Here is a 56084-nt window from a genome sequence, read left to right on the forward strand (position 1 = left end):
GTGGGATCTGTACCTTTGCAGCTACCCTTTGGGCAGGCTTGAGCGCGGTGCAAAACGCGTCTCAAGCCTGTAAATGTGTAAACGATGTACCCGGTTAGATGTGTAAAGGATGTACCGGTCTCTACAGAGGGCAACGTTTAATCTGCAATCGGCAAGTTCAGGCTCTCTTTCACTTCTTCCATCACGATATAGCTCTTGGACTCACGCACGTGGGGCAACTTGAGCAGAATGTCGCCCAGCAACTTGCGGTACGAGGCCATCTCGCTGATCCGTGCCTTGACCAGATAGTCGAAATCCCCCGACACCAGGTGGCACTCCAGCACGTGGGGCAACTTCAGCACGGCACGGCGAAACTCATCAAAGGTGTCGCCCGACTTGTAGTCCAGGCTGATCTCGACAAACACCAGCAGGCTGCCCTGCAGATGCTGGGGGTTGAGTCGGGCGTTGTAGCCCATGATGATGCCTTCACGTTCCAGCCTGCGCACCCGTTCAGTACAGGGCGTAGTCGACAGCCCGACCTTCTCTCCTAGCTCGGTAAACGAGATGCGGCCATCGGCCTGAAGGATGCGCAAAATGTTGCGGTCAATCTTGTCCAATTCACGTTTTGTTTGGTGATTTGTACGCATAGGAGATTCTCCTCCGTGAAAAGGGTTGTGCCCGAGAATTGTCGCCAAATATAGCTGCTTATACAGTGAATTCCACTACTCAATGCTTCATATACTGCGCTCATCTTCGCTCTGAACAATAAACGTCTGCGGCTGGCCGCGATGAGGGATATAAATATGCGAGTTATGGTATTGGGTGGCGGCGTTATTGGTACTGCCAGCGCCTATTATCTGGCCCGAGCCGGTTTCGATGTGGTCGTCGTAGACCGTCAGCCAGCCGTTGCAATGGAAACCAGCTTTGCCAACGCCGGTCAGGTGTCCCCAGGCTATGCTTCGCCGTGGGCAGCGCCGGGCGTGCCCCTCAAGGCAATCAAGTGGCTGCTCGAGCGCCACGCGCCTCTGGCCATCAAGGCCACTGCCAACATCGACCAATACCTGTGGATGGCGCAGATGCTGCGCAACTGCACAGCCAGCCGCTATGCCGTGAACAAGGAGCGCATGGTTCGCCTGTCCGAGTACAGCCGTGACTGCCTCGACGAACTGCGCGCCGAAACCGGCATTGCCTACGAGGCTCGCAACCTGGGCACCACTCAATTGTTCCGCACCCAGGCCCAATTGGATGGCGCGGCCAAGGACATCGCGGTACTCAAGGAATCCGGGGTTCCGTTTGAGCTGCTCGACCGCGCAGGGATCGCCCGGGTTGAACCCGCTTTGGCCAACGTGACCGACATTCTGGCCGGCGCCCTGCGTCTGCCTAATGACCAGACCGGCGACTGTCAGATGTTTACCACCCGCTTGGCTGAAATGGCCAAAAACCTGGGTGTTGAATTCCGCTTCGGCCAAGACATCCAGCGCCTGGACTACGCAGGCGATCGCATCAATGGCGTAATGATCGACGGCAAGCTCGAAACCGCTGATCGCTACGTGCTGGCACTGGGCAGCTACTCGCCGCAGATGCTCAAGCCGCTGGGCATCAAGGCCCCGGTCTACCCGCTCAAGGGTTACTCGCTGACCATTCCGATCACTAACTCGGACATGGCCCCGACGTCGACCATTCTCGACGAGACCTACAAGGTCGCGATCACCCGTTTCGACAACCGTATCCGCGTGGGCGGCATGGCTGAAATCGCCGGTTTCGACCTGTCGCTGAACCCGCGCCGACGCGAAACCCTGGAGATGATCGTCAACGACCTTTATCCTCAGGGCGGTGACTTGAGCCAGGCCAGCTTCTGGACCGGCCTGCGCCCGACTACGCCGGACGGTACGCCGATTGTGGGCGCAACTCCGTTCAAGAATCTGTTCCTGAACACCGGTCATGGCACGCTCGGTTGGACCATGGCCTGCGGCTCCGGTCGTTTCCTTGCAGATGTAATGGCCAAGAAGACACCACAAATCAGCGCCGAAGGCCTTGATATTTCCCGCTACGGTAACCACCAGGAGGCTGCAAAACATGGCAATCCAGCGCCAGCTCACCAATGAACGCATGAGCCAGATCGTTTCCCATAACGGTACTGTTTACCTGTCCGGTCAAGTCGGTGACGACATGAACGCCGGGATTGAGCAGCAAACCCGTGAAACACTGGCCAACATCGAGCACTTGCTGGACCTGGCGGGTACCGACAAAAGCCGCATCCTGTCGGTCACCATCTACCTCAAAGACATTGATGCCGACTTTGCCGGCATGAATGGCGTCTGGGATCAGTGGCTGCCTAAAGGCGTCGCACCCGCCCGTGCCACCGTTGAGGCCAAGTTGTGCGAACCTGAAATTCTGGTCGAATTGTCTGTTGTGGCAGCACTGCCGTAGGTTTTTCGATCACGTAACAGTCCCTCTTCCGGTGCGGCACGCGGTTAACGCCGTGGGTCAGCGCCGGTTTTTTATTCAACTGCCGTTAGAAGCCCGCCGCCATGCGCCCAGCCCGTGCCCTGATCGACCTCCAAGCCCTGCGCCACAACTACCAACTGGCCCGTGAAGTCACGGGGGCCAAGGCCCTCGCAGTGATCAAGGCCGACGCCTACGGTCACGGAGCCGTGCGCTGCGCCCAGGCCCTTGAAGCCGAGGCCGATGGCTTTGCCGTTGCCTGTATCGAAGAAGCACTGGAGCTGCGCGCCGCCGGTATCCGTGGCCCCATCCTGCTGCTTGAAGGTTTTTTTGAAGCGGATGAACTGCCACTGATTGTCGAGCACGACTTCTGGTGCGTGGTGCATTCACTGTGGCAACTCGATGCCATCGAGCAGGCCAGACTCACCAAACCGATCCACGTGTGGTTGAAACTGGACAGCGGCATGCACCGCGTCGGTTTGCACCCCAATGATTACAAGGCCGCTTACCAGCGTCTGCAGGCCAGTGCCAATGTGGCGAACATTGTGCTGATGAGCCACTTTGCTCGCGCCGATGAGCTCGATTGCACCCGAAGCGTAGAGCAAGTCGCTGTGTTCCTGGGCGCTCGCGCCGACTTGACGGCAGAAGTCAGCTTGCGTAACTCGCCGGCTGTACTCGGCTGGCCACGCGTGCCAAGTGACTGGGTACGTCCGGGCCTGATGCTGTATGGCGCCTCGCCATTCGAAGAACCCCAGGCCACTGCATCACGCCTGCAGCCGGTGATGACCCTGGAGTCCAAAGTGATCTGCGTACGTGAATTGCCTGCTGGCGAACCCATAGGTTACGGCGCCAGATTCATTACCGAAAAACCGATGCGAATTGGTGTGGTAGCCATGGGTTATGCAGACGGCTATCCGCGCCAGGCCCCCACCGGAACCCCTGTACTAGTGGCCGGCGTACGCAGCCAACTGCTGGGCCGGGTGTCGATGGACATGCTGTGCATCGATCTCACCGACGTGCCGCAGGCAGGCCTGGGTTCGACAGTGGAGCTGTGGGGCAAAAACATCCTCGCCAGTGAAGTGGCAGCCAAGGCTGACACCATTCCTTACCAGATTTTCTGCAACCTGAAACGAGCGCCACGCCTCTATTCCGGGAGCTGATCGGTTGTATCCAAAGTGCGGGGGCTAATGGGCACCCAGGTTTGAAGTCGAAGTGTTGTAAATACTGAACGCTATCGCCATGATGGCGACTTCTCGACCTGAATCTGACCCCTAGGAGGCTCCTGCATTGGACGTCGGTGAACGACTGCAATCCATCCGCAAACTGAAAGGCCTGTCACAACGTGAACTCGCCAAGCGCGCGGGCGTCACCAACAGCACCATTTCGATGATCGAAAAGAACAGCGTGAGCCCGTCCATAAGCTCCCTGAGAAAAGTGCTGAGTGGCATCCCCATGTCCATGGTCGAGTTTTTTTCCGAAGAGATCCTTCAAGAAAACCCGACCCAGATTGTGTACAAAGCCAATGAGCTGATCGACATTTCCGATGGCGCCGTGACCATGAAACTGGTCGGCAAGGCACATCCAAGCCGGGCCATCGCCTTTCTCAACGAGATTTATCCACCGGGTGCCGATACCGGGGACGAAATGCTGACCCATGAAGGCGAAGAAACCGGGATTTTAGTGGAAGGTCGCCTAGAGTTAATCGTGGGGCTTGAAACCTTCGTGCTCGAAGCCGGTGACAGCTACTATTTCGAAAGCTCAAAGCCACACCGTTTCCGTAATCCGTTCGACGTTGCGGCGCGACTAATCAGCGCAGCCACCCCGGCGAACTTCTAAGAACAGAGGCGCCCTGCCTGCTTGCAGAGGCACCCGAAGATGCATTTCGCCAGCTCTATTCCCCCTTTGTCTTTAGGGTTGTTTCAGAGTGGCGGGCTAACCGTTATACTTTCGCCCGCCCGCGAAACCGTGGTTGTGGGCGTGACTAGCCACCATTGAGGGTGTACGCGTGAACCTAATTATGAAAATGCTGGCCGTACCAGCAACAGTAATGGCCCTTTGGGCAGTCAGCGCTCAGGCAACAACGAACGATGACATCGCAAAACGTCTTGAGCCAGTCGGTAAAGTCTGTGTTCAAGGGCAAGAATGCAAAGGCATGGAAGTGACTGCCTCTGTGGGCGGTGGCGGCGGCATGACCCCCGACGACATCATTGCCAAGCATTGCAGCGCATGCCACAGCACCGGCCTGTTGGGCGCACCGAAAATCGGTGACACCGCAGCCTGGAAAGAGCGCGCTGATCACCAGGGCGGCCTTGATGGCATCCTGGCCAAGGCCATCACCGGTATCAACGCCATGCCGCCTAAAGGCACCTGCATGACGTGCTCCGATGAAGACCTTAAAGGCGCCATCGAGAAGATGTCCGGTTTGAAGTAAACCGCACCTCTCTGAAAAAGCCGCTGATGGGCGGCTTTTTTGTGCCCGGGATTTGAGTCAGTCCGCCCCCCCTGATGTCTATCACGTCTATATTCAAGGATTGATAAGGAGGGGTCAGATGGTGCAGTCCTGTTCGATCGAGCGCGCAGTCGATGATGTACTGGCGCGTCTACCCACACATATTCACCTGGGCCTGCCGCTGGGGCTGGGCAAGGCCAACCGGTTCGTCAACGCGCTGTATCAGCGGATCAAACTGTTACCCGAGCGCCGGCTCACGATCTACACCGCCCTGAGTCTCGGCCGCCCGCCGCTTGGGGATGGCTTGCAGCGGCTGTTTCTGGAGCCTTTTGTCGAGCGGGTATTTGGCGACTACATCGAGCTGGACTACCTTGCCGACCTGCATCGTAACAGCCTGCCCGACAATATAGTCGTCGAGCAATTCTTCATGCAGCCGGGGAGTTTGCTCAACAGCCCCCCAGCCCAGCAGGATTATGTCAGCAGCAATTACAGCCACGCGGCGCGCGATATCAATGCTGGCGGCCTGAATCTGGTGGCGCAGCTGGTTGCCCGCAACCCTCAGGATGCACGGCGCCTGAGCTTGAGCTGCAACCCCGACATCACCCTCGATTTATTGCCCATGATTGCCAAGCGGCGAGCCGAGGGCGAGACCATTTTGATGCTCGGCCAGGTACACAGTGACCTACCCTACATGCCCGGCGACTCGGAACTTGACGTTGATGATTTTGACCTCCTGATCGACGAAGATGAGCGCACCACACTGTTTTCTACCCCCAACATGCCCGTCAGCCTGCAAGATCACCTTATCGGTTTACACGCCAGTACCCTGATACGGGATGGCGGCACCCTGCAGATTGGCATTGGCTCGATGGGCGACGCCCTGAGTGCCGCCTTGCTGGCGCGCCAGGGCAACAATGACGACTATCGCGCCCTGCTCAACGAGATCGACATCACGCCCTGGCACACGCTGATTGAACAGCAGGGCGGTGTCGAACCGTTCGCCCGGGGCTTGTATGGTTGCAGCGAAATGTTTGTCCACGGGCTGATGGTGCTGGCCGATGCCGGGATTGTGCGGCGCAAGGTCTACCCCGATGCCGAACGGCAAGCACAGGCCAACGCAGGGACCCTGGACGAAAGCGTGCAAAGCGACGGCGTGAGCATCCACGGTGGTTTCATCCTCGGCCCCCAAGACTTTTACCAGCGGTTACGAGACCTACCCCTCAGCAAACGCCGCGAATTCAACATGACCGCCATCAGCTACATCAACGAGCTGTATGGCCAGGAAGACTTGAAACGCCTGCAACGGCGTGATGCGCGCTTCGTGAACAGCGCCTTTACCGCCACCTTGCTCGGTGCCGCCGTTGCCGATCAACTGGAAGATGGACGGGTACTCAGCGGGGTCGGCGGGCAATACAACTTCGTTGCCCAAGGCCACGCCCTGCATGACGCGCGCTCGGTCATCATGCTGCGAAGCTGGCGCGAATCGGGGGGTGACGTGAGTTCCAATATCGTCTGGGAATACGGCCACTGCACCATCCCGCGACATTTACGCGACATCGTGGTCACCGAGTACGGGATTGCCGATTTACGCGGCAAAACTGATCGCAAAGTCATCGAAGCCCTGCTCAACATCACCGACTCGCGCTTCCAGACCGAGCTGATTGCGCAGGCGCAGCAAATTGGCAAACTGCCCAAGGACTTTTGCCTGGATCCACGGTTTGCCGATAACAGCCCACAACGCTTGCAGGCAATTGCCGCTCGGCACTCGCACTTGTTCCCGGAGTATCCGCTGGGCAGCGATTTCAGCGTACAGGAGCAAGACCTGCTGCGAGCGTTGAACTGGCTCAAGAGCAAGTTCAAGCTCACACAGATTTACCAGTTGGGCAAAGCCACGCTGGATGCCCCCTCACCGCAGGCATTCCCCGAACACTTGGAGCGTATGCACCTGGCCGAGCCGGACGGCCTGCGCGAGGAGCTTTATCAGCGCTTGCTGCTGGCAGGGCTCCATGCAACGAGGCGCTAAACCCGACACTGCCCGTAGTCGCTGCCGAAGGCTGCGAGCTTTTGATCTTGGTCAGCCCCAATAAAAGGCTCGCAGCCTTCGGCAGCGACTACGGGGCGGAGCAAGCCCGGTCAGGGTGGTCGAGGTATTACTCGATAAAGGTCACTTTACCGTCGGCCAGGGATTTGACCCGGGCCAACGATTCAACGCGGTAGCCCTGAGCATCCAGTTCGGCACGGCCGCCCTGGAACGACTTCTCGATCACGATGCCAAGACCGGCAACGGTTGCGCCCGCTTGCTTGATGATCGAAATCAGTGCCTGCGAGGCTTTGCCGTTGGCCAGGAAGTCATCGATAACCAACACGCGGTCGCTGCTTTGCAGGTGACGCGGGGAGATCGCAACAGTGCTTTCTGTCTGCTTGGTGAACGAGTACACCGTGGCCGACAACAGGTTTTCAGTCAGGGTCAGGGACTGGTGCTTACGCGCAAAAATCACAGGTACACCCAAGTTCAAGCCAGTCATCACGGCAGGAGCAATACCCGACGCTTCGATGGTGACGATCTTGGTAATCCCCGAATCCTTGAACAAGCGCGCGAATTCGTCGCCGATTTCTTTCATCAACTGAGGGTCGATCTGATGATTCAAGAAGGCGTCGACCTTCAAAACCTGATCGGAAAGCACGATGCCTTCTTCGCGAATTTTCTTGTGCAGTGCTTCCAACGTAACGTCCTCAAATAGCGCTTATGCGCTGAAGGTAGAGTAAAAAATAGTCAATTCTAGCGTTTTAGCATCGCGCGTATATCGGCCAATGCCGTATTTCCGCGAACCGCCTTCACTTCGGTGGGGGTATCGTCGTTGCCTTCCCAGGCCAGATCGTCCGGGGGCAACTCATCGAGGAAGCGACTCGGCGCACAATCGATGATCTCGCCGTATTGCTTGCGCTTGGCGGCGAAGGTAAATGCCAGCGTCTCACGGGCACGGGTAATACCTACGTAGGCCAGACGCCGTTCTTCTTCAATAGTGTCCGTTTCTATGCTGGAGCGGTGCGGCAGGATTTCTTCTTCCATGCCCATGATGAACACGTACGGGAATTCCAGGCCCTTTGACGCGTGCAACGTCATCATCTGCACGCCTTCGGCACCGTCTTCCTCTTCCTGCTGGCGCTCAAGCATGTCGCGCAGCACCAGCTTGCCGATGGCTTCCTCGATGGTCATGCCACCGTCTTCGTCTTTCTCAAGGGTGTTTTTCAACGCCTCGACCAAGAACCAGACGTTGGACATGCGGTAGTCCGCCGCCTTTTCACTGGAACTGTTGGTGCGCAGCCAGTTCTCGTAGTCGATGTCCATGATCATGCTGCGCAGCGCAGATATCGGGTCTTCGCCCGAACATTGTTGGCGCACGCGGTCCATAAAACGCTTGAAGCGCCCCAGACGATCAGTAAAGCGGGCATCCAGATGCTCGCCCAGGCCGATTTCATCGGTGGCGGCATACATCGAGATTTTGCGTTCGGTGGCGTAGTTACCGAGCTTTTCCAGCGTGGTCGAACCGATCTCGCGACGTGGGACGTTGATAACCCGCAGGAAGGCGTTGTCGTCATCCGGATTCACAATCAGACGGAAGTACGCCATCAGGTCTTTCACTTCCTGGCGCCCGAAGAAACTGTTACCACCCGACAAGCGATAGGGGATCTGATGGTGCTGCAGCTTCAACTCGATCAGTTTTGCCTGATAGTTACCGCGATACAGAATCGCAAAGTCGCTGTACGGCCGGTCGGTGCGCAGGTGCAGGGTAAGAATTTCGACGGCTACGCGCTCGGCCTCGGCATCTTCGTTGCGACAGCGAATGACCCGTACTTCGTCGCCGTGGCCCATTTCACTCCACAGTTGCTTCTCGAACTCGTGTGGGTTGTTCGAAATCAGCACGTTGGCACAGCGCAGGATCCGACTGGTGGAGCGATAGTTTTGCTCCAGCATCACCACTTTCAGGGACGGGTAATCGTCCTTGAGCAACATCAGGTTTTCGGGCCGGGCGCCGCGCCAGGCGTAGATCGACTGGTCGTCGTCACCTACCACGGTGAACTGATTGCGCGTGCCGATCAGGTATTTCACCAACAAATACTGGCTGGCATTCGTGTCCTGATATTCGTCCACCAGCAGGTAGCGGACTTTGTTCTGCCACTTTTCACGAATATCGGCGTGTTCTTCGAACAGCTTCACCGGCAGCAGGATCAGGTCGTCAAAGTCCACTGCGTTGTAGGCCTTGAGCGTGCGCTGATAGGCCGTGTAGACAATGGCCGCTGTCTGCTCTTTAGGGCTGCGCGCGTTTTCCAGCGCCTGTGGCGGCAGGATCAGGTCGTTTTTCCACGAGCCGATCATGTTCTTGATTTCATCGACCCCGTCGTCGCCCGAGTATTCCTTTTGCATGATGTCGGTCATCAGCGCTTTGACGTCAGCTTCGTCAAAGATCGAGAACCCCGGCTTATAGCCCAGCCGCGCATGCTCCTTGCGGATAATGTTCAGACCCAGGTTGTGGAACGTGCACACCGTCAAGCCTCGACCTTCACCCTTTTTAAGCAGGGTACCCACACGCTCTTTCATTTCGCGGGCGGCTTTATTGGTAAACGTCATGGCGACAATGTACTGGGCACGGATGCCACAGTTCTGGATCAGGTGCGCGATTTTGCGGGTAATCACGCTGGTTTTGCCGGAGCCCGCGCCGGCGAGCACCAATAGAGGGCCGCCGACATAGCTCACGGCTTCTTGCTGCCGGGGATTGAGTCGGGACATGACGAGATCAGGGGTCGTGTGTAAAAAGGGCGGGCATTTTAACAGGCTGAGCAAATATTGCTGCCTCTGTGCGACGGTGTGACATGCCACATCATCTTAATTTGCCGCTTTTGTTACTTTCGCGCAGGATGCCATGAGTATTTGCAGCTACCGTAGGGTTAATGCCGCGCGTACGTGTTTGATAACCAGTTTCATTGCCATCGGTTGCTGGCACGTCATAATGGCCACCGCCCGAATTATTGCAGAGTCTAGGGAGCTAGCTTGTCTACGCCTGTCGAACCCTTGCGTTTACTGCTATTGGCCGAAGAGCCATCTTGGGCAGTGTTATTGCGCGAGTGTCTGACGCCCATGGGAAATACGGCCGTCATGATGTGCGCGCCGAGCTGGGAATCAGTCAGCCATCTGTTCGAGAACGATCGCAATGCGCTGCTCCTGACCACACCGGCGCTGCAGCCTCCAGCAGGCCGCTGCCGCTTGCCCACGGTTTTGCTGCTCGACACCGAGCCTGCAACGTCACCCCACGGGGTCAGCGACTGGTTGGTCAGCACCAGCCTGACTCCCGATGTTCTGCGCCGCTGCCTGCGTCATGTCCGCGAGCGTGGCCTGCTGGAACACACGCTGCAACGCCTGGCCGAAGAAGACCCGCTGACCGGCATCGCCAATCGTCAGGGATTCCAGACCCTGCTGGCTGTACGATTGGCCGAAAGTGACGGCCGCGGAATCGCCCTGGGTCATCTGGATCTGGACAACTTTCGCCACGCCAACGATGCGCTGGGCCATCAGGCCGGCGATCGCTTGATCTTGCAAGTGGTGGCGCGCCTCAAAAGCCAGCTCGAAGCCGGCGACCAACTGGCGCGCCTGGGCAGCGATGAGTTCGCCCTGCTAATCAATACCCATCGTGCGCCCGAGCGCGCGCAATGGATGGCCGAGCGCATTACAGAAGTAATGGCCGAACCCTATTGGGTCGATGGTGAAAGCCTGCTGATCGGCTGCAGCCTGGGCATCGCCCATGCACGTGCCAATGCCGGGGCCGACCCGTTGATGTGGCACGCCCACATCGCCATGCAGCAAGCCAAAAGCACCCAGGGCTGCACCTTTCACGTATTTAACGAACGTATCAATCGCAATGCTCGCAGCCTGGCCGATCTCGAAAGCGAACTGCGCCGCGCCCTGCGCCGTGACGAACTGGAACTGCACTACCAGCCGCGCCTGGATCTGGGCACGGGCCAGATCGTCGGGCTGGAGGCGCTGGTGCGTTGGCGCCACACCGAGCGCGGCCTCCTGGCACCCAGCGAGTTTGTGCCCCTGGCAGAGCAGAGCGGACTGATTGTGCCGCTGGGTTACTGGGTTATCTCCCGCGCCCTGCGCGACATGCAGGCGCTACGCGAACGCGGGCTAGAACCATTGCACATGGCGGTCAACCTGTCGTTCCGCCAATTTCAGGATAGCCAGCTGCTCTCGACCCTAAGCCGCTTGATCATCGAACGCGGGGTTGAAGCGCAATGGCTGGAGTTCGAACTGACAGAAACGGCCGTGATGCGTCGCAGTGATCTGGTCAAGCAAACGATGGATGCACTGGGGCGACTCGGCGTACGCTTTTCGCTGGATGATTTCGGCACGGGGTTTTCATCATTTGTGCACCTCAACAGCCTGCCGATTGCGCTACTCAAGATCGACAAAAGCTTTGTGGGTGGCATGGAAGGCCGCGAAGAGAACCGCAAGTTGGTCCACGCCATGATCAACCTGGCCCATAACCTGAAACTGGAAGTGGTCGCCGAAGGCGTCGAGACCCCTGAACAGCTTGCCCTTTTGCGCGATTTTGGCTGCGATCAGGTACAGGGTTATTTCATCAGCAAACCGCTGCCCTTGGCAGATCTGGTGGAATACTTGACCTTTGGGGCGCAGCAGCAGGTGCCAATTGCGCTCTAAGGTTAAGGGCAAACTTCTGTAGCAGCTGCTACGCCCGCCACTTTCGCCGCCTTGCGCTCCTGCTTGATCATGCGGCGCATCTTCCACTCGAACGCCAGCGTCAAACTGATAGACGCACAGGCCAGGCCCAGCGCCAGGCCCCACCACACGCCGGTAGGGCCCCAGCCGAAAGTAAATGCCAGCAGCCAGGCCATCGGTGCGCCAATCACCCAATAGCAAAACAGCCCCACCAAAAATGTTGTCTTGGCATCCTTGAGCCCTCGAATGGCACCCATCGCAATGGTCTGTGCACCATCGAACAGTTCAAACCAGGCAGCCACCGCCAACAGGCTCACCGCCAACTCGAACACCGGGCGGAACGCCGGATCGTTGTAATCCAGGAACAAACCGATGAGTTGGGTCGGCAAGAACCAGAACACCACAGAGAAGCCCAGCATGATCACCGCACCGCAGCCGATCCCGACCCGGCCCGCCAGCCGCGCCCGCTGCAAATCGCCGCCTCCATAGTGCTGGCCAATGCGCATGGTAATGGCGTACGACATGCCCGCCGGAACCATAAACGCCACCGAGACGATTTGCAGCGCAATCTGATGCGCTGCCAGTTGCGTGCTGCCCATAGTGCCCATGCACAGCGCCGCGAAAGCAAATAGCCCGACCTCCACCGCGTAGGTGCCGCCAATCGGCAAACCGAGACGCCACAGTTCCCGCAAGTAAGTCAGATTGATACGCGACAGGCCCTTGCTGATTGGATACGCGTCATAGGCCGGATGACGATGGATATGCCAGGCCAGGCCCAGCGCCATGCAAGTCGCCACAATCGCCGTGACCAGACCGATACCCATCAAGCCCAGCTTTGGCAGGCCGAACATCCCGGTAATCAATGCGTAATTGAGCAGGAAGTTGGCCACGGTACCGATCAGGCTGATCACCATCACGGGCGTAGCCCGACCCATTGCACTGGTAAAGCCGCGCAAGGCCATGAAGGTCATATAGCCGGGCAGGGCAAACGGTAACAGCATCAGAAACTGACCAGCAGCCTCAACGTTGGTGGGCGTCTGGCCGAACAACAGCAACAGCGGTTTGATATTCCAGAGCATCACCGCGCCTGCCAGCGCCAACCCCCAGGCCAGCCACAGCCCGGCCTGTGTCAGACGGGTCGCACCTTCGATATCCCCCGCGCCCTGGCGAATCGACACCAGCGTGCCCACGGCAGCAATCACACCAATACAAAAAATCGACACGAACGAGTAACTGGCTGCACCCAGGCTCCCGCCAGCCAGAGCCTCGGGGCTCAGGCGCGCCATCATCAGCGTATCGGTCAGCACCATCAGCATGTGAGCCAACTGAGAGGCGATCAGCGGCCCCGCCAGCCGCATAATGGCCCAGAGTTCGATACGTGCAGGATGCTGTTTGATCATCTTTGAGATTTCTATAGGTGCGTTGAAAGGCTTGATTCTCGGCGCGTTGAGTGTTTTAAGCAAAGGGATAAAAACGATCAGTGGCATGATTAAAACTCATGCAAAAGCTTATATTTCAAACCTCGGCCAGTTGCACCATAGGAACAATCTCAATGTCTCGTAGCCTTCCACCTCTTTATGCCTTGCGTGCCTTTGAAGCGGCAGCTCGCCATAGCTCGTTTACCCGAGCGGGAGAAGAGCTGTCGATCACTCAAAGCGCCGTCAGCCGGCATATCAAGACCCTTGAAGCGCATTTCGCCTGCCGATTGTTCCAGCGCAGTGGTCGCAGCCTGCAGCTCACTGAAGCCGCCCGCCTGTTGCTGCCGGGTGTGCGCGAAGGTTTTGCCGCGCTGGAGCGTGCCTGCACCACTTTGCGTGCCGAAGATGACACCTTGCGCATGAAAGCCCCCTCGACCCTGACCATGCGCTGGCTACTGGCCCGCCTGAGCCGGTTTCGCCACCTGCAAGCAGGTAACGAGGTGCAGCTGACCAGTGCCTGGATGGATATCGACAATGTGGATTTCAATCAGGAACCGTTCGACTGCGCCGTCCTGTTGAGCAACGGCCACTTTCCGCCGGACTGGGAGGCCACGCTGCTGTTTGCGGAAATGTTGATCCCGGTCGGTGCGCCAAATGTTCTGGACGATCAGCCCTGGGACGCCAAACGGCTGGCCGCCACCGAGCTCTTGCACCCCACGCCCGACCGCCGTGACTGGCGCCGCTGGCTCGACTGCATGGGCCTGAGCGGGCAAGTATCACTCAAGGGCGGGCAGGTTTTTGACACTCTGGAGCTGGGCATGATCGCTGCCGCCCGGGGTTACGGGATCTCTATGGGTGACTTGCTGATGGTTGCCGAAGACGTTGCCCAGGGTCGCCTGAGCCTGCCATTCCCGGCCGCCGTGGCCAGCGGCGAAAACTACTACCTGGTCTGGCCCAAGACCCGCCCTGGTGGTGAGCGCCTGCGCCGTCTGAGCGACTTTTTGCAACATGAAGTCGCCGCCATGGAGCTCCCTGCGGTGGAGCAGTTGAAATAGCTCCGCTCATCACCCGGTAACCGGCCGATACTGCAACGCCTGCGCCAGATGCGTGCGCTCAATAGTTTGCACCTGCTCCAGATCGGCCAACGTCCTTGCCACCTTCAACAACCGGTGGGCCGCTCGCAGCGACAAACTCATCCGCTCGCAGGCAGTCTCCAGCCAGGCGTTGTCCACAGCACTCAGCCGGCATTGAGCGCGCACCCCCGATAAATCAAGAAAGGCATTGGCACATCCCTGACGTTGCAACTGGCGTTCGCGCGCTACTGCCACTAATGCAGCCGACGTGGCCGTGGTATCGCCAGAGGCAAGGGGCGGGTTGAGCGACGTGGTCTCGCGCGCCACGGTCAGATGCAAATCAATGCGGTCGAGCAACGGTCCGGACAGTTTGTTGCGATACCGCTGGATCTGCTCCGGGGTACAACGGCAGCGGGCAGTGGGCTCACCAAGATATCCACAGGGGCAGGGGTTCATGGCCGCGACCAGTTGGAAGCGCGCCGGAAAGCGCATTCGATCCCGGGCGCGGGCAATCACGATAAAACCGCTCTCCATTGGCTCCCTCAACACTTCCAGCACCTTGCGATCAAACTCGGGAAGCTCATCAAGAAATAACACCCCGTGATGCGCCAGCGTGATCTCGCCGGGTTGTGGCTTTGAGCCGCCCCCCACCAGTGCAGGGCCGGAGGCCGAGTGGTGAGGCTGACGAAACGGGCGTTGTGGCCAGCAGTTCAGGGGCACGTGGCTGACCACGGACTGAATGGCCGCGACCTCTAACGCCTCCTGCTCAGTGAGCGGTGGCAACAAGCCGGGCAGGCGGCTGGCCAGCAAGGTTTTCCCGGTGCCGGGCGGGCCGGTAAATAACACATTGTGGCTGCCGGCGGCGGCAATCAGTAACGCCCGTTTTGCCGAAAGCTGTCCCTGGACATCGATCAGGTCGGGATAAGGTTTGCTCAACTGCTGCAAGCCGCTGGCGACATAAGGCTCAATCACTTCGCGCGCCGCGAAATGCGCCACCACCTGCAACAAATGTTCGACCGCAATCACCGTCAGCCCGGATGCAAGGCAGGCCTCTTCGGCATTGGCCAGCGGCACCACCAACGCTCGGCCTGCAGCCCGGGCCGCCAACGCGGCAGGTAAAACCCCCTGAACGGACCTGATTGCACCCGACAACGCCAACTCACCCAAACACTCCACCTGCTCCAGCGCCGCAGCCGGTATTTGCCCGCTGGCCGCCAAAATCCCCAGGGCAATGGCCACATCAAAACGCCCGCCGTCTTTGGGTAGATCGGCGGGTGCCAAGTTAAGAGTGATTCGCCGGGCCGGGAAATCCAGCCCGCAATTGAGGATCGCGCTGCGCACCCGATCCTTGCTTTCCTTGACCGCGGCTTCAGGCAAACCGACCAGTGTTAAGGCGGGTAATCCATTGGCCAGATGCGCTTCGACCATAACGGCAGGCGCCTCGACACCGACCTGGGCGCGGCTGTAAACGATAGCCAGAGCCATGACTCATTCCTTGAGTTCGCAAAAGACTCATCCTGCGCGAATCAGGAGCCGAGGGCAGAGGTGTAATGGATACGGGATGTGAACAGGCATGCAAACACGACCGGCGAGCTGCCAAAGTGCGGTTGCATAAAGCGCACAATCCTCTAAAATTAACGAATAACGTTACCCATTAATTATGATAATAAACTTCAAGTGCTGCAGAACTGAACGTCTGTTCCGAAGTGGCAAGACCCGCGCATGGTCAGACATTATCAATGTGGTAGAACGCAAACTAACGATGCTAGATGCTGCATCCGTGCTGTCCGATTTACTGTCGCCTCCTGGCAATCGGCTCGAAGCGTTGGGCGGCAATCGCAAAGGCCAGCACAGCATTCGCATCAATGCACAATGGCGAATCTGCTTCATCTGGGGCGCGAATGGCCCTGAAGCGGTAGAAATCGTTGATTATCACTGAGGTCATCATGATCAAGAACGGCATGCGCCCGGTTCATCCGGGTGAAATCCTTAAAGAGGAATATCTGGAGCCACTGAGTCTCTCGGCCGCTGCGCTGGCCAGAGCGCTCAAGGTGTCCACACCGACGGTGAACGATATCGTGCTGCAGCGTCGTGGTGTCAGTGCCGATATGGCCTTGCGGCTGGCGATTTGCCTTGAGACGACCCCTGAGTTCTGGCTGAACCTGCAAACCACTTACGATCTGCGCAAAGCACAAATCGAACGTGGCGCAGCGATTCGCGAGCAGGTTGAACCCATTCACCACTGCGCCTGATTCACGCCCCCAGCGCTTTGGTGCCCAGATCTTCTGCAAAACGCAACAAGTAGCCATCGGGATCGAGCACCAAAAAGTTGCGTTCGCCAAACAACACCTCGTTGCTGCGATACCAGCGTTCTTCCAGAGGTTTTCGCAAGCTGTGACCTGCGGCTTCAAGGCGCTGGATCAGCCCCTGGGCATCCGGGCATTTGATCGACAGGTTCATGCCGCGACCAAACGGCGGCTCTAGCGGCCCGACACGCCAGGAAGACGCTTCAAGGTCATCCTGCTCCAGCATCAACTGGCTGCCATGGAACGACAAAAATGCAAAGTGATGCTCGGGCCGTTGATACTCGATCCTGAAACCGAGTACTTCACAGTAGAAAGACAGACTGCGCGAAAGGTCCGAGACGATCATCTCGGGAACCAGCGGATTCATCACCAACATACTCAAACATCCTTGTTTCAATGAGCGACGCACCGGCTTCGAGCGTTATTGCGCAGGCGGCAGCAGCCTGGCTTCCATTTCGGCCACTTTGGCTTCCAGGCTTTCAAGGCGAGCACGGGTACGGGCCAGAACCACCATTTGGCTGTCGAACTCTTCGCGACTCACCAGATCCAGCTTGCTGAAACCACTTTGCAGCAAGGCTTTGAACTGGCTTTCGATTTCGTTGCGCGGCAGCGCGGTTTCGCCACTGAACAAACGGGAGGCGTGGCCACCAAGGGCGTCGAGAAAATCTTTGGGCGCGAGCATGGATAAAGTCCTTAAAACGGGTGACGCCGAGTGTATCACGGGGTGTTGGAGCGAATTGCCGAGGGCTTTCTGCACGTTTTTCGCGCACCTTCCCTGCAGGCTGCGCACCATCATCGAGCACAAACATCCCGACAAATCAGGCCAAAAGCCATCAACTTCTTCTAAACCGCTGTAATTGTTGATTTTTCCAGACATGGCAAGGTTTCTGCTTAAGCGTATATGACTCATGCACTGATGCAGTAGCTGTGACGAAGGCAGTGCGGCAGGTGGTTCAGGGAGTGTTTTCGTCACCAGCGATTTACACACGTTGTACAGCCTGAAGAAGGCTGACGACGCGTTACAAAGCCAGGCACTGCGCTTAGACTTGAGCCGGGTTTGTTTTCCTGGGGCAAGTCCACCAATTCGGGAGAAGTTTCATGAAGCTAGTCACCGCCATTATCAAGCCGTTCAAGTTGGATGACGTGCGCGAGTCGCTGTCTGAGATCGGCGTACAAGGCATTACTGTTACTGAGGTCAAAGGCTTCGGCCGGCAGAAAGGCCACACCGAGCTGTATCGCGGCGCGGAATACGTGGTCGATTTTCTGCCAAAGGTGAAGATTGATGTCGCCATTGACGACAAGGATCTTGATCGGGTTATCGAGGCGATAACCAAGGCTGCCAACACCGGCAAGATTGGTGACGGCAAGATTTTCGTGGTCAATCTGGAACAGGCTATTCGCATCCGTACCGGCGAAACCGATACCGACGCAATCTAAGCCGCCAAACCCCAACGCCCCAGGAGAAAACACTATGACTCTGCGTAAAATCGCAGGGCTCGGAGCCCTGCTGTCTGTCGTAATGCCTGGCCTGGCCATGGCGGCAGACGAAGTGGCTGCTCCAGTCCTCAACTCGGGCGATACCGCCTGGATGCTGACTGCTACCGCTTTGGTGCTGTTCATGACCATTCCCGGCCTGGCGCTGTTTTACGGCGGCATGGTGCGCTCCAAAAACATTCTTTCCGTGATGATGCAGTGCTTCGCCATTACCGGTCTGATCAGCATTCTGTGGGTCATTTATGGCTACAGCATCACGTTCGACACAACGGGCATGGAGCAGGGCGTCACCAATTTCAATTCGTTCATTGGCGGGTTCGGGAAAGCCTTCCTGGTGGGTGTCACGCCTGAAAGCCTGACCTCACCTACCGCGCTGTTTCCTGAAGCCGTGTTCATCACCTTCCAGATGACCTTCGCCATCATCACCCCGGCACTGATCGTCGGTGCCTTTGCCGAGCGTATGAAGTTCTCGGCCATGCTGATTTTCATGGGCGTGTGGTTCACCCTGGTGTATGCACCGATTGCGCACATGGTATGGAGTGGCGACGGCGGTCTGATGTGGGATTGGGGTGTCCTCGATTTCGCAGGCGGCACCGTGGTGCACATCAACGCCGGTATCGCAGGTCTTGTAGCGTGCATCGTGCTCGGCAAGCGTAAAGGCTATCCGTCCACCCCAATGGCTCCGCACAACCTCGGTTACACCCTGATGGGCGCCGCCATGCTGTGGATCGGCTGGTTCGGCTTTAACGCCGGCTCCGCAGCGGCCGCCAACGGCACTGCTGGCATGGCAATGCTGGTCACTCAGATCGCAACCGCTGCCGCTGCACTGGGCTGGATGTTTGCCGAGTGGATTACCCACGGCAAGCCAAGCGCACTGGGCATCGCCTCCGGCGTGGTAGCCGGCCTGGTCGCCATCACTCCCGCTGCGGGCACTGTCGGCCCAATGGGCTCGGTCGTGATCGGCCTGGCATCTGGCGTGATCTGTTTCTTCTGTGCAACCAGCCTCAAACGCAAACTGGGCTACGACGACTCACTGGATGCGTTCGGCGTACACGGCATCGGCGGCATCGTCGGCGCCATCCTCACAGGTGTATTTGCTGCCCCTGTACTGGGTGGCTTTGGCACCGTGACCGACATCCCGGCTCAAGTCTGGATTCAGTTCAAGGGCGTCGCCTTTACTGTGATCTACACTGCGATTGTGACGTTCATCATTCTCAAAGTGCTGGATGCAGTGATGGGTCTGCGAGTGACTGAAGAGGAAGAGGCTGTGGGCCTCGATCTGGCTCAGCACAACGAGCGTGGCTACAACCTGTAAATATCCCTATAAAAAACCCGGCGTGCCGGGTTTTTTTTTGCTCATAAAAAGACGATATTCTCGGCAATGGAATGATTTGCCCTACAGGTTAAAGGGTTCACCAAGTTCTACGCTTGTGAATGCCACCCGTACTTGCGACACAACTCGACTATTAGCTGCTTTGCTTTTTTATTCAGCACGCTAGAATGCGCGCCCAAGGGCAGGAAACAATGCTCGAGTACGACGAAGGCGAGGATGATCTCCCGACGCTTTCAAGGCCCGTGATCCGTGCTGCCGGAGCATCTGGCACTGGGCGCCTGGCAAGGTGTTTATTCAAGCGCACGCCGTGATGGTAGCGGTGTGCGACAAGCCCTCTTCACCTTACAACGATGAAGAGGCGTGAGCCGCGGTTTGCCCAAGGCTACTTTTTCACCAGTAGTGGTCGACAGTTGCCACAACTGGTCTATAACTAATCTGCTTTACGTATGTCATGGGGTAGAACATGAGCGACGACGATCTGGAAAATGATGACCTCGAAGTAGGCGAAGACGACGATACCGAAGAGGGCCTGGAAACGGCCGCCGAGGACGTTGCAGACGACGATGGTGGCGAAGATACGCCGGCCCCTGCGGCCAAAGGCAAATCAAAGGCTGCCGTGTCGGTCGATGACCTGCCCAGTGTAGAAGCCAAAAACAAGGAGCGTGATGCTCTGGCTCGCGCCATGGAAGAGTTTCTGTCCAAAGGCGGCAAAGTGCAGGAAGTTGAGGCCAATGTGGTGGCCGACCCACCCAAGAAGCCTGACAACAAGTACGGCAGCCGCCCTATCTAAGGGCAAGCTGTTTGCTTGAAGAAAAAACCCGCCGTCGCTGCGGGTTTTTTTGTGGGTGACGGAAAGAAGACTGACATGACCCTGTGGGAGCGGGCTTGCTCGCGATGTTAGCGACGCGGTTTGACAGGCAAACCGCGTTGTCTGCATCGCGAGCAAGCCCGCTCCCACACTTACAAGTGCTTCAACACCGCCGGCAACTCACTCAAACAGCCAATTTCGGCATCCGGAGCCTTCTCGCCGTCCCAGTGCTTGCCGCCCGGGTTGAACCACACCGCTCGCAAGCCCGCCTGCTGGGCTCCGGCAATGTCGTCTCCCGGGTGATCGCCCACGTGCACCGCTGCACTCGCCGCCACGCCACCGCGCAACAACGCCTCGTGAAACAGGCGCGCATCCGGCTTGGCGATGCCGATGTCTTCAGCACACAGCACAAATTTGAAGTGGTGCCCCAAGCCGATTCGCCGTACATCGGCGTTGCCATTGGTGACCACGCCCAAGCTGTAATCACGGGCCAGTGCAATAAGGGTCGGTTCAGCCTGGGGGAACACGTCCAATGCGTGACGCGCCTCAATAAAGACTTCAAACGCATCATCAGCTAACGCCGCGGCGTTCACGTACCCCGCATCGTTCAGCGCATGAAACAGGATCCGCCGACGCAGCGCGCTGATCCGGTGCTTGAGTTGTGGCTCTTCATTCAACACCCGTTCACGAATCGCCTGGAAATGCCCCACATCAACGACGCCCAATTTTGGTGCGTTATCGCCAAGCCAGTGACGCAAAACGGCTTCGGCGCTGACAATCACCGGGGCGGTATCCCACAAGGTGTCGTCCAGGTCGAAGGTAATCAGCTCAATCGTCATTCACTGTCCTTACTGCGTTTGGCCCTTGGGTGGGCGCTGTCGTAGACCGATGCCAAGTGCTGGAAATCCAGATGAGTATAGATTTGCGTGGTTTTGATGTCCGCATGCCCGAGCAACTCTTGCACGGCACGCAAATCCTGGGAGGACTCCAGCAAGTGGCTGGCAAATGAATGGCGCAGCATATGCGGGTGCAGGTTCTGCCCCAGCTCACGCTCACCGGCGGCCTTGACCCGCAATTGAATGGCCCGCGGCCCAAGGCGCGTACCACGCTGGCTGACGAATACGGCGCCGTCACCAGGGTTGGCCAACGCGCGCAGCGCCAGCCACGCCTGTAGCGCCTCACGGGCCTTTTTGCCAACGGGCAGAACCCGGGTCTTGCTGCCCTTGCCGAGCACTTCGACCAGCCCATCGGCCAGGTCCAGCTGGTCCAGATCAAGCCCGGTCAACTCCGACAAGCGCAGCCCCGACGAATAGAACAATTCCAGAATGGCCTGGTCGCGCAGGGCCAGAAAGTCATCCTCGACTCCGCCCTCCAGCAATTGCAGGGCACGATCGGTATCCAGGGTTTTAGGCAGTCGGCGCTCGCCCTTGGGCGGAGCCAGTCCGTTTGCCGGGTCGTGTTCGCACACGCCTTCGCGATTGAGGTAGTGATAAAGCCCGCGCACCGCTGACAGCAGACGCGCAATGCTGCGCGAGGACTGACCTTGCTGATGCAGACGCGAAACCAGTTGGCGCATGCGCTGGATATCCAGTGCCGTCCAGCTGACGATGGACTCCTTGGCGCAAAACGCCAGCACCTTGTTCAGGTCGCGGCGGTAAGCCTCAAGCGTATGGGGCGACACCTGGCGCTCACTGCGCAGGTGAATGCAGTAAGCGTCCAGTTGCCGTTCCATCTAGCGCACCGAGCGCAAAGCGTTGGTAAAGCGCGGCAGGACCCGACCCAGCACCTCGGATATATAGCCGAGGAACAGCGTACCCACCGAGCTTTTGTAGTGTTGTGGATCACGACTGGCAATCGCCAATACACCGTGTAACCCAAGGTGATTGAGTGCCACTACCGCCGTCGAACCGATCTGCTTGCGTTGCTCTTCGCCAAACAGGAAGTCCAGCTCATGCTCGCGCAGGCTGCCACTGACCGTCTTGCCTTCAGTCAACAAGCCACCCAATGCACGCTGCGCATCTGCGCCGCTGACCCAACGCCCGACCGGCATCGGGTTGTCACCGAACAGCACCAGGCTGACGAAAGGCACCTGAAAGTCCTGGCGCAAACTGTCTTCGACGGCAATCACCAGTTCTTCAAGACTGGTGGCGTCCATCAAGGCGAGGTTGAGGCGACGGGTTTTTTCGAACAAGCGATCGTTGTCGCGGGCCACGTCCATCAACTGCGACAAGCGATGACGCATCTCGATGTTACGACCACGCAGCAGCTCCAGTTGACGCTCCACCAGCGAAATGGTGTCACCACGCTGATGCGCAATGCGCATCGACAGGAGCAACTCTTCGCGCTGACCGAAGAAGTCCGGGTGTTCCTGCAGATACGCCTCCACAGTTGCAGCGGGCGAGTTATCCACAGGTACATCGAGTTCTGAAGGCTGCGTTTTGTCGGTCATCAGTTACGCTCGCTCATAAACGGACTTGTCCTTCGTAAACACGCATCGCCGGGCCGGTCATGATCACGGAGTGGCCAGGACCTGCCCATTCGATGGACAAACGGCCCCCCGGCAAATCGAGGATCAGCGGCGAGTCCATCCAACCCAGGCTGATTGCAGCCACAGCGGCGGCACACGCCCCGGTACCGCAGGCCTGGGTTTCCCCGGCGCCACGTTCCCAAACCCGCAACTGTCCGCGCTGGCGATCAACCACGTGAAGAAAGCCGACATTGACCCGTGCCGGAAAGCGCGGGTGATGTTCAATTTTTGGTCCCAGCTCATGCACCGGCGCGGCGTTGATATCGTCGACACGCAGCACTGCATGGGGATTGCCCATCGACACGGCTGCCAACTCAACAGTCTGGCCGTCAACATCCAGCTCATAGCTCAACGCCTGAGCGTCGGCTACAAAAGGGATCTCGGCTGGAATCAGGCGCGGCGGACCCATATCGACACTGATTTGCCCATCACTGCGCACGTTCAGCTCAATGATGCCGCTCTTGGTTTCGACCTTGATCTGACGCTTGGTGGTCAAACGCTTGTCGAGCACAAAGCGCGCAAAGCAGCGCGCACCGTTACCGCATTGCTCAACTTCAGAACCGTCTGAGTTGAAGATCCGGTAACGGAAATCCACTTCCGGGTTGCTCGGCGCCTCAACGATCAATAATTGATCAAAACCGACGCCCGTATGCCGATCGCCCCATTGCTTGGCATGCTTGGGCAAAATGTGCGCGTGCTGGCTGACCAGGTCGAGAACCATGAAGTCATTGCCCAGGCCGTGCATTTTGGTAAAACGCAGCAACATGGGTTCACTCCGCCAGCAGGCTTTCGCCAGCAAACAACTCGGCTACGGTCTCGCGACGACGTACTTCAAACGCCTGATCACCATCCACCAGAACTTCGGCGGCGCGGCCACGGGTGTTGTAGTTCGAGCTCATGACAAAACCATAAGCACCGGCCGAATGCACAGCCAGCAGGTCGCCTTCAGCCAGTGCCAGTGAGCGGTCCTTGGCCAGGAAGTCGCCGGTTTCGCAGATCGGACCGACGATGTCGTAAAGACGAGCCTCGGTGTCACGCGGGCGAACCGCGGTCACGTCCATCCAGGCCTGGTACAGCGCCGGACGAATCAGGTCGTTCATTGCCGCATCGACAATGGCAAAGTCTTTGTGCTCGGTATGCTTGAGGTACTCGACCTGAGTCAGCAGCACGCCCGCGTTGGCCACGATGAAGCGGCCCGGTTCGAACACCAGCGCCAGGTCACGCCCTTCGATGCGCTCACGCACGGCCTTGATGTAATCGCCAGCCAGAGGTGGCTCTTCATCTCGATAACGCACGCCCAGGCCACCACCCAGGTCGATGTGGCGCAGGTAGATGCCGCAATCGCTCAAACGATCGATCAGCGCCAACAGGCGATCAAGAGCATCGATAAAGGGCTCGAGGGTGGTCAGTTGCGAGCCGATATGGCAATCGACGCCGACCACTTCCAGGTTAGGCAACTGCGCAGCACGGATGTAGACATCTTCGGCGTCAGCGATGGCGATACCGAACTTGTTTTCTTTGAGGCCGGTGGAGATGTACGGGTGCGTGCCCGCATCAACGTCCGGGTTCACGCGCAGCGAAATCGGTGCACGAACACCCATTTCGGCGGCCACAACCTGCAGGCGCTCCAGCTCGTCTGTGGACTCGACGTTGAAACAGTGCACGCCGACTTCCAGGGCGCGACGCATGTCATCACGGGTCTTGCCTACACCTGAAAACACGATCTTGTCGGCCGAGCCGCCAGCGGCCAGTACACGCTCCAGCTCGCCACGGGACACGATGTCAAAACCGGCGCCCAGACGCGCCAGGACATTGAGCACACCCAGGTTGGAGTTGGCCTTGACTGCGAAACACACCAGGTGTGGCGTGCCGTTCAGGGCATCGGCGTAAGCGTTGTATTGCGCTTCGATGTGCGCCCGGGAATAAACGTAAGTCGGCGTGCCAAAACGTTCGGCAATGGCCGTCAGCGCAACACCTTCGGCGAACAGCTCGCCGTCCCGGTAATTAAAAGCGTCCATGGTGTTCCCTTATTGGTGCTTGTGCGATTGCGATTGCGACGACTTCGCTTGGTCTTCAGGGGATTTGCTGTCATCGGGTAGATACAGCGGTCCTTTTTGACCACAGGCAGAAACAAGGCAGGCGACCGCGACGAGCGCAGCAATAGAAGAGATCAGGCGCTTCATGGCGAAATCCTTTGAAAAGCATTAATTGCGCCCGAGTATACCGAGCACCCACCAGCTTGCCTATGCAACAGAGCGGCCGAGCGTGACGCCCTGTCTGGATGATCAGTGGTGGCGGGCACAAGGCTGTCATGGGGTTTGCAATCGGCCTGGAGCGCCCGTATCTTGCGAGCTCCGAGCATGACTAGATATTACGAGGTTCCACCATGAGTTTGACTGAAGCCCGTTTTCACGATCTGGTCGATGCCACCCAGGAAAATCTGGAAGACATCTTCGACGACTGTGATCTGGATGTAGATGTGGAAAATTCCGCGGGAATCCTGACGATCAAGTTCGAGAATGGCAAAGCCCTGATCTTCAGCCGTCAGGCGCCAGTGCTACAGCTCTGGCTGGCTGCTCCCAGCGGCGGTTTCCACTTCGACTACGATGAAAAGCGCAGCTCGTGGAAGTGCGATAAAACCGACGAACTGCTCAGCGAAATGGTCCAGCGCCTGACACTGGAACACGCTGGAGCCGAGCTGGAATTTGAAGAGATCTGACAGTGACCGCTTCTGCTAAACCTGCAAAACCGCTCTACAGCAACGTCAGTCCGGCAGTGCCGTCCCCCTGTATTAGCACCTGTCGGCTGGATGAACACAAAGTCTGCCTGGGCTGTTTTCGCCACGTCGAAGATATTCGCGAATGGCGCTCGGCAGACGACCAGCGGCGCCGGGTAATTTGTGAACAGGCTCAACTGCGGCAAATGCTCCCGTAGCAGCTGCCGCAGGCTGCGTCCGATTGTGCAGCAATCGTAAAACCTGAGTCCTTTGCTTAACTGACACACCGCGCAACCTGACTTTACGCCGACTGCGTCGCCGATCGCAGCCTGCGGCAGCTGCTACGAATAATCGCCAGTTGCAATCAGCTCCGGGGCAAACAGCAAAACCCCACCCGGCTTGTGTATTTATTTTGCTGTGGTAGTGTCCGGGTACGCCTCGCACTAACGAGGTTCGTCAAAACCCCGCCATATTCCGGCGGGGTTTTGCTTTTCCGTGCAGAAAAAAGGAGTCTGCCAGGTCATGAGCACCCCAACCCCACTCATACTCACCCGCCTGGACGTACAGCGTCTGGAGCAACTCATCGACAGCTTGCCAGAAACGACTCCTGGCATTGAGGCACTACAAGCCGAACTCGATCGCGCCGAAACCATCGTTGGCCACGAAGAAGTGCCTGCTGGTGTTGTGACCATGAATTCGCGCGTGCACTGCCGCGAAGAAAGCAGTGGCAAGGACTACCGCCTGACGCTGGTGTACCCAAAAGACGCCAACGCCGACGAAGGCAAGATTTCGATTCTGGCCCCTGTCGGCAGCGCGCTGCTGGGTCTGCAGGTCGGTCAACACATCAACTGGCCAGCCCCGGGTGGCAAGACCCTGAAGCTGGAACTGCTTGAAGTTGAGTACCAGCCAAAAGCCGCAAGCGATTTCAGCGCTTAAGTCCTTTTAGCACCCCATCCGGATCAGTCATGTCACAGCGGTAGCGCTCGGTTTCGCGGCGCTGCCCCAGCACCGTTACCACGCAGGTACTGGCTCATCGCGAGCAAGCTGACTCAAAGACCGGTAGCTGACACTCAGCTCACGGGCCAATGCCCGGAGCTCATGGCTGACCTGCTGCGCCTCCCATCGGGAACGATTGTCGAGCATTGCCAGGTGCTGCTCATTCCAGCCCCACTCGCGAGTCAGTCGCTGCAGCAAGCGGCGCTGCCACTGCATACCCGTCTCGCTACCGCTCAATTTGTGACCTACCTTCAGGTACAGGCTGCGGCGAACCAGTTCCAGACGTTGCAACTCGCCGCGCCCCTGCAGGTACTGCTCGATCCTCCGATACACCACCACGTAAGGGTCCAGTTCATCCAGGTCGAGCCGATTGGCGTACACCGTCTGCTTGAAACTCAGGCTCAGGCAGTTCACTCGTGGGTGCTCGCTGGCGTACACCTCCACCAGCAACAGCTTGAGCAATGACTTGTACGGCGACTCAATGCCCTTGAACAATTGCCATAACCCGGCGCCCAGAAATTCGCCGGGGGCAATCTGCGCCAGGTGCCCGAGATCGATGGTTTCATCGCACCCAACAACGTCATTGGCCAACAGCCCTTGAGCAAATTCGGCGTACCGGGCCTCTTCATGCGCCGGCACCCACCACCACATCGGCGTACGCCCAGCAAGCCAGATCGCAGTGCGATAAAACTCATCGAGCAACAGCGTGTTGCGAGGTTTGGCACTGTCGCCGTGGCTCGGCTGAGATACACATTCGCCCTGCGCAAAACGCTGCGCATCAATCAAGAAGAAATGCGCTTCAACCCCCTGGCTTGCCGCCCAAACCTCCAGCCGTCGACATTTTTTGCGTAACGCCGCCAATGCCACATCGCTCAAGTCCGGGCCCAGGCAAATCCAAACATCCATATCGCTTTGATCGGTCTGGGCCAAAGTGCCAAGGCTGCCCATCAAAAAAAGCCCATGAATCGGCTCTGAAGCGCAGGCGCTGCCCATGCTGCACGCAAAACCCCGTATCAATTGCTGCGCTGCAGCAAGAGTGGGGGCGTCAGGTTCATAGCCCGTCACCCCCGCCGGGGTACAGGCCGAAACATAGCCGGGCAACAGCGGGTGATTCACATGAAAGAACAGCGCCAACAGCCTCAGCAGCGATTGCTGGCCGGGTGCCAGGCCTTCCATCGCACGACCCATGCGGCCCTGATTGACGGCAAGAAACCGGCCACGAAGTTGCTGGAGAGTCTGTCGCTCGATTCCATCGCTCAGCACGGGAAGTGTTTCAGGAGGGCTCGTCATTTCACGCTCAGACCGGCTCGCCACAAGACCAATAGGGAGTGGGAGTCTACAGCCAGCCGTGGGAAAGACTCAGGAGGATTGCGCTTTTGAGCTCAGATTTTTACTGCGGGGAAAAATGTGCCCGCGGAATCATTGAACGTTCAGATCCCGAGGGCGCGGCGTGGCGTCAGGCGATTTCTTTGGACTCTACAAGGATGGTCAGCAGTACTTGAACACTCTGAGCAGCATCACGGCCCAGACTGGTCAGGTAACCGCCATCGGGTTGATCAATCAGCTTCTTGTCATACAGACGGCGTGCAGCAGCCACTTTTTCGGGTGCCGCATGTTGATGGATCTTCAGGCCCTCAAGGGTACTTTCCAGGTCAAACAGTGCAAGGACTTCCAGTTCGGCAACCAGCTCAGGGGTAAACGACATAAAGACTCCAGACTATGCAGGAAAAGACGACAGCCGCTCTAAGGTGATCGCACTGACACTGACTGTCCAGTGGCAGTTCCTACCTTTATAAAACAGCCTGTCGCGATAGAGCATTTGGAGTGTAGTCCAACTGTGAGAGGGAGCAGGCTCGCTCTCACTGGGGATAGCTGCCCGGCAACAAAGTATCTACAGGGTTTTGCTGGCTGCGGGCCCGGTATGACTTTTCAGTTATATAAACATTCTTAAATAGTATTTTTAAGAATATCCGCGCCTCACTACTATTGCCCTACGCCAGCATCCCTGTCGGCACCCATATTTTCAGGAGCAGCACCATGAGCGCATCTCTGCGTAGCGTTGACGGCCAGGACGAAGCAACCATCCTTCGGGAAATCCAGAGCGCGCTGCGAGACCTGCGCTTTGGTGCTGTTGAAATCACTGTGCACAACGCTCAAGTGGTTCAGATCGAACGTAAAGAAAAATTCCGTCTGCAAAACCCGAGTCAAAAAAACGCCTGATCAATAGAAAGCGCATTCACGCGAGTGCGCCTCATAAAAAAACTAGAAAAAGCTTTGGAGCCTCACCTATGTCCCTACGCCGTTACGCTTTGGCCGCGCTGGCCAGTGCCATTTTTGCTGGCTCCGCTGTGGCCAAAGATTATGAATTGCTCAACGTTTCCTACGATCCGACTCGCGAGCTGTACCAGGATTACAACACCGAATTCACCCACTTCTGGAAAGCCAGCCACCCCGGCGACAACGTCAAAATCCAGCAATCCCACGGTGGCTCGGGCAAACAGGCTCGCGGCGTAATTGATGGTCTGCGCGCTGACGTGGTCACCCTGGCGCTGGCCGGTGACATCGATGAAGTCGCCAAACTGGGCAAAACCCTGCCGGAAAACTGGCAAACCCGCCTGCCTGACGCCAGCACCCCGTATACCTCGACCATCGTGTTCCTGGTACGCAAGGGTAATCCTAAAGGGATCAAGGACTGGGGCGACCTGACCAAAGACGGCGTGTCGGTGATTACTCCGAACCCTAAAACCAGCGGCGGTGCTCGCTGGAACTTCCTCGCGGCATACGCCTACGGCCTTAAAGCCAACGGTGGTAACGAGGAAAAAGCCAAAGAATACGTAAAAGAGCTGTTCAAACACGTACCCGTGCTGGACACCGGCGCACGCGGCTCGACCATTACCTTCGTCAACAACGGTCAGGGCGACGTGTTGCTGGCCTGGGAGAACGAAGCGTTCCTGGCACTCAAGGAAGACGGTGGTAATGACAAGTTCGATATCGTCGTGCCTTCGCTGTCGATTCTGGCCGAGCCTCCGGTGGCTGTAGTCGATAAAAATGCCGAGAAAAAAGGCAACTCCGAAATCGCCAAAGCCTACCTGGAGCACCTGTACAGCCCAGCCGGCCAGGAAATTGCGGCGAAGAATTTCTACCGCCCCCGTGACGCGGCAGTCGCTGCCAAATACGCACAACAGTTTCCGAAACTGGAGCTTGTGACTATCGACAAAGACTTCGGTGGCTGGAAGACTGCGCAGCCGAAATTTTTTAATGACGGCGGCGTGTTCGACCAGATTTACCAGGCGCAATAACCTGCGGGGCGGGCCTCTGAGCCACGCTTAAAGCTAGAACATCAGGCCCGCAATTGGTTGCGGGCCTCGTGCGTTAACCCAAGGACTTTTATGTCGCGTCGTATCTCCCCCGTCATACCCGGCTTCGGGCTGACGCTGGGCTACACCTTGGTGTACCTCAGCCTGATTGTGCTCATTCCACTGGCGGCGATGTTCGTGCATGCCGCTCAACTGACCTGGGACCAGTTCTGGGCCATCGTCACCGCTCCGCGGGTGCTGGCTGCGCTGCAACTGAGCTTTGGCACCGCTTTCGTCGCTGCAATCATCAACGGCATCATTGGTACCGTGCTGGCCTGGGTGCTGGTGCGTTACACCTTTCCGGGACGCAAGGTCATCGACGCCATGATCGACCTGCCGTTTGCCCTGCCAACCGCCGTAGCCGGTATCGCACTGACGGCCCTGTACGCCCCCAACGGCTGGATCGGCCAGTTCGCCACCGACCTGGGCTTCAAGATCGCCTACACCCCGATGGGTATCACCCTGGCACTGACCTTCGTCACTCTGCCGTTTGTTGTGCGAACGGTGCAGCCGGTACTGGCCGATATCCCGCGAGAAATCGAAGAAGCTGCTGCCTGCCTGGGCGCCAAGCCACTGCAAGTGTTCCGCTACATTCTGGTGCCAGCCCTGCTGCCCGCTTGGCTGACCGGCTTTGCCCTGGCGTTTGCCCGCGGTGTCGGTGAGTACGGATCGGTGATTTTCATCGCCGGCAACATGCCGTTCAAAACCGAAATCCTGCCGTTGCTGATCATGGTCAAGCTGGACCAGTACGACTACACCGGCGCCACGGCCATCGGCGTGATGATGCTGGTGGTTTCCTTCATTTTGCTGCTGATCATCAACTTGATTCAGCGCCGCATCGAAAAACCGTGAAGGAGGCCTGACCATGTCCAGTTCAACACAAAGCGCCTCATCCGTGGCCAACGCCGCCCGCCGTGGCAGCCCGACGTCGCGACGTCTGCTGATCGGCTTCGGCTGGTTGTTTTTCACCCTGTTTTTGCTGCTGCCACTGCTGATCGTGGTGTCCCAGGGTTTGAAAATGGGAGTCGGTACCTTCGTCGACGCCATCATCGAGCCCGACGCCCTGTCGGCCCTGAAGCTGACCATCATTGCGGTGGTGATTTCGGTGCCGCTGAACGTGGTATTCGGCGTCAGCGCGGCCTGGTGCGTAAGCAAGTACAGCTTTCGCGGCAAGAGCATCCTGGTCACCCTGATCGACCTGCCGTTTTCGGTCTCGCCGGTAATCGCCGGTCTGGTCTACGTGCTTATGTTCGGCGCGCAAGGCTTCCTGGGCCCGTGGTTGCAGGAGCATGACATCCAGATCGTCTTCGCCTTGCCGGGTATCGTGCTGGCAACCATCTTCGTCACCGTGCCGTTTGTGGCCCGTGAACTGATCCCGCTGATGCAGGAACAGGGCACCCAGGAAGAAGAAGCCGCACGCCTGCTGGGGGCCAACGGCTGGCAGATGTTCTGGCACGTAACCGTACCCAATATCAAATGGGGCCTGATCTACGGCGTGGTGCTGTGTACAGCGCGGGCGATGGGTGAGTTCGGTGCGGTATCGGTGGTTTCCGGGCACATTCGCGGGGTGACCAACACGCTGCCGTTGCACGTCGAGATCCTCTACAACGAATACAACCACGTTGCCGCCTTCGCAGTGGCGACCCTGTTGCTGATTATGGCGCTCTTCATCCTGCTGCTTAAGCAGTGGAGCGAATCCCGTATTAACCGCCTGCGCGCCAGCGCCGCGGAGGAATAAACCATGTCGATCGAAGTCCGTAACGTCAGCAAGAACTTCAACGCCTTCAAGGCGCTGGACAGCATCAATCTGGATATCCACAGCGGCGAACTGGTGGCCCTGCTCGGCCCGTCGGGCTGCGGCAAAACCACCTTGCTGCGCATCATCGCAGGCCTGGAAACCCCCGACGAAGGCAACATCGTGTTCCACGGTGAAGATGTCTCGGGGCACGACGTGCGTGATCGCAACGTCGGCTTTGTGTTCCAGCATTACGCGTTGTTCCGCCACATGACAGTGTTCGACAACGTGGCTTTCGGCCTGCGCATGAAACCGAAAAAAGAACGTCCGAACGAAACCCGCATTGCTGAAAAAGTCCATGAGCTGCTGAACATGGTGCAACTGGACTGGTTATCGGATCGCTACCCGGAGCAGCTCTCTGGCGGCCAGCGCCAGCGTATCGCCCTGGCTCGCGCCTTGGCGGTAGAGCCAAAAGTGCTGTTGCTGGACGAACCGTTCGGCGCGCTGGATGCCAAGGTTCGTAAAGAGCTGCGCCGCTGGTTGGCGCGCCTGCACGAAGACATCAACCTGACCTCGGTATTCGTGACTCACGACCAGGAAGAGGCCATGGAAGTGGCCGATCGTATCGTGGTGATGAACAAGGGTGTGATCGAGCAGATCGGCTCACCGGGCGAAGTCTATGAAAACCCGGCCAGCGATTTTGTTTACCACTTCCTGGGCGACTCCAATCGTCTGCACATCGGCGAAGATCAGCACCTGCTGTTCCGTCCGCACGAAGTGTCGTTGTCGCGTCACGAGATCGAAGACCACCATGCCGCGCAGGTACGCGATATTCGCCCATTGGGCGCGACCACCCGGGTGACATTGAAAGTTGAAGGGCAAAGCGAGTTAATCGAAGTTGAAGTGGTCAAGGACCACGACAGCCTGACCGATCTGGCGCGCGGCGAGACGTTGTTCTTCAAGCCGAAGGTGTGGCAAAAGGCGTAAGCCCACTGCCCTTGTGGGAGCGGGCTTGCTCGCGATGGCGGCAACGTGGTTTCAAGATAAACCGCGTCGGTTGCATCGCGAGCAAGCCCGCTCCCACAGTTTCAGAGTGGATCTAAGGCTTTTTCAGCTTCGGATTCGGAAAAAACTGCACCGCCTGCACTTTAGGATCCGGTGCTTTTTTCAACGCAGAAACATTGACCCGCGTACCCAATTCCTTGGGCACCGACAAACCTTGCTCATTCAACGTATCCGAATAACCGCAGGCCACACATTCGCGGTGCGGCACTTCGTCTTCGTTCCACATCATCAACTTGTCGGGCTCGCTGCACGCCGGGCAGACAGCCCCGGCGATAAAGCGTTTTTTGGTCACATTCACAGGTGCATCGCTCATGCCGCCGAATCCTCAGTCAGGCCGCTGTGGCGCAGCAGTGCGTCAATCGACGGCTCACGCCCACGGAAGTCCTTGAACAACTCCATGGGAGCCTTCGAGCCGCCACGGGCCAGAATCGCCTGACGGAATGCCTTGCCGGTGTGCGGGTTGAACACGCCTTCTTCTTCAAAGCGCGAGAACGCATCCGCCGACAGCACTTCAGCCCACTTGTAGCTGTAGTAACCCGCGGCGTAACCGCCCGCGAAAATATGCGCAAAGCTGTTAGGGAAGCGGTTGTACGCCGGTGGACGCATGACCGATACCTCATCGCGGATGCCGTCCAGCACCTGCGCCACGCTGCGACCGTCACCGTGTGTGGCGTGCAGCTCGAAGTCGAACAGGGAGAATTCCAGCTGGCGAACCATCATCAGCCCGGACTGGAAATTCTTGGCCGCGAGCATCTTGTCCAGCAGGTCTTTTGGCAGTGCTTCGCCGGTTTCGTAGTGGCTGGAAATCAGCGCCAGGCCTTCAGGCTCCCAGCACCAGTTTTCCATGAACTGGCTCGGCAACTCGACAGCATCCCAAGCCACGCCGTTGATGCCGGACACGCCCGCGTGTTCGATTTCGGTCAGCATGTGGTGCAAGCCGTGACCGAATTCGTGGAACAGGGTGGTGACTTCGTCGTGGGTCAGCAGCGCAGGCTTGCCTGAAACGGCCGGGGTGAAGTTGCACACCAGGTTGGCCACCGGGCTTTGCAGCGTGCCGGCTGCCGTGCGACGACGATCGCGGGCGCCATCCATCCACGCACCGCCACGTTTGTTGGCGCGGGCATAGAGGTCAAAGAAGAAGCGCCCGATGTGCTGGCCGTTTTCCTTGATTTCGAACAGGCGCACGTCCGGGTGCCAAGTATCGAAGCCTTTGATTTCGGCGATTTCGATCCCGTACAACTTCTGCACAATGGCAAACAGGCCGCCCAGTACTTTGTCGATCGGGAAGTAAGCACGCAGTGCTTCTTGCGACACGCTGTAGCGCTGTTCACGCAGCTTCTCGCCGAAGAAACCTGTGTCCCAGCTTTTCAGTTCCGGGGTGCCTTGCTCGGTGGCGTAGGCTTGCAGCTGTTCCAGGTCGCGGGCTGCAAATGGCTTGCTGCGCTTGGCCAGATCGCGCAGGAAGGTCAGTACCTGATCCGGGGTTTCGGCCATTTTGGTGGCCAGGCTCAGCTCAGCAAAGCTGCCAAAACCCAACAACTTGGCCAGTTCCTGACGCAGGTCGAGGATTTCTTCCATCACCGGACCGTTGTCGAACTTGCCGGCATTCGGGCCCTGATCCGACGCGCGAGTGCAGTACGCGGCATAGACTTCTTCGCGCAGGGCGCGATCCTGGGCGTAGGTCATGACCGGGAAGTAGCTCGGAAACTCCAGGCTGATCAGCCAGCCATCCAGACCTTTGGCCTGTGCAGCAGCGGCCATTTGCGCCTTGGCCGAATCGGTCAGGCCCGCCAGTGCGGCTTCGTCGGTGATGTGCTTGGTCCAGGCCTGCGTCGCGTCCAGCAGCTGATTGGAGAACTTGCTGCCCAGCTCCGACAGTTTGCTCTGGACTTCGGCGTAACGCTTTTGCTCAGCCTCCGGCAGGTCAATACCCGACAGGCGGAAGTCACGCAGCGAGTGCTCAAGAATGGTTTTTTGCGCCTGGTCGAAACCAGCCACTTGCGGGCTGTGGGCCAGGGCTTCGAAGGCCTGGAACAGTTCGCGGTTCTGACCCATCTCGGTGGAATAGGCGCTCAAGGCAGGCAAGCAGGCCTCATAGGCTTCACGCAGTTCACTGCTGTTGCACACCGCATTAAGATGGCTGACCGGGCTCCAGGCCGCGCCCAGTCGGTCGTTCAGCTCATCCATCGCCAATACCAGCCCAGCCCATGTAGGGTTCTGGCCCTGGTCCTTGAGGATGGCTTGAATGCCGGCGCGGTTGTCGGCGAGGATCTGCTCGATGGCCGGCTGTACGTGCTCAGGACGGATCGCCGAGAACGGCGGCAGGTCGTAGGGCTGCAAAAGAGGGTTGTTCTCGCTCACGTTTGGCACCTTGGCTTGAAGAAACATTGGGCCATCTTAATTACAATCGACGCACTGCGCAGCAATCAGCCCCGCTATCACTGCTAAAGAAGGAAGCTATTCGTGTCCATTCGTCCGTTCCAGCAGCACACACCGACTCTGGGCGAGCGCGCCTTTGTTGACCGCTCGGCAGTGGTGATCGGTGACGTCGAGATCGGCGCCGACAGTTCTATCTGGCCGCTGACCGTGATTCGCGGCGACATGCACCGCATCCGCATCGGCGCCCGCACCAGCGTGCAGGACGCCTGCGTGCTCCACATCACCCACGCAGGCCCCTTCAACCCCGACGGGTTCCCGCTGTTGATCGGCGACGACGTGACCATCGCCCACAAAGTCATGCTGCACGGGTGTCACGTGGGCAATCGCATCCTGATCGGCATGGGCAGCATCGTGATGGACGGCGCCATTATTGAAGACGACGTGATCGTTGGCGCAGGCAGTCTGGTGCCCCCGGGCAAGCGCCTGGCAAGCGGCTTTCTTTATGTGGGCAGCCCGGTCAAACAGGTGCGCGAGCTGACCGAAAAAGAAAAAGCCTTCTTCACCTACAGCGCCGGCAATTACGTAAAACTCAAGGACCAGCACTTGGCCGAAGGCTACGACCAGCCGGTTTAAGCTCACTTTTCAGGAAGTTTCCATGCATTACCAAAACGTATTGTTCGACCTTGACGGCACGCTGACCGACCCACGGGAAGGCATCACCCGCTCGATCCAGTTCGGCCTGAGCAAACTGGGCATTGATGAACCTGACCTGACCCGGCTTGAGCACTTTATCGGCCCGCCGTTGCTGCAACAGTTCATGGCCACCTATGGCTTTGACGAGGCAAAAGCCTGGGAAGCAATGGGCTTCTACCGCGAGCGTTTCGCCGTGACCGGGCTGTATGAAAACGAAGTCTTCGAAGGTGTAACACCGCTGCTCGAAGAGCTGGTGGCACAGGGTCGCCAACTGTATATCGCCACCTCGAAACCCCATGTTTATGCCCGTGAAATCGCCCGTCATTTTGATTTCGCCAAGCACTTCAAAGTGATTTACGGCAGCGAACTGGATGGCACCCGCACCAACAAGGTCGAGCTGATCAACCACCTGGTGACGACTGAAGGGCTGGACCCGGCGCAGACCCTGATGATCGGTGACCGCAAGCACGACCTGATCGGTGCTCGTGACAATGGCATGGACGCAGCTGCCGTGGGTTATGGGTTTGGCAGCTTCGAAGAACTTAATTCGTTTGCACCCAAGTACCACTTTGAGACGCTGGCGCAGTTGCATCAGGCATTCAGAAAATAAGCTGATATATCCCTTGTGGGAGCCAGCCTGCTGGCGAAGGCATCAGCGCGGTCGTTCAGACAAACCGCGCCGTCTGAATCGCGAGCAGGCTCGCTCCCACACCGATTTCCAGACCGATACCCACGAAATGGGTGACGATAGTGTGCGGATCACGGTGATAGGCCGCGTACTGGCTCAGATGGTCGACCAGGCTTTTCAGGGTGCAGAACCCTCAATTTATTATTTTTAGTTATAAACAAATAGCTTCTTATTCCTTAGCGAATCTAAAAACCGTCCCTATACTGACTCGGTAACACACATACCGCTGGAGGCGCACACCCATGGGCAACGATTCGATTCGCTATTTGATAGTGCCGGGCTGGCAAGGTTCGTCCGACGATCATTGGCAAACCCACTGGCAAAACAGCTTACCGAACAGTGCCCGGGTGGAGCAGGCCGACTGGCTGACGCCTCGGCGCGAAGACTGGATTGCCGCCTTGGCCGAAGCCATTGCCGCTGACAGCACCCCCGTGATTCTGATCGCCCACAGCCTGGGTTGCATCACCGTAGCCCATTGGGCCGAGCGTGCGCCAGAAAGCCTGCTGGGCCAAGTCCGCGGCGCGTTGCTGGTGGCCCCGGCCGATGTCGAACGTCCAGCCTGTGCGCCCGCCTTGCGCAACTTTGCCCCTATCCCGAGCCTGCCTTTGCCGTTCCCGAGCCAGATTGTCACCTCGGATAACGATTCGGCGGTGAGTGCGCCACGGGCAATGGAGTTTGCCCGCCAGTGGGGCGCCGAAATTGGCGTTATCAGCGGCGCAGGGCATATCAACGTTAAGTCCGGACACCAGCGCTGGGAGCAAGGCTTCGCCTTTTTATACCGCCTGCAAACCCGCATCGAGCACGGTGCCCTGCGCCGCGCATGAATTTCTGTAACGCCCGCGCCCACCCATAGGCTGCGGGTGGGAGCCTGTCATGAGCCTGCATGAAACCTTTGGCCAGCCATTGCTGACCTTTCCCGACGCGGAAAAAAGCCCGCTGAGCATTCGCGCCAAGGCGCTGGTGTTTGTCGACCCTCGTTCACGCAAATTACGCAACGATCTGGAACTGTTGGCGCCCCGCGCGCTGCCAGTGTTAATCCGGGGTGAAACCGGCAGCGGCAAGGAGCTGCTGGCCCGGCACATTCACCGCGCCAGCGACCGTACCGGCTTGTTTGTGTCGGTCAACTGCGGGGCGATCAGCCCCACTTACGCAGACGCCGAGCTGTTCGGATATGCCGCCGGAGCACACAACAGTTCGGCCAGCAGCCGCGCGGGCTGGTTTGGCTCGGCCAATGGCGGCACGCTCTATCTGGACGAAATTGGCGACTTGCCCCTGGCGATTCAAATCAAGCTGCTGGCGGCGCTGGAAACCCACGAAGTGACTCGCGTGGGAGCCCATCAACCCAGCCCTGTAGACGTACGACTGGTGGCGGCCACCAGCATCGACCTGGCGCAGGCGGTCAGTGCAGGCAAATTCCACGAGCGACTGTTTCACTACCTCAGCGAAGGGCAGCTGGAATTGCCCGCTTTGCGCGAACGGCCCGGTGACATCCTGTCGCTGGCCGAATACTTTTTAGGCATCTACAGCCAGCGCCTGAATCTGCCCGTACCTTTTATCAGCGACGGCGCGCAGCGGGTACTAGAACGTTACAGCTGGCCGGGCAACACCCGGGAACTGGAAAACGTGATTCATTTTGCGCTGCTGGTCAGCACCGGCGAGGAGATTCAGCCCGAGCACCTGAACCTGCCCGATGGGTTGAGCCAGATAGAGCTGTTTATAAAAAGCGCGACGGCCCAGGAATTGGCGGCAATTAAACACCTGCTTACCTGACCCTGTGGGAGCGGGCTTGCTCGCGATGCAAGCACTGCGGCCTGTCTGGAACACCGCATTGATGCAATCGCGAGCAAGCCCGCTCCCACGAGGCCTGCGAAAGGAAAAAATCAAGCGAACAAAATGGCATAAGAAGCTGAATAAATATTATTGTTCGGGAATAAAGAATCTCGGTATTGTCTGCTTCGTCTTCCAAGAAAACCGTCATCCGAACGGTCATACACTTAAGGGTATTGCATGAAAAAGGTTCTGTTGTTTACCGCATTGGCGGCTGCTCTGACGGCAGGCCTGGCACAGGCTGGCGAAAAACTGGTAGTGGCTGCAACTCCAGTACCCCACGCCGAAATCCTTGAGCTGATCAAGCCGACCCTCGCCAAAGAAGGCGTGGATCTGGAAATCAAAGTGTTCACCGACTACGTGCAACCTAACGTGCAAGTGGCCGAGAAACACCTGGACGCCAACTACTTCCAGACCCTGCCCTACCTCGAAAGCTTCAACAAAGGTAAAGGCACCAATCTGCAAACCGTGATCGGTGTTCACGTTGAACCGTTCGGCGGCTACTCGAAAAAGGTCAAAAGCCTTTCTGAACTCAAAGACGGCGCAACCATTGCCATCCCCAATGAAGGCAGCAACAGCGGCCGCGCTTTGATCCTGTTGCAAAAGGCTGGCCTGATCGAACTCAAAGACCCGACCAACGCTGTTTCCACGCCAAAAGACATCGCCAAGAACCCGCACAACTTCAAGTTCAAAGAGCTTGAGTCCGCACTGCTGCCACGCGTGCTGGACCAGGTTGACCTGGACATGATCAACACCAACTACGCGCTGGAAGCTGGCCTGAACCCTGCCACCGACGCGCTGATCATCGAAGGTGCTGATTCACCGTACGTAAACTTCCTGGTGGCCCGTCCTGACAACAAGGACAGCCCGGCCATCCAGAAGCTGGCCAAAGCCCTGACCAGCCCGGAAGTAAAAGCCTTTATCGCTGAAAAATACAAAGGCGCAGTGCTGCCAGCGTTCTGATCAAGCACAGCTCCACTGAAAACGCCGACGGCTTTTATAGCGTCGGCGTTTTTATTTGTCGGGCCAATACCAGGCCGGCTGATCCAGCAGACGCTGGCCGACCACTTCAGTCTGGCCAAGGTTTTTTTCCAGCACGATGCAATTGCAGTCAGGGTCCTGCTGCAACGCAGCAATCAGCCGTCGGGCATGGGACACGACCCAGACCTGAGTGTGTTGCGAGGCACTGGTAATCAACCGCGCCAGCGCAGGCAGCAAGTCAGGATGCAGGCTGGTTTCGGGTTCGTTAAGCACCATCATGCTCGGCGGGCGCGGAGTGAGCAGGGCAGCAATCAGCAACAGGTAGCGCAAGGTACCGTCTGATAACTCAGCGGCCGATAACGGGCGCAACAGCCCCTCTTGATAAAACTCGATATAAAAATGCCCGCCGGGCACGCACTCGATTTTCAACCGGGCGCCAGGGAATGCATCGCTGATTGCGGCATGTAAGGCTTCGGGGTTGCCGACCTCGATGATGGTTTGCAACGCAGCCGCCAGATCACGGCCGTCGTGATGCAGCACCGGCGTGCGTGTGCCCAGTTGCGGTTGGCGCGCAGGCGCTTGCGGGTCGGTGCGAAAGTGATCGTAAAAGCGCCAGCCACGGATCGATTCGCGCAGCTGCAACACTTCGGGCGAGGCCTGCATGCTGCCAACCTGATCAAACAGACTGTCGAACAGCGGCGTGTGCTGTGCCAGCACCTGCCAGTCACGGCCATCACGCGCGCGGACCAGCGGGCCTTTACGCTCGACCAACTCACTGGCCGGCCGGTAAAAAGGCCCTGCCCAGATGCTCTCGTGCTTGATCTGAGGGTCGAGGTTGAACTGCGTACGTCCGGGTATCGGCAAGCCCAGGGCGATGGCGTAGCTGAAATCCTCTCCGGCAAAACCAAGGCGCAGGCGCTTGGTTTCCTGACGCACGCTGGCATGAACATCGACTTCGCCCAACTTCATGCGCCGGGAGATCACTTCAGGTCCCGCCCAGAAAGTCGAGCTCAGCCCCCCTTCACGGGCCAACGCATTCACCACCCCGCCCTGGGCGGTTTCGGCCAATAACCGCAGGGCACGGTAAAGATTCGATTTACCGCTGCCATTGGGCCCCGTGATCAGATTAAGTCTGGCCAAGGGCACCACCAACTGGTTAATAGAGCGGTAGTTGGCCACGGCCAGGGTGGTGAGCATGGTATGACCTCATTTCGTGAAACCGATAGGCGGCAATAGAGTCCCACAGACGCTGAACACTGTTCTACGCTATCACCCGTATCCGCATGTTAATCGGCATTATGCAAAGGAGCTTGCATGGCAGGTCCACTGAACACGAGCATTTTGGGCTTGAGCCTCTTGGCGCTTCTCACCGCGTGCGGCAAGGAGGGTCCTAAGGAACCTTTGTCCCCCAGGGTGTATGTGCAGCAGGTGAGCACTCGAGAATTCGCCCCCCCCATTCAACTCAGCGGTGATATTCAGGCTCGGGTCGAAACCCAGCTGTCATTTCGCGTAGGTGGCAAGATTATCGAGCGCAAGGTCGATGTGGGTGACCATATCAAGGCCAATCAGGTGCTCGCACGCCTCGACCCCAAGGACTTGAAGATCCAGGTCGAAACCGCTCAGGCCAGCGTCAATGCGCAACAGGCTCAAGTGGTGCAAACCCGCGCAGCATTTATTCGTCAGCAAAAATTGCTGCCAAAAGGCTATACCAGCCAAAGCGAATACGACGCCGCCAACGCCGCCCAGTTGAGCGCAAAAAGCGCCTTGGCTGCAGCGCAGGCACAGTTGGCCAATGCCCGCGAACAACTGAGTTACAGCAACCTTGAAGCCGAGGCGCCCGGCGTTATCACGGCGCGCCAGGCCGAGGTAGGACAAGTGGTGCAGGCCACCATGCCGATTTTCACCCTCGCCCGCGATGGTGCACGGGATGCGGTTTTCAACGTGTATGAATCGCTGTTTATCGAGCCGCCCAAAGACCCCACCGTGCAGGTCACGCTCTTGAGTAATCCGACGATCAAGGTCAACGGCCAGATCCGCGAAATCACGCCCACCGTGGCCGCTCAAAGCGGCACGCTGCAAATAAAGGTGCAACTGGATGCATTGCCCAAAGGCATGGACCTGGGTTCGATTGTCAGCGTCAACCTGACACCGCCTCCCAGTCGCAGCATCGAGTTGCCGTGGTCGGCACTGACCAAGGACATCAGCGAGCCCGCAGTGTGGATCGCCGACGATCAAAACAACGTGCGCCTGCAGCGGGTCAAGGTCGGGCGCTACCTGACCGGCAGCGTAATCGTCAGCGAAGGCCTCAAGGATGGGGAAAAAGTCGTGGTTGCAGGCGGGCAACTGTTGCACCCCGGCATGAAGGTTGAAATCGTCCCTGCTCCAGCCGAAGGAGTTCAACTATGAGGCGTTTGTGGATGATGCCCTTAGCGGCCGCCCTGTTGGTGGGCTGTTCTGAAAAACAGCCGCCCGAACCCATTCGACCGGCGCTGTATGTGGTGGCGCAACCCGAACTGGCGCAAGACTTGGGACGCTTTGCCGGCAATATCGAAGCTCGCTACGAAAGCACCCTGGGCTTCAGGGTTCCGGGGCGCATCGTGCGCCGGTATTACGACGTGGGTGCGGTGGTCAAACAGGGGGACATTCTGGCCAACCTCGACCCCACCGATCAGCAAAATCAGTTGCGTTCGGCTCAGGGCGATCTGGCCAAGGTGCAAGCGCAATTGATCAACGCCAAAGCCAACGCCCGTCGCCAGCAAGAGCTGTTCGACCGTGGCGTGGGTGCCCAGGCTCAGCTGGACACGGCACAAGCTGATCTCAAGACCACCCAGGCCTCGATGCAGCAGGCGCAGGCGGCGGTGAGTCAGGCCCAGGATCAGCTCAGTTACTGCAACCTGCGCGCCGACCATGACGCCGTCATCACTCAATGGCAGGCCGAGGCCGGGCAAGTGGTAAGCATCGGCCAGGAAGTCGTCACTCTGGCACGACCTGAAATCAAAGAGGCGGTGATCGACCTGCCGGGACCGCTGGCCGAGGCCTTGCCTAAAGACATCGAGTTCCGCGTCGCTGGTCAGCTCGACCCGAACATCAACACCAGCGCCCATATCCGCGAAATCGCTCCGCAGGCCGACAGCGCAACCCGCACACGACGTACCCGCCTGACACTGGACTCGACCCCGGCGGCGTTTCGTCTTGGCAGCTCAGTCAGCGTGACCGTAAGCAGCCCGATCGCCGAGCACTTTCAGTTACCACTGACGGCCATGCAAGAAACCGATGGCCACACCCGCGTGTGGATCATCGACACGGCAACCCATGCCGTCAGCCCCCGTGATGTCACGGTTCTGCGGCGCGATGCACAAAGCGTGTTGTTGTCTGGCGGCATAAAAGCCGGCGACATGGTGGTCAGTGCAGGCGTACACAGCCTCACCCCTGGGCAGAAAGTCAGACTCGATAAGGAAAGCTCGCAATGAATGGGAAGTTCAACCTGTCCGAGTGGGCCCTGAAACATCAGTCATTCGTCTGGTATTTGATGTTTGTGGCGGTGGTGGCCGGGATTTTCTCGTACATCAATCTGGGGCGTGCAGAAGACCCGTCCTTCGCCATCAAAACCATGGTAATCCAGACCCGATGGCCCGGCGCCACAGTCGATGAAACCCGGCTGCAGATCACCGATCGCATCGAGAAAAAGCTCGAAGAGCTGGATTCCCTCGACTACGTGCAAAGCTATACCCGCCCCGGTGAGTCAACGGTATTTGTGTTCCTCAAGGACACCACCAAGGCCGATGCCATCCCGAATATCTGGTATGAGGTGCGCAAGAAAATCGGCGACATCCGCGGCGACTTTCCCCAAGGTATTCAAGGCCCGGGGTTCGACGATGAGTTCGGTGATGTCTACGGCACCATCTTCGCCTTTACCGGCGACGGCTTCACCATGCGCCAGCTGCGCGATTACGTGGAGCAGGTGCGCACCGGCATCCGCGATGTACCCAATCGCGGCAAGGTGATGACCATTGGCGAGCAGGAAGAAACCTTCTACCTCGATTTTTCAACCCGCAAGCTGGCAGCGCTGGGCCTTGATCAGCAGCAGATACTTGAAAGCCTGCAAGCACAGAACGCCGTAACCCCCGCCGGGGTCATCGAAGCGGGCCCCGAACGCATGTCGGTCCGCACGTCAGGCCAGTTCCACAGTGTTGAAGACCTGGCGGCGGTAAACCTGCGGGTCAACGACCGCTTTTACCGGCTGGCCGACATTGCCGACATTACCCGAGGCTACGTCTACCCTGCTGCGCCGATGTTCCATTACAACGGCAAGCCTGCCATTGGCCTGGCGATCGCCATGATTGATGGCGGCAACATTCAGGAGTTCGGCAAGCAACTGCAGGAGCGCATCGATGAACTGACCGCGCAGTTGCCGGTGGGTGTGGGCGTACACATGGTGTCCGATCAGGCGCAGGTGGTTGAAGAAGCCGTGAGCGGCTTCACCAGTGCGCTGTTCGAAGCCGTAGTGATTGTACTGGCGGTGAGTTTTATCAGCCTGGGCCTGCGAGCCGGCTTGGTGGTGGCGATTTCGATCCCGCTGGTTCTGGCGCTGGTGTTCGTGTTTATGGAGTTCACCGGCATTGCCATGCAGCGAGTGTCACTGGGCGCGCTGATCATCGCCCTGGGCCTGCTGGTGGACGACGCGATGATCACGGTGGAGATGATGATCACGCGCCTGGAGCTGGGGGAGACCAAGGAGCAGGCAGCCACCTTTGCCTACCACTCCACGGCCTTCCCGATGCTCACCGGGACCCTGGTGACGGTGGCAGGGTTTGTTCCCATCGGGCTGAACAACAGCTCGGCGGGGGAATACACCTTCACCCTGTTCGCGGTAATTGCCGTGGCGATGCTGGTGTCATGGGTGGTGGCGGTACTGTTCGCGCCGGTGCTGGGCGTACACATTCTGAGCGCCAAGGTTAAACCCAAGTCCGAGGAGCCCGGGCGTCTGGCCCGGGTTTTCAATACCGCCCTGCTGTGGTGCATGCGCAATCGCTGGTGGACCATCGGCGCCACGGTGCTGATGTTTGTCCTGTCGGTGTTTGGCATGGGGCTGGTGCAGAACCAGTTTTTCCCGGCATCCGATCGCCCCGAGATCCTGGTAGACCTGAACCTGCCGCAAAACGCTTCAATTGAGGAAACCCTCAAAGTTACCCAGCGTTTTGAAGAGTCACTCAAGGGTGATCCAGATATCGTGCGCTGGAGCTCGTACATCGGCGAGGGTGCAATCCGTTTCTACCTGCCGCTGGACCAGCAACTGCAAAACCCCTTCTATGCCCAGCTCGTCATCGTCAGTACCGGGCTTGAAAGCCGCGATGTTCTGGTGGAGCGCCTGAACAAACGCCTGCGCGAAGAGTTCGTGGGGATCGGCAGTTTCGTCCATACCCTGGAACTGGGGCCGCCCGTAGGGCAACCGTTGCAGTATCGGGTCAGCGGCAAAGACATCGACCTGGTGCGCAAGTATTCGATCGACCTGGCCACAGTGCTCGATGCCAACCCCAACGTCGGCGAAACCATCTTCAACTGGAACGAACCCGGCAAGGTTCTGCGCATCGACATTGCCCAGGACAAGGCCCGCCAGTTCGGGCTGTCGTCCGAAGACGTGGCCCATGTGATGAACAGTATCGTCAGCGGCGCAGCTGTCAGTCAGGTCAAGGACAACATCTACCTGATCAACATCGTCGGGCGGGCCAACAGCAGTGAGCGCGGCACTCCCGAAACCCTGCTCAACCTGCAAATCAGCACCCCGAGTGGCACCTCGATTCCGTTACTGGCCTTTGCCACCGTGCGCTACGAGCTGGAGCAGCCGTTGGTATGGAGCCGTGACCGAATCCCCACCCTGACCCTCAAGGCCTCGGTGCGTGGTTCGATGCAACCCACCGACCTGGTGGCCCAACTCAAACCTGACGTCGACAAGTTCGCCGACAGCCTGCCCCAGGGCTACACCTTGCAAACCGGCGGTACAGTGGAACAAAGCGCCAAGGCTCAAGGCCCGATCGCTCAGGTAGTGCCATTGATGCTGTTCTTGATGGCAACGTTCCTGATGATCCAGCTGCAAAGCGTGCAGAAGATGTTCCTGGTGGTGAGTGTCGCGCCGCTGGGGCTGATCGGCGTGGTGCTGGCGCTTGTACCCACCGGTACGCCAATGGGCTTTGTGGCGATTCTGGGGATTCTGGCGCTGGTGGGCATCATCGTACGTAACTCGGTGATTCTGGTGACCCAGATCGATCAGTACGAGCGCGACGGCTATGACCCGTGGCATGCAGTGATGCAAGCCACCCAGCACCGTCGCCGACCGATCCTGCTAACCGCAGCAGCGGCCAGCCTGGGCATGATCCCGATTGCCCGTGACGTGTTCTGGGGGCCAATGGCCTACGCCATGATTGGCGGCATCCTGTCGGCCACCTTGCTCACGCTGCTGTTCCTGCCAGCGCTGTATGTGGCCTCGTACAAGATCAAGGAGAACAAAGAGCCGCCGCCTGCCCATGTTTGATTCTTCCTGTGGGAGCGGGCTTGCTCGCGATGCAGACAACGAAGTGTTTCAAGGACACTTCGTTGATGCCTTCGCAAGCAAACCCGCTCCTGCAGAGGCCAGGATTGTTTGGAATATCCGAATACCGGTATCAAACCAGCGGTCTTTATCTGCCTGAGCGCACATGTGAGTCTAGCCCCACGCCTTTTCCACAACGGAGTGTTGCCATGAGTTATTCACAACCCAAAGTCGCCATTGTCACGGGCGCTTCACGGGGCATCGGGGCCGTAATTGCCAAACAGTTGGCAGGCGAAGGTTTTGCCGTGGTCATCAACTACGCCAACAGTGCAGGCGAAGCCACGCGGCTGGTCGCACAGTTACGTGAAGACGGGCATGAGGCGATCGCCGTGCAGGCGGATGTGGCCAGTGCCGCTGATGTGAAGCGCCTGTTCGATGAAGCGGAGCTGCAACTGGGCAAGGTCGATGTACTGATCAACAACGCGGGTGTACTCAACGTGTTGCTGCTGGCCCAGCACAGCGACGAGATATACGAACAGACCTTCAATATCAACACCAAAGGGACGTTCAACACCCTGCGCGAAGCCGCTACCCGGCTGAACGGCGGTGGCCGCATCGTCAATTTTTCGAGCAGTACGGTGGGCATGAACCTGCCGGGTTACGCGGTGTACATCGCCAGCAAGGCTGCGGTTGAATCGTTGACCCAGGTGTTTGCCAAGGAGCTGCGCGGGCGGCAGATCACCGTTAACGCAGTGGCTCCGGGACCGGTGGCGACGGAGCTGTTTTTACAGGGCAAGACCGAAGAGCAAATCCAGACGTTCTCCAAGATGCCGCCTCTGGAGCGTCTGGGCAAGCCACAAGACATTGCCAATATCATCTCGTTTCTGGTGAGCCCGGCAGCAGACTGGGTCAACGGGCAGGTTTTGCGGGCCAATGGCGGGTTGGTATAGGCAAAAGCAGAGCGCCCTCACCCTGACCCTTTTCCTGAGGGATCGGGTGAGGGGCTTTTAACGCTGCGCCTGACCCTGCTGCATCACCCACTGCACCACTTGCGGCATCAAGGTGTCGCTGGCCTGTCCAAACCCTGCAACCACCCCCGGCACCAATGGATTACTGAGCGGCTGACGTGCTTCAAACCGTTTGGAGGCAATCACACGCTGGTCGCTGCTGCGCACCAGACGGGCGTTGTACTGGATCAATACTTCAGGGCTTTTGCCGTTGTAGTGGGTCTGGAACGCCAACAACTCCCCACCCAACTCGTAATCGGCATGCAGGTTGCTGTCGTCGGTGCTCAGCCCTTGAATCCGCCCATCCTGCAAGAAGGCATCAAGCAGACGATTGCGTAGCAACACGGGCGCAGTATCGCTCCAGCGGGCGCCCTTGTAGTTGCTGATCAGGTTGCCCTCGGGCACCACGGCAATGTTCTGGTTGTTCAAGGCGCCGCTGGCCATCGGCTTGTCCAGACGCAATGACCACTTCACTGGCGCGCTTTGGCTGGCGGCAATGGGCGCTTGCGCAGCGGGCAGCCGATAGACGTCGACCATCTCGGGCTTGGGCAGAATCGAACAGGCGCTGAGCAGGCTCAGGCTGGCCGCAAACATGATAGAACCTGCCAGGCGATAGGTACGCTTCATGGAGTGAATTCCTTGTTCTGTTCGCGGCCTAGCAAGTAACCGCTTGGATTGGCTTCCAGGCGCCGTGAGATCGAGCGCAATGTGCCGAGTGTTTCGCGCAATTCGTTGACCGCAGGGCCCAGTTGATTGAGCCCCTGAAGGCCGTTGTTAAGCGACTCCTCATTGCTGTTGATCAACGTGTTGATGGTCGCGCTGCTTTGTTCCAGCGACTTCATGGCGCGGTCTGCGCTGGCGAACATCTGCTTGCCGTCGCTGCTCAACAGGCCGTTGGCGTTGCGCATCAGTGCTGCGGTTTGCTCCAGCGTGGCACTGGCCTGCTTACCGACCTGGGCCAGCTGTTTCAGGGTCTGGCTGATATCACCGCGCTGACCGGAAATTGCCGAGGTGGTTTGCTCGAGGTTATCCAGCGTCTTGCTCACGCGGTTGACGTTGTCTTCGGAAAAGAGCTGGTTGGCGTTGTGCAGCAGCATGTTGACGTTGGCCATCATGTCGGTGCCGTCAGTGAGCAGACGGGCAATCGGTGACGGCGAAGCCACGATCTCCGGGAGCTTGCCGTCCTTGCCCTTGAGGTCCGGGCTATTCGGGTCGCCGCCACTGAGCTGGATGATCGAGGTGCCCGTAACGCCAGTCAGCGCCAGCTTGGCCTTGGTATCGACCTTGACCGGCGTGTTGGCGGCCAGACGGATGCGCGCCAATACACGGCGCGGATCCTTGTCGTCGAGTCGCAACTCGATGACGTCACCCACCTTGATCCCGTTGTATTGCACCGAGCTGCCTTTTGACAGGCCGCTGACGGCTTCGTTGAACACCACTTCGTAATCCTTGAACGTGCTGTCCATGCTCGCCTTGGCCAGCCACAGGCCAAACAGCATGGCCCCGACGACAACCAGGACACTGAACAAGCCGATCAATACATGATGGGCACGGGTTTCCATGTCATTGCTCCTTACGCTGGGTTGCCGCTTCATATGCGGCGCGGCCACGGGGGCCATGGAAATATTCGTGAATCCAAGGGTCGTTGAAGTCTTCGACCTCGCGGATGGGTGCCGCCACCAGCACCCGTTTTTGCGACAGCACAGCCACCCGGTCCGTGATGGTGTACAGCGTGTCCAGGTCATGGGTGACGAGAAACACGCTCAGGCCCAGCGCATCGCGCAGGGTCAGAATCAGTTGGTCGAATGCCGCCGCACCAATCGGATCGAGCCCGGCGGTGGGCTCATCAAGAAACAGGATGTCCGGGTCCAGCGCCAGCGCTCGGGCCAGCGCGGCGCGCTTGACCATCCCGCCCGACAACGAAGACGGGTATTTGTCGGCGGCCGACAACGGCAGTCCGGCCAGCGCCAGCTTCACGCATGCCAGGTGCTCAGCATCAGGACGGCTTAACCCTGCGTGTTCAATCAGGGGCAGGGCGATATTTTCGGTCACGGTCAGCGAAGAAAACAGCGCCCCTGCCTGGAACAACACGCCAAAACGCCGTTCGATCCGTGAGCGCTCGGCCTCGTGGAGGTTCATCAAGTCCTGGCCAAACACCCGCACTTGCCCTTCAGTGGGTCGACGCAAGCCGACAATGCTGCGCAGCAGCACCGATTTGCCAGTACCGGAGCCGCCAACCACGCCCAGGATTTCGCCTTTGTACACATCAAGGTCGAGGTGTTCGTGCACGCTTTGGCTGCCAAAGCGGTTGCACAGATCACGCACCTCGATCACCGCCTCGCCGGGCTTGCGCAGGGAAGTACTCACCAGCCCATCTCCATAAAGAACAACGCGGCTACGGCGTCGAGGACGATCACGATAAAGATCGATTGCACCACGCTGGACGTGGTGTGGGCGCCGACCGATTCGGCGCTGCCGCTGACTTTAAACCCCTCAAGGCAGCCCACTGCAGCGATCAAAAAGGCAAAAAAGGGCGCTTTGGCTATGCCCACCAAAAAGTTCTTAACACCGATGTCGGAGTGCAGGAGCGAAATAAACATGTCCGGGGAAATACCCAGCGAGATGACACACACCACGGCGCCGCCAAGGATGCCCGCCATCATGGCCAGGAAGGTCAGCAGCGGCAGGGCGATCAACAGGGCCAGAACCCGCGGCAGCACCAGCAAGTCCATCGGATCGAGGCCCAGGGTGCGAATGGCGTCGATTTCTTCGTTGGCTTTCATTGAGCCGATTTGTGCCGTAAAAGCACTGGCCGTTCGACCCGCCAGCAGAATGGCGGTCAGCAACACACCGAATTCCCGCAGGAAGGAAAACGCCACCAAGTCAACGGTGAAGATTCCCGCACCAAAGCTGGCCAGCACCGTAGCGCCGAGAAAGGCCACCACCGCGCCCACCATAAAGGTCAGCAGCACCACGATCGGCGCGGCGTTGAGGCCGATCTGCTCAATGTGTGCCACCACTGGCGTGATGCGCCATTGCTTGGGTCGAAACAGATTACGCGCCAGAGTTTGCAGGATCAGCCCGATAAAGCCCAGCAATTGCAGGGTGTCTTGCCACAGTTTGTAGACCGCGCTGCCGATACGGCTCAGCAACAGGATGCCGACGTTCTGCGGTGCGACTTTGACCGGCACACAGAAATCACGCATTGAGGAATAGACCGTTTGCAGCAAGGCGCGGTCGGCGGCGGGGAGCTTTTGTGCGGTTTGGGTCAACTGGCTGACGCGCTCAGCGCCCAACAATTCCACCAGCAGTGACGCACCCGCCGTATCGATACCGGTCACCGCATCGAGGTTGATGGCGGTCTGCTCATCGTATTTGCCCACCAACTGCTCGGTCTGCTGCTTGAGACGAGTGTAATGGGCAAGGGTCCAGTCGCCGCTGATCAGCAGCCGCGCCGGATTACTGGAAGTGTCTAGTTGGGCATTGCCCGCCATGGCCGTAATAGTCTTAAGCTCCCAGCTCAGTACGTTGAAACGCAGACCTTATGTAATAGCACAATCCTGCAAAAGTGTTTCAGTTTGACGGAACAACCGCAGGCACAGATTGATCTGGGTTAACCCGAAAGCGCAAAACGCCAATCATCTGTCCATCTTCAGTCAGCACCCTGACTTGCCAGCGACCCACCGGATCGGGCGGGAAATTCTGCTTGTGGGTCCAGGCGCGATAGCCCTCCTTGCGCCCGCCATGGATATCCAGGGCGATGCGATCGACTTCCTGGCCATTGAGTTGCCACACGTGATAAATGCGTTCGTTCAAGCCGCGCGGGGCGTTGATCGAGGTGTACGCGTACAACCCACGGCTACGTAGCTCGCTGACGCTGATTTGCTCGATGCTCTCGCCCGGTGTGCGGTCTTGCAGCTGGGTCGTGACGGCCACTTCGGTCATCCACAGTGTGGCGGGCGGCACCCAGGAGCGCAGCAGCCAGCCGGAGCCGCCCAGGGCAAGAACAATCAGTGGCAGCACCAGCCAGCCGCGCCAGGTCTTCAATGGCAGGCTCACAGCCAGGCTGGGGATTGACAGCAGCACGGCGGTACCCAGCGCCAGTTTGTAGCTCTGGGCGGTGGTCAGATTGAGGATGACCGGCAACGCTGTCAGCATCGCGGCGAACAGGGCGAGGGTGTGCAGCGCCAAAAATAGCCAGCGCCGGGGGGCCAGCCATTTGTAATACAGAGGGTCAGTGATGGTGATCAGTGCGCACACACCCAGTAGCCCGGTAAAGACAAGCTGCCCGCTGTTCCAGGTGGTGGTGATAAAGAAAAACGGCAATACGAAAAACAGACTTTCCTGATGGATCATCTGGGTCGCATAACGCAGCAGCGGCGGGGGAATTTCACGCTTGAATACCCGGCTGAATAGCTGGGTCAAGCTGTTTTCCAGCATCAGCCAGACCCAGCTCACCAACAGGATCACGGCGATCCAGCGGGCCATGCCTTGCTGACGGTCCACCAGAATAAAACTGCCCACGCCCGAGCAAAAACCAAACGCCGCAATGAGCCCTGGATAGCGCTTCATCAACTCAAGGACGCGCTGTATGTGGAGGTTCCAGTTAGGCATTCGGCGGTTCACATTCTGTATAGGAAATATCCTCGACAGAATACATGTAGCCGCTGCCGAAGGCTGCGGCTACATCGGGTGTTTTAACGCACGCTGCTTTCGAAGCGGCTGGCGCCGGTCAGTTCCAGTACCAACTCGTCGCCCACATTCAGCGGACCAACGCCCACCGGAGTCCCGGTCATGATGACATCGCCCGCTTGCAGCGAGAAACACGCTGCCATGTGCTGGATCATCGGCACAATCGGGTTGAGCATCAGGGCGCTGCTGCCGTCCTGGCGCACTTCACCATTGATGGTCAGGCGAATGCCGATGTCGGCCAGATCAGGAAAGGTGCTGCTCTGTACGAAAGGGGCCAGTACACAGGCGCCGTCGAAAGATTTGGCGATTTCCCAAGGCAAACCCTTGCCCTTGAGCTCGGTCTGCTTGTCGCGCAGGGTCAGGTCCAGCCCCGGAGCAAAACCGGAGATAGCATCCAGCACTTCTTCAGCACTTGGGTTATTCGACAAAGGCTTGCCGATCAGCACCGAGATTTCTGCTTCGTAGTGCACGGAGCCGCGTTCGGTCGGAATCGTGAAACTGCTGTCCAGTGGAACTACACAACTGCCCGGCTTGATGAAAAGCAGGGGTTCAGACGGGATCGGGTTGTCCAGTTCCTTGGCGTGTTCGGCATAGTTGCGGCCGATGCACACCACTTTACCGATAGGAAAGTGAATCCGGGTACCGTCGACATACTGGTGCTGATAGCTCATTGACCGACTCCGCTGATGGATGCTGATTGTGTGTGTAGTCGCTGCCGCAGGCTGCGAAGGATTGCGGAGCAATCCGTTTCTTGAAGCCCCTGCGATTCCTTTCGCAGCCTGCGGCAGCGACTACACGCTATGGTTTAAACCGCAAAAATTTTGCCGGGGTTCATGATGCCCTTTGGGTCGAACACGGCCTTGAGCGCTTTCATGTACTCGATCTCGACCGGCGAACGGCTGTAGGTCAGATAATCGCGCTTGGTCATGCCAACGCCGTGCTCGGCAGAGATCGAACCGTTGTACTTCTCGACGGTTTCAAATACCCACTTGTTCACCGTCGCGCACTTGGCAAAGAACTCGTCCTTGCTCAGGTTTTCAGGCTTGAGGATGTTCAAGTGCAGGTTGCCATCACCGATGTGGCCGAACCAGACAATTTCGAAGTCCGGGTAGTGCTCGCCAACGATCGCATCAATTTCCTTCAAGAATGCCGGGACTTTCGACACAGTGACCGAAATGTCGTTTTTGTAAGGCGTCCAGTGGGAAATGGTCTCGGAGATGTACTCGCGCAGTTTCCACAGGTTTTGCAACTGGGTTTCGCTCTGGCTCATCACACCATCGAGGACCCAGCCTTCTTCCATGCAATGTTCGAAAGTTTCCAGTGCGGCGTTGGCCACTTCTTCGGTGGTCGCTTCGAATTCCAGCAGCGCGTAGAACGGGCAGTCGGTCTCGAACGGCGAAGGCACGTCTCCGCGGTCCATGACTTTGGTCAGGGCCTTGTCGGAGAAGAACTCAAAAGCCGTCAGATCCAGCTTGCTCTGGAAGGCATGCAACACCGGCATGATGGAGTCGAAATCGGCCGTACCCAACACCATCGCCGTCAGGTTTTTCGGGGCGCGATCCAGACGCATGGTGGCTTCCACCACAAAGCCCAGGGTGCCTTCAGCGCCGATAAACAGCTGGCGCATGTCGTAGCCGGTGGCGTTTTTGATCAGGTCCTTGTTCAATTCCAGCACGTCGCCCTTGCCGGTCACGACTTTCATGCCCGCGACCCAGTTACGGGTCATGCCGTAGCGAATCACCTTGATTCCGCCGGCATTGGTGCCGATATTGCCGCCAATCTGGCTGGAACCTGCCGAAGCAAAATCCACCGGGTAGTACAGGCCATTTTCTTCGGCGAGGTTTTGCAGGTGCTCGGTGACCACGCCCGGCTGACAGACCACGGTGCGATCGGTCAGGTTGATGTCCAGCACTTGATTCATGTAGTCGAACGACACAACCACTTCGCCATTGGCGGCCACGGCTGCGGCGGACAAACCGGTACGGCCACCCGACGGCACCAATGCGACGTCATGAGCGTTTGCCCACAGCACAATGGCCTGCACTTGTTCAGTGGTTTTCGGGAACACAATGGCCAGCGGGGCCGGGGCGAAATGCTTGGTCCAATCCTTGCCGTAAGCATTAAGCGAGTCGGCGTCGGTCAGGACCTTGCCAGGCTCTACCAGGGTCTTTAGCTCATCAATCAAGGCAGGATGGGTCATCAACAGAACTCTCGAACAATTCATGGTCATCCTGAGAACGCTTCACGTCGCAGGAATGGGTGTTTAGCGGGGCGCTTATGCTAGCATACGACCCCCCCGCAGAATCGAGCCGTAGGACGATTCTCGGTGCCGGTCTTCACGCCGGCCAGGTCAGCTCTCGCTGTCCATTCCCTGCCATTTTTTCTCTGGGACACAGGTTTACGCAGATGAGCAAGACTTCTCTCGATAAGAGCAAGATCAAGTTCCTTCTTTTGGAAGGCGTCCACCAATCCGCTGTTGAAGTGCTCAAATCTGCCGGGTACACCAGCATTGAGTACATCACCAGTTCCTTGCCTGAAGCCCAGCTGAAGGAAAAGATCGCTGATGCCCACTTTATCGGCATCCGTTCTCGTACCCAGCTGACCGAAGAAGTGTTCGACTGCGCCAAGAAATTGGTCGCTGTTGGTTGTTTCTGCATCGGCACCAACCAGGTCGACCTCAACGCTGCTCGCGAACGCGGTATCGCTGTTTTCAACGCACCGTACTCCAACACCCGTTCGGTGGCCGAGTTGGTGCTGGCTGAAGCGATCCTGTTGTTGCGTGGCATCCCTGAGAAAAACGCTTCCTGCCACCGTGGTGGCTGGATCAAAAGCGCAGCCAACTCCTTCGAAATCCGGGGCAAAAAGCTGGGTATCGTCGGCTACGGCTCTATCGGCACTCAGCTGTCGGTACTGGCTGAAGGCCTGGGCATGCAAGTGTTCTTCTACGACACCGTGACCAAGCTGCCATTGGGCAACGCGACTCAGGTCGGTAATCTGCACGATCTGTTGGGCATGTCCGACATCGTCACCTTGCACGTGCCTGAAACCGCAGCCACCCAGTGGATGATCGGCGAAAAAGAAATCCGCGCCATCAAAAAGGGCGGGATTCTGATCAACGCCGCACGTGGCACCGTAGTTGAACTGGACGCCCTGGCTGACGCGATCAAGGACAAGCACCTGATCGGCGCCGCTATCGACGTGTTCCCGGTTGAGCCGCGCTCCAACGACGACGTGTTCGAAAGCCCGCTGCGCGGCCTGGACAACGTGATCCTGACCCCGCACATCGGCGGTTCCACCGCTGAAGCGCAAGCCAACATCGGTCTGGAAGTGGCAGAGAAACTGGTCAAGTACAGCGACAACGGTACTTCGGTATCGTCCGTGAACTTCCCGGAAGTGGCCCTGCCGGCTCACCCTGGCAAGCACCGTCTGCTGCACATCCACGAGAACATCCCGGGTGTGATGAGCGAAATCAACAAGATCTTCGCCGAAAACGGGATCAACATCTCCGGTCAGTTCCTGCAAACCAACGAAAAAGTTGGCTATGTAGTGATCGACGTAGATGCAGAGTCTTCGGACCTGGCGCAAGAGAAGTTGCAGACCGTCAACGGCACTATCCGTTGCCGCGTTTTGTTCTAAACGCGCGTCACAAAAAAGGGAGACCCTCGGGTCTCCCTTTTTTTATCCGTCGAAAATACTTATTTCACATCAACCGTGATTTTCTTCGACACGATGCTTGGCTTGAACGGCACGTGTACCTGGTTGCCCAGCACCAATTGCAGGGTGTGCTTGCCGGGTGGCAGGGTCACCTGGGTTTCGGTCTGTGCCTTGCCGAAATGGATATGGTTGGCATCGGCCGGGATAGGCGCGTTTTCGGCTGGCAACTGGTCGACGTCAATCAGCAGGTGGTGGTGGCCTGCGTGAGGGGTCGCCTCGGTAATAGGCGCCAGAGGCATACCTTCGATGCCGAATTTGACGGTGAACGTTTGATCAACGGTTGCACCATCGTTAGGTTCAACGATGAAAACCTTGGCGCCTTTAGGAGCCGGCTCCGATTCCAGGCCAGCCGCTGTGGCCATGACCGAAGCGCCCATCAACACAGAAGCCAACGCAACACGAGACAGTAGAGCTTTCATTTTTTTCTCCGGTTTTTTGCAAAATTCTTCGGCGCCGGACAACTTTGAGCCAATCTGTTGTCCAACGCCGCAACTGACCAACATAAAGCAAAGCGCACGCTCGATGCGAATCGCTTGCAACACATTCAAAGGAGTGTCCATGCGTTTCCTGCCAGGCCTGATGCTTTTACTGCCATTGGCGAGCCCTTTTGCTCAAGCCGAACTGATCGACGACGTGAACGACCGAGGTGAACTGCGCATCGCCCTTGAAGCTGACATGGCTCCATTCAGCTTCAAGCAGGACGGACGCTTGACCGGCTTTGACGTGGAGTTGGGCGAGCTGCTGGCTCAGGAACTGGATGTGCATCCCTCCATTCTGGTCACTGACAGCAATGACCTGCTGCCGGGCGTTGAGAGCGGCAAATACGATGTCGCCATCAACCACATCGCTTTGACTCCCGAACTTCAAGATCGTTTCGACTTCAGCGAGCCTTACAGCCACATACAAGCGCAGACGATAGCTCGACAAGAACCGCCGCGCTCACCCAACAGCCTTGCCACGTTGCAGGGCCAGACATTAGGCGTAGTTCAGGGCAACACGTTTGTCGACCGCGGGCCATTGGTAACCGTAGCGCAGAAAGCGCCGGTCACGGATGAGGAAGTTGCCTTGGCCATTCCCTTCCAGAAAGGCAACCCGGCGTTCCAGGCCAGCCTGGACAAGGCACTGCAGCGGATCAAGGCCG

At 58.3% G+C, this 56084-nt stretch carries 58 protein-coding genes and 1 pseudogene (1 of these 59 running past the window's edge); 32 read left to right on the forward strand and 27 right to left on the reverse strand.

Annotated elements, in window-relative coordinates:
• Nucleotides 1-137: 137 nt before the first annotated feature.
• Complete coding sequence (locus TU76_RS22760; protein ID WP_019828215.1) at nucleotides 138-626, reverse strand: Lrp/AsnC ligand binding domain-containing protein; 489 nt, start codon at nucleotides 624-626, stop codon at nucleotides 138-140.
• A 156-nt stretch (nucleotides 627-782) separates the two neighbouring features.
• On the opposite strand from TU76_RS22760, the gene dadA reads away from it, so the two are divergent.
• The 6 genes from dadA to TU76_RS22790 all read left to right on the forward strand — a co-directional run bounded on the left by dadA (nucleotide 783) and on the right by TU76_RS22790 (nucleotide 6896).
• Entirely contained in the window at nucleotides 783-2084 is a 1302-nt protein-coding gene (gene dadA / locus TU76_RS22765) for a D-amino acid dehydrogenase (protein ID WP_046810728.1), read from the forward strand.
• Complete coding sequence (locus TU76_RS22770) at nucleotides 2056-2409, forward strand: RidA family protein (protein ID WP_019828218.1); 354 nt, start codon at nucleotides 2056-2058, stop codon at nucleotides 2407-2409. The genes dadA and TU76_RS22770 overlap by 29 nt, the downstream gene beginning before the upstream one ends.
• A gap of 101 nt (nucleotides 2410-2510) precedes the next feature.
• Entirely contained in the window at nucleotides 2511-3584 is a 1074-nt protein-coding gene (gene alr, locus TU76_RS22775; RefSeq protein ID WP_048352547.1) for an alanine racemase, read from the forward strand.
• Nucleotides 3585-3711: 127 nt separating this feature from the next.
• Complete coding sequence (locus TU76_RS22780; RefSeq protein WP_019828220.1) at nucleotides 3712-4260, forward strand: cupin domain-containing protein; 549 nt, start codon at nucleotides 3712-3714, stop codon at nucleotides 4258-4260.
• Between the two features lie 181 nt (nucleotides 4261-4441).
• Nucleotides 4442-4855 (forward strand): c-type cytochrome, encoded by a 414-nt coding sequence (locus TU76_RS22785; protein ID WP_019828221.1) that lies wholly within the window; start codon nucleotides 4442-4444, stop codon nucleotides 4853-4855.
• Nucleotides 4856-4973: 118 nt separating this feature from the next.
• Nucleotides 4974-6896 carry an acetyl-CoA hydrolase/transferase C-terminal domain-containing protein gene (locus tag TU76_RS22790; protein WP_048352548.1) on the forward strand — a complete coding sequence of 641 codons (1923 nt, stop codon included), beginning with the start codon at nucleotides 4974-4976 and terminating at the stop codon, nucleotides 6894-6896.
• Nucleotides 6897-7023: 127 nt separating this feature from the next.
• Here the strand turns inward: TU76_RS22790 and TU76_RS22795 are convergent, their stop codons facing one another.
• Complete coding sequence (locus TU76_RS22795; RefSeq protein ID WP_019828223.1) at nucleotides 7024-7596, reverse strand: xanthine phosphoribosyltransferase; 573 nt, start codon at nucleotides 7594-7596, stop codon at nucleotides 7024-7026.
• A gap of 56 nt (nucleotides 7597-7652) precedes the next feature.
• On the reverse strand, nucleotides 7653-9662 hold the full coding sequence (rep, locus tag TU76_RS22800; RefSeq protein WP_048352549.1) for a DNA helicase Rep: 2010 nt from the start codon (nucleotides 9660-9662) through the stop codon (nucleotides 7653-7655).
• Nucleotides 9663-9923: 261 nt separating this feature from the next.
• Here rep and TU76_RS22805 point away from each other — a divergent pair, with 261 nt between their 5' ends.
• A complete protein-coding gene (locus TU76_RS22805; protein WP_048352550.1) occupies nucleotides 9924-11591 on the forward strand; it encodes a putative bifunctional diguanylate cyclase/phosphodiesterase in 1668 nt (555 codons plus the stop codon).
• Between the two features lie 2 nt (nucleotides 11592-11593).
• On the opposite strand, the gene TU76_RS22810 is transcribed toward TU76_RS22805, so the two are convergent.
• A complete protein-coding gene (locus tag TU76_RS22810; RefSeq protein WP_037032677.1) occupies nucleotides 11594-13009 on the reverse strand; it encodes a NorM family multidrug efflux MATE transporter in 1416 nt (471 codons plus the stop codon).
• A 152-nt stretch (nucleotides 13010-13161) separates the two neighbouring features.
• On the opposite strand from TU76_RS22810, the gene TU76_RS22815 reads away from it, so the two are divergent.
• The gene (locus tag TU76_RS22815) at nucleotides 13162-14082 is read left to right on the forward strand and encodes a LysR substrate-binding domain-containing protein (RefSeq protein WP_019828228.1); all 921 of its coding nucleotides are present in this window, start codon (nucleotides 13162-13164) and stop codon (nucleotides 14080-14082) included.
• A 9-nt stretch (nucleotides 14083-14091) separates the two neighbouring features.
• On the opposite strand, the gene TU76_RS22820 is transcribed toward TU76_RS22815, so the two are convergent.
• Entirely contained in the window at nucleotides 14092-15585 is a 1494-nt protein-coding gene (locus TU76_RS22820; protein ID WP_048352551.1) for a YifB family Mg chelatase-like AAA ATPase, read from the reverse strand.
• A 175-nt stretch (nucleotides 15586-15760) separates the two neighbouring features.
• On the opposite strand from TU76_RS22820, the gene TU76_RS22825 reads away from it, so the two are divergent.
• Nucleotides 15761-16039, forward strand: coding sequence for a type II toxin-antitoxin system RelE/ParE family toxin (locus TU76_RS22825; RefSeq protein WP_048352552.1), 279 nt, complete (start codon nucleotides 15761-15763; stop codon nucleotides 16037-16039).
• A gap of 7 nt (nucleotides 16040-16046) precedes the next feature.
• Entirely contained in the window at nucleotides 16047-16352 is a 306-nt protein-coding gene (locus TU76_RS22830) for a HigA family addiction module antitoxin (RefSeq protein WP_048352553.1), read from the forward strand.
• A 1-nt stretch (nucleotide 16353) separates the two neighbouring features.
• On the opposite strand, the gene TU76_RS22835 is transcribed toward TU76_RS22830, so the two are convergent.
• The gene (locus TU76_RS22835; protein ID WP_019828257.1) at nucleotides 16354-16782 is read right to left on the reverse strand and encodes a bleomycin resistance protein; all 429 of its coding nucleotides are present in this window, start codon (nucleotides 16780-16782) and stop codon (nucleotides 16354-16356) included.
• A gap of 45 nt (nucleotides 16783-16827) precedes the next feature.
• Nucleotides 16828-17088, reverse strand: a complete 261-nt coding sequence (locus tag TU76_RS22840; protein WP_019828258.1) for an accessory factor UbiK family protein — start codon at nucleotides 17086-17088, stop codon at nucleotides 16828-16830.
• A 416-nt stretch (nucleotides 17089-17504) separates the two neighbouring features.
• On the opposite strand from TU76_RS22840, the gene glnK reads away from it, so the two are divergent.
• The 3 genes from glnK (at nucleotide 17505) to sutA (ending at nucleotide 20023) form a co-directional block, all read left to right on the forward strand.
• On the forward strand, nucleotides 17505-17843 hold the full coding sequence (glnK, locus tag TU76_RS22845) for a P-II family nitrogen regulator (RefSeq protein ID WP_002555808.1): 339 nt from the start codon (nucleotides 17505-17507) through the stop codon (nucleotides 17841-17843).
• 34 nt (nucleotides 17844-17877) lie between these two features.
• Nucleotides 17878-19215 carry an ammonium transporter gene (locus TU76_RS22850; RefSeq protein ID WP_019828259.1) on the forward strand — a complete coding sequence of 446 codons (1338 nt, stop codon included), beginning with the start codon at nucleotides 17878-17880 and terminating at the stop codon, nucleotides 19213-19215.
• A gap of 481 nt (nucleotides 19216-19696) precedes the next feature.
• Complete coding sequence (gene sutA, locus TU76_RS22855; RefSeq protein WP_019828260.1) at nucleotides 19697-20023, forward strand: transcriptional regulator SutA; 327 nt, start codon at nucleotides 19697-19699, stop codon at nucleotides 20021-20023.
• A gap of 170 nt (nucleotides 20024-20193) precedes the next feature.
• Here sutA and TU76_RS22860 read toward each other — a convergent pair whose 3' ends face one another.
• The 6 genes from TU76_RS22860 to lptM are packed head-to-tail and all read right to left on the reverse strand — an operon-like array spanning nucleotide 20194 to nucleotide 24751.
• The gene (locus TU76_RS22860) at nucleotides 20194-20880 is read right to left on the reverse strand and encodes an HAD family hydrolase (RefSeq protein ID WP_046808830.1); all 687 of its coding nucleotides are present in this window, start codon (nucleotides 20878-20880) and stop codon (nucleotides 20194-20196) included.
• Nucleotides 20877-21773 carry a tyrosine recombinase XerC gene (xerC, locus tag TU76_RS22865; RefSeq protein WP_019828262.1) on the reverse strand — a complete coding sequence of 299 codons (897 nt, stop codon included), beginning with the start codon at nucleotides 21771-21773 and terminating at the stop codon, nucleotides 20877-20879. The genes TU76_RS22860 and xerC overlap by 4 nt, the downstream gene beginning before the upstream one ends.
• A complete protein-coding gene (locus TU76_RS22870) occupies nucleotides 21774-22490 on the reverse strand; it encodes a DUF484 family protein (RefSeq protein ID WP_019828263.1) in 717 nt (238 codons plus the stop codon). It lies immediately after the preceding gene.
• Nucleotides 22491-22503: 13 nt separating this feature from the next.
• Nucleotides 22504-23334 (reverse strand): diaminopimelate epimerase, encoded by an 831-nt coding sequence (gene dapF, locus TU76_RS22875; protein WP_019828264.1) that lies wholly within the window; start codon nucleotides 23332-23334, stop codon nucleotides 22504-22506.
• A gap of 4 nt (nucleotides 23335-23338) precedes the next feature.
• A complete protein-coding gene (gene lysA, locus TU76_RS22880; RefSeq protein ID WP_048352554.1) occupies nucleotides 23339-24586 on the reverse strand; it encodes a diaminopimelate decarboxylase in 1248 nt (415 codons plus the stop codon).
• Nucleotides 24587-24595: 9 nt separating this feature from the next.
• A complete protein-coding gene (lptM, locus tag TU76_RS24975; protein ID WP_019828266.1) occupies nucleotides 24596-24751 on the reverse strand; it encodes an LPS translocon maturation chaperone LptM in 156 nt (51 codons plus the stop codon).
• Nucleotides 24752-24954: 203 nt separating this feature from the next.
• Between lptM and cyaY the strand changes: the two genes are divergently transcribed.
• From cyaY to rnk, 3 genes are all read left to right on the forward strand, one after another.
• A complete protein-coding gene (cyaY, locus tag TU76_RS22890; protein ID WP_019828267.1) occupies nucleotides 24955-25287 on the forward strand; it encodes an iron donor protein CyaY in 333 nt (110 codons plus the stop codon).
• Between the two features lie 2 nt (nucleotides 25288-25289).
• Nucleotides 25290-25502: a DUF1289 domain-containing protein gene (locus TU76_RS24985; protein ID WP_019828268.1), complete on the forward strand. Its 213-nt coding sequence runs from the start codon at nucleotides 25290-25292 to the stop codon at nucleotides 25500-25502.
• A gap of 304 nt (nucleotides 25503-25806) precedes the next feature.
• Nucleotides 25807-26220 carry a nucleoside diphosphate kinase regulator gene (rnk, locus tag TU76_RS22895; protein WP_019828269.1) on the forward strand — a complete coding sequence of 138 codons (414 nt, stop codon included), beginning with the start codon at nucleotides 25807-25809 and terminating at the stop codon, nucleotides 26218-26220.
• A gap of 93 nt (nucleotides 26221-26313) precedes the next feature.
• On the opposite strand, the pseudogene TU76_RS22900 reads toward rnk, so the two are convergent.
• A pseudogene (locus TU76_RS22900) lies at nucleotides 26314-27570 on the reverse strand (class I adenylate cyclase); the annotation flags it as partial.
• Nucleotides 27571-27736: 166 nt separating this feature from the next.
• Complete coding sequence (locus TU76_RS22905; protein ID WP_019828271.1) at nucleotides 27737-27985, reverse strand: TIGR02647 family protein; 249 nt, start codon at nucleotides 27983-27985, stop codon at nucleotides 27737-27739.
• Nucleotides 27986-28317: 332 nt separating this feature from the next.
• On the opposite strand from TU76_RS22905, the gene oscA reads away from it, so the two are divergent.
• The 5 genes from oscA to TU76_RS22930 all read left to right on the forward strand — a co-directional run bounded on the left by oscA (nucleotide 28318) and on the right by TU76_RS22930 (nucleotide 32358).
• The gene (gene oscA / locus TU76_RS22910) at nucleotides 28318-28500 is read left to right on the forward strand and encodes a sulfur starvation response protein OscA (RefSeq protein WP_016782652.1); all 183 of its coding nucleotides are present in this window, start codon (nucleotides 28318-28320) and stop codon (nucleotides 28498-28500) included.
• Nucleotides 28501-28568: 68 nt separating this feature from the next.
• Nucleotides 28569-29579: a sulfate ABC transporter substrate-binding protein gene (locus TU76_RS22915; protein WP_019828272.1), complete on the forward strand. Its 1011-nt coding sequence runs from the start codon at nucleotides 28569-28571 to the stop codon at nucleotides 29577-29579.
• Nucleotides 29580-29669: 90 nt separating this feature from the next.
• Nucleotides 29670-30488, forward strand: a complete 819-nt coding sequence (gene cysT / locus TU76_RS22920; protein WP_019828273.1) for a sulfate ABC transporter permease subunit CysT — start codon at nucleotides 29670-29672, stop codon at nucleotides 30486-30488.
• A 13-nt stretch (nucleotides 30489-30501) separates the two neighbouring features.
• The gene (cysW, locus tag TU76_RS22925) at nucleotides 30502-31374 is read left to right on the forward strand and encodes a sulfate ABC transporter permease subunit CysW (RefSeq protein WP_019828274.1); all 873 of its coding nucleotides are present in this window, start codon (nucleotides 30502-30504) and stop codon (nucleotides 31372-31374) included.
• A 3-nt stretch (nucleotides 31375-31377) separates the two neighbouring features.
• Entirely contained in the window at nucleotides 31378-32358 is a 981-nt protein-coding gene (locus TU76_RS22930; RefSeq protein ID WP_019828275.1) for a sulfate/molybdate ABC transporter ATP-binding protein, read from the forward strand.
• A gap of 112 nt (nucleotides 32359-32470) precedes the next feature.
• Here the strand turns inward: TU76_RS22930 and TU76_RS22935 are convergent, their stop codons facing one another.
• Both TU76_RS22935 and prlC read right to left on the reverse strand, forming a co-directional pair.
• The gene (locus TU76_RS22935; protein ID WP_019828279.1) at nucleotides 32471-32749 is read right to left on the reverse strand and encodes a YheV family putative zinc ribbon protein; all 279 of its coding nucleotides are present in this window, start codon (nucleotides 32747-32749) and stop codon (nucleotides 32471-32473) included.
• Nucleotides 32746-34797, reverse strand: a complete 2052-nt coding sequence (gene prlC / locus TU76_RS22940) for an oligopeptidase A (protein WP_019828280.1) — start codon at nucleotides 34795-34797, stop codon at nucleotides 32746-32748. Before prlC ends, TU76_RS22935 begins: the two co-directional genes overlap by 4 nt.
• A 102-nt stretch (nucleotides 34798-34899) precedes the next feature.
• Between prlC and TU76_RS22945 the strand changes: the two genes are divergently transcribed.
• Nucleotides 34900-35448 carry a gamma carbonic anhydrase family protein gene (locus TU76_RS22945; protein WP_046808824.1) on the forward strand — a complete coding sequence of 183 codons (549 nt, stop codon included), beginning with the start codon at nucleotides 34900-34902 and terminating at the stop codon, nucleotides 35446-35448.
• A 22-nt stretch (nucleotides 35449-35470) separates the two neighbouring features.
• Nucleotides 35471-36118 carry an HAD family hydrolase gene (locus TU76_RS22950; RefSeq protein ID WP_019828282.1) on the forward strand — a complete coding sequence of 216 codons (648 nt, stop codon included), beginning with the start codon at nucleotides 35471-35473 and terminating at the stop codon, nucleotides 36116-36118.
• A gap of 55 nt (nucleotides 36119-36173) precedes the next feature.
• Here TU76_RS22950 and TU76_RS25930 read toward each other — a convergent pair whose 3' ends face one another.
• Nucleotides 36174-36317, reverse strand: a complete 144-nt coding sequence (locus tag TU76_RS25930; RefSeq protein WP_403212547.1) for an Mpo1-like protein — start codon at nucleotides 36315-36317, stop codon at nucleotides 36174-36176.
• Nucleotides 36318-36438: 121 nt separating this feature from the next.
• Between TU76_RS25930 and TU76_RS22955 the strand changes: the two genes are divergently transcribed.
• The 3 genes from TU76_RS22955 (at nucleotide 36439) to TU76_RS22965 (ending at nucleotide 38986) form a co-directional block, all read left to right on the forward strand.
• The gene (locus TU76_RS22955; protein ID WP_048352556.1) at nucleotides 36439-37020 is read left to right on the forward strand and encodes an alpha/beta hydrolase; all 582 of its coding nucleotides are present in this window, start codon (nucleotides 36439-36441) and stop codon (nucleotides 37018-37020) included.
• A 49-nt stretch (nucleotides 37021-37069) separates the two neighbouring features.
• Nucleotides 37070-37966 (forward strand): sigma 54-interacting transcriptional regulator, encoded by an 897-nt coding sequence (locus tag TU76_RS22960; RefSeq protein ID WP_048352557.1) that lies wholly within the window; start codon nucleotides 37070-37072, stop codon nucleotides 37964-37966.
• A gap of 237 nt (nucleotides 37967-38203) precedes the next feature.
• Entirely contained in the window at nucleotides 38204-38986 is a 783-nt protein-coding gene (locus TU76_RS22965) for a MetQ/NlpA family ABC transporter substrate-binding protein (protein WP_046808819.1), read from the forward strand.
• A gap of 51 nt (nucleotides 38987-39037) precedes the next feature.
• On the opposite strand, the gene TU76_RS22970 is transcribed toward TU76_RS22965, so the two are convergent.
• Nucleotides 39038-40201, reverse strand: coding sequence for an AAA family ATPase (locus TU76_RS22970; RefSeq protein ID WP_019828287.1), 1164 nt, complete (start codon nucleotides 40199-40201; stop codon nucleotides 39038-39040).
• A gap of 117 nt (nucleotides 40202-40318) precedes the next feature.
• Between TU76_RS22970 and TU76_RS22975 the strand changes: the two genes are divergently transcribed.
• The 4 genes from TU76_RS22975 (at nucleotide 40319) to TU76_RS22990 (ending at nucleotide 46480) form a co-directional block, all read left to right on the forward strand.
• Nucleotides 40319-41410, forward strand: a complete 1092-nt coding sequence (locus TU76_RS22975; RefSeq protein WP_019828288.1) for an efflux RND transporter periplasmic adaptor subunit — start codon at nucleotides 40319-40321, stop codon at nucleotides 41408-41410.
• Nucleotides 41407-42474, forward strand: a complete 1068-nt coding sequence (locus TU76_RS22980; protein WP_019828289.1) for an efflux RND transporter periplasmic adaptor subunit — start codon at nucleotides 41407-41409, stop codon at nucleotides 42472-42474. The genes TU76_RS22975 and TU76_RS22980 overlap by 4 nt, the downstream gene beginning before the upstream one ends.
• Nucleotides 42471-45533: an efflux RND transporter permease subunit gene (locus TU76_RS22985; protein WP_019828290.1), complete on the forward strand. Its 3063-nt coding sequence runs from the start codon at nucleotides 42471-42473 to the stop codon at nucleotides 45531-45533. Before TU76_RS22980 ends, TU76_RS22985 begins: the two co-directional genes overlap by 4 nt.
• 206 nt (nucleotides 45534-45739) lie before the next feature.
• Complete coding sequence (locus TU76_RS22990) at nucleotides 45740-46480, forward strand: SDR family oxidoreductase (protein ID WP_048352558.1); 741 nt, start codon at nucleotides 45740-45742, stop codon at nucleotides 46478-46480.
• Between the two features lie 57 nt (nucleotides 46481-46537).
• Here TU76_RS22990 and TU76_RS22995 read toward each other — a convergent pair whose 3' ends face one another.
• The 7 genes from TU76_RS22995 to TU76_RS23025 form a co-directional block, all read right to left on the reverse strand.
• A complete protein-coding gene (locus TU76_RS22995) occupies nucleotides 46538-47164 on the reverse strand; it encodes an ABC-type transport auxiliary lipoprotein family protein (protein ID WP_019828292.1) in 627 nt (208 codons plus the stop codon).
• On the reverse strand, nucleotides 47161-48099 hold the full coding sequence (locus TU76_RS23000; protein WP_019828293.1) for an MlaD family protein: 939 nt from the start codon (nucleotides 48097-48099) through the stop codon (nucleotides 47161-47163). Before TU76_RS23000 ends, TU76_RS22995 begins: the two co-directional genes overlap by 4 nt.
• A 1-nt stretch (nucleotide 48100) precedes the next feature.
• Entirely contained in the window at nucleotides 48101-48892 is a 792-nt protein-coding gene (locus TU76_RS23005; protein ID WP_173667411.1) for an ABC transporter ATP-binding protein, read from the reverse strand.
• 8 nt (nucleotides 48893-48900) lie between these two features.
• Nucleotides 48901-50031: an ABC transporter permease gene (locus TU76_RS23010; protein WP_046808817.1), complete on the reverse strand. Its 1131-nt coding sequence runs from the start codon at nucleotides 50029-50031 to the stop codon at nucleotides 48901-48903.
• 79 nt (nucleotides 50032-50110) lie between these two features.
• Entirely contained in the window at nucleotides 50111-51151 is a 1041-nt protein-coding gene (locus TU76_RS23015; protein ID WP_019828296.1) for a DUF5924 family protein, read from the reverse strand.
• Between the two features lie 83 nt (nucleotides 51152-51234).
• Nucleotides 51235-51900, reverse strand: a complete 666-nt coding sequence (locus TU76_RS23020) for a fumarylacetoacetate hydrolase family protein (RefSeq protein ID WP_019828297.1) — start codon at nucleotides 51898-51900, stop codon at nucleotides 51235-51237.
• A 134-nt stretch (nucleotides 51901-52034) separates the two neighbouring features.
• A complete protein-coding gene (locus TU76_RS23025; protein WP_019828298.1) occupies nucleotides 52035-53429 on the reverse strand; it encodes an FAD-binding oxidoreductase in 1395 nt (464 codons plus the stop codon).
• Nucleotides 53430-53635: 206 nt separating this feature from the next.
• Here TU76_RS23025 and serA point away from each other — a divergent pair, with 206 nt between their 5' ends.
• A complete protein-coding gene (serA, locus tag TU76_RS23030; RefSeq protein ID WP_019828299.1) occupies nucleotides 53636-54865 on the forward strand; it encodes a phosphoglycerate dehydrogenase in 1230 nt (409 codons plus the stop codon).
• A 59-nt stretch (nucleotides 54866-54924) separates the two neighbouring features.
• Here the strand turns inward: serA and TU76_RS23035 are convergent, their stop codons facing one another.
• Nucleotides 54925-55362, reverse strand: coding sequence for a DUF4399 domain-containing protein (locus tag TU76_RS23035; RefSeq protein ID WP_048352566.1), 438 nt, complete (start codon nucleotides 55360-55362; stop codon nucleotides 54925-54927).
• Between the two features lie 139 nt (nucleotides 55363-55501).
• On the opposite strand from TU76_RS23035, the gene TU76_RS23040 reads away from it, so the two are divergent.
• Nucleotides 55502-56084 carry the 5' portion of a transporter substrate-binding domain-containing protein gene (locus tag TU76_RS23040; protein WP_019828301.1) on the forward strand. The gene runs 59 nt beyond the window's last position, so only the first 583 of its 642 coding nucleotides appear in the window; it begins with the start codon at nucleotides 55502-55504; the stop codon falls past the right edge of the window.

The organism is Pseudomonas psychrophila, assembly GCF_001043005.1.
Classification (GTDB): domain Bacteria; phylum Pseudomonadota; class Gammaproteobacteria; order Pseudomonadales; family Pseudomonadaceae; genus Aquipseudomonas; species Aquipseudomonas psychrophila.

Coding starts and splice junctions, on each gene's coding strand:
- rnk (WP_019828269.1), top strand. CDS start 25,807: ATGAGCACCCCAACCCCACTCATACTCACCCGCCTGGACGTACAGCGT.
- dadA (WP_046810728.1), top strand. CDS start 783: ATGCGAGTTATGGTATTGGGTGGCGGCGTTATTGGTACTGCCAGCGCC.
- TU76_RS23025 (WP_019828298.1), bottom strand. CDS start 53,429: ATGACCCATCCTGCCTTGATTGATGAGCTAAAGACCCTGGTAGAGCCT.
- TU76_RS22995 (WP_019828292.1), bottom strand. CDS start 47,164: ATGAAGCGTACCTATCGCCTGGCAGGTTCTATCATGTTTGCGGCCAGC.
- dapF (WP_019828264.1), bottom strand. CDS start 23,334: ATGTTGCTGCGTTTTACCAAAATGCACGGCCTGGGCAATGACTTCATG.
- TU76_RS22785 (WP_019828221.1), top strand. CDS start 4,442: ATGAAAATGCTGGCCGTACCAGCAACAGTAATGGCCCTTTGGGCAGTC.
- TU76_RS22820 (WP_048352551.1), bottom strand. CDS start 15,585: ATGGCTCTGGCTATCGTTTACAGCCGCGCCCAGGTCGGTGTCGAGGCG.
- TU76_RS23020 (WP_019828297.1), bottom strand. CDS start 51,900: ATGAGCTATCAGCACCAGTATGTCGACGGTACCCGGATTCACTTTCCT.
- TU76_RS23000 (WP_019828293.1), bottom strand. CDS start 48,099: ATGGAAACCCGTGCCCATCATGTATTGATCGGCTTGTTCAGTGTCCTG.
- TU76_RS22760 (WP_019828215.1), bottom strand. CDS start 626: ATGCGTACAAATCACCAAACAAAACGTGAATTGGACAAGATTGACCGC.
- xerC (WP_019828262.1), bottom strand. CDS start 21,773: ATGGAACGGCAACTGGACGCTTACTGCATTCACCTGCGCAGTGAGCGC.
- cysT (WP_019828273.1), top strand. CDS start 29,670: ATGTCGCGTCGTATCTCCCCCGTCATACCCGGCTTCGGGCTGACGCTG.
- cysW (WP_019828274.1), top strand. CDS start 30,502: ATGTCCAGTTCAACACAAAGCGCCTCATCCGTGGCCAACGCCGCCCGC.
- TU76_RS22935 (WP_019828279.1), bottom strand. CDS start 32,749: ATGAGCGATGCACCTGTGAATGTGACCAAAAAACGCTTTATCGCCGGG.
- TU76_RS22965 (WP_046808819.1), top strand. CDS start 38,204: ATGAAAAAGGTTCTGTTGTTTACCGCATTGGCGGCTGCTCTGACGGCA.
- TU76_RS22905 (WP_019828271.1), bottom strand. CDS start 27,985: ATGTCGTTTACCCCTGAGCTGGTTGCCGAACTGGAAGTCCTTGCACTG.
- alr (WP_048352547.1), top strand. CDS start 2,511: ATGCGCCCAGCCCGTGCCCTGATCGACCTCCAAGCCCTGCGCCACAAC.
- TU76_RS22915 (WP_019828272.1), top strand. CDS start 28,569: ATGTCCCTACGCCGTTACGCTTTGGCCGCGCTGGCCAGTGCCATTTTT.
- TU76_RS22860 (WP_046808830.1), bottom strand. CDS start 20,880: ATGACGATTGAGCTGATTACCTTCGACCTGGACGACACCTTGTGGGAT.
- TU76_RS22970 (WP_019828287.1), bottom strand. CDS start 40,201: ATGCTCACCACCCTGGCCGTGGCCAACTACCGCTCTATTAACCAGTTG.
- TU76_RS22955 (WP_048352556.1), top strand. CDS start 36,439: ATGGGCAACGATTCGATTCGCTATTTGATAGTGCCGGGCTGGCAAGGT.
- oscA (WP_016782652.1), top strand. CDS start 28,318: ATGAGCGCATCTCTGCGTAGCGTTGACGGCCAGGACGAAGCAACCATC.
- TU76_RS23015 (WP_019828296.1), bottom strand. CDS start 51,151: ATGCCTAACTGGAACCTCCACATACAGCGCGTCCTTGAGTTGATGAAG.
- TU76_RS22930 (WP_019828275.1), top strand. CDS start 31,378: ATGTCGATCGAAGTCCGTAACGTCAGCAAGAACTTCAACGCCTTCAAG.
- TU76_RS22980 (WP_019828289.1), top strand. CDS start 41,407: ATGAGGCGTTTGTGGATGATGCCCTTAGCGGCCGCCCTGTTGGTGGGC.
- TU76_RS22840 (WP_019828258.1), bottom strand. CDS start 17,088: ATGCTCGCGCCCAAAGATTTTCTCGACGCCCTTGGTGGCCACGCCTCC.
- TU76_RS23035 (WP_048352566.1), bottom strand. CDS start 55,362: ATGAAAGCTCTACTGTCTCGTGTTGCGTTGGCTTCTGTGTTGATGGGC.
- TU76_RS23010 (WP_046808817.1), bottom strand. CDS start 50,031: ATGGCGGGCAATGCCCAACTAGACACTTCCAGTAATCCGGCGCGGCTG.
- TU76_RS22960 (WP_048352557.1), top strand. CDS start 37,070: ATGAGCCTGCATGAAACCTTTGGCCAGCCATTGCTGACCTTTCCCGAC.
- sutA (WP_019828260.1), top strand. CDS start 19,697: ATGAGCGACGACGATCTGGAAAATGATGACCTCGAAGTAGGCGAAGAC.
- serA (WP_019828299.1), top strand. CDS start 53,636: ATGAGCAAGACTTCTCTCGATAAGAGCAAGATCAAGTTCCTTCTTTTG.
- TU76_RS22770 (WP_019828218.1), top strand. CDS start 2,056: ATGGCAATCCAGCGCCAGCTCACCAATGAACGCATGAGCCAGATCGTT.
- TU76_RS22835 (WP_019828257.1), bottom strand. CDS start 16,782: ATGTTGGTGATGAATCCGCTGGTTCCCGAGATGATCGTCTCGGACCTT.
- TU76_RS22990 (WP_048352558.1), top strand. CDS start 45,740: ATGAGTTATTCACAACCCAAAGTCGCCATTGTCACGGGCGCTTCACGG.
- glnK (WP_002555808.1), top strand. CDS start 17,505: ATGAAGCTAGTCACCGCCATTATCAAGCCGTTCAAGTTGGATGACGTG.
- TU76_RS22830 (WP_048352553.1), top strand. CDS start 16,047: ATGATCAAGAACGGCATGCGCCCGGTTCATCCGGGTGAAATCCTTAAA.
- lysA (WP_048352554.1), bottom strand. CDS start 24,586: ATGGACGCTTTTAATTACCGGGACGGCGAGCTGTTCGCCGAAGGTGTT.
- TU76_RS22810 (WP_037032677.1), bottom strand. CDS start 13,009: ATGATCAAACAGCATCCTGCACGTATCGAACTCTGGGCCATTATGCGG.
- cyaY (WP_019828267.1), top strand. CDS start 24,955: ATGAGTTTGACTGAAGCCCGTTTTCACGATCTGGTCGATGCCACCCAG.
- TU76_RS22790 (WP_048352548.1), top strand. CDS start 4,974: ATGGTGCAGTCCTGTTCGATCGAGCGCGCAGTCGATGATGTACTGGCG.
- TU76_RS22985 (WP_019828290.1), top strand. CDS start 42,471: ATGAATGGGAAGTTCAACCTGTCCGAGTGGGCCCTGAAACATCAGTCA.
- TU76_RS22815 (WP_019828228.1), top strand. CDS start 13,162: ATGTCTCGTAGCCTTCCACCTCTTTATGCCTTGCGTGCCTTTGAAGCG.
- lptM (WP_019828266.1), bottom strand. CDS start 24,751: ATGAAGCGCCTGATCTCTTCTATTGCTGCGCTCGTCGCGGTCGCCTGC.
- TU76_RS22870 (WP_019828263.1), bottom strand. CDS start 22,490: ATGACCGACAAAACGCAGCCTTCAGAACTCGATGTACCTGTGGATAAC.
- TU76_RS22975 (WP_019828288.1), top strand. CDS start 40,319: ATGGCAGGTCCACTGAACACGAGCATTTTGGGCTTGAGCCTCTTGGCG.
- rep (WP_048352549.1), bottom strand. CDS start 9,662: ATGTCCCGACTCAATCCCCGGCAGCAAGAAGCCGTGAGCTATGTCGGC.
- TU76_RS22850 (WP_019828259.1), top strand. CDS start 17,878: ATGACTCTGCGTAAAATCGCAGGGCTCGGAGCCCTGCTGTCTGTCGTA.
- TU76_RS22825 (WP_048352552.1), top strand. CDS start 15,761: ATGATAATAAACTTCAAGTGCTGCAGAACTGAACGTCTGTTCCGAAGT.
- TU76_RS22950 (WP_019828282.1), top strand. CDS start 35,471: ATGCATTACCAAAACGTATTGTTCGACCTTGACGGCACGCTGACCGAC.